This is a genomic window from Streptococcus sp. 339, from assembly GCF_013277285.1.
Classification (GTDB): Bacteria; Bacillota; Bacilli; order Lactobacillales; family Streptococcaceae; genus Streptococcus; species Streptococcus pseudopneumoniae.
Genome location: NZ_VMMR01000061.1, coordinates 1 through 52,297, shown reverse-complemented (window position 1 = coordinate 52,297; position 52,297 = coordinate 1). Strand labels below are relative to the sequence as shown.

Sequence of the window (52,297 nt, the reverse complement as noted above, 5' to 3'; positions counted from 1 at the left end):
GATTTTCATTGAGTATAATCAGTCTAGACTTGCTTGCTATGAACTAGGGATTTGATAGGAATATCAAGATAAGAAAAAACAGCCGAGGTTAGTCCTTTCGGCTGTTTTTGATAGGGAAAACTAAAGTGTAATGCTACTGCTTTTAGAGATTTTCATAAACAAGAGCAAGGAACCTACTGTTAGAACAGTGAGGATAGTTGACAAGGCTGCGGCTACACCGTAATTTCCTCTGAGAACCTCTGTATAAATGGCTACAGTCATTGTTCTTGTTTTGACATTGTAGAGGAGGATAGAAGTAGAGAGTTCTGAAATCATTGTGACCCAAGATAGGATGGCTCCAGAAATAATACCAGATAGCATCATTGGAGTTGTAATCTTGGCAAAGGTATTGAGACGACTACTTCCTAAGCTTTCCGCGGCTTCTTCAATACTTGGGGCTATTTGTTGCAAACTAGCAACAGATGAGCGAATAGTATACGGTAATCTTCTGACAGATAGGGACATAATTAAGATGAAAGCTGTCCCTGTAATCATAAGAAATCCACTTCCAAATAGGCCAGTATTGAAGGAAGAAATGAAGGCAATCCCTAGAACGGTTCCTGGTACAATATAAGGAACCATACTGAGGCTGTCAATTAAGTTTGTAAACAAATTCCGTTTTCTAACGGCTAGGTAGGAGATAAATGTTGCGAATAGGACAACTAGAACTAAGGCAATCAAAGGGATACGAATGGTATTGAAAATAGCAGAGCCCATACGATTGAAAGCCACCTTGTAACTGTTTAGCGAATAGCCTTTAACAAATACCATACCTGATGTTTTTAGGAAAGAGGTATAAATCAAGTAGATTTGAGGTAAAACAGAGATAAAGATAATTCCGTAGACTGTTGCATAAATGGCAGCCATTTTTCCTTTTGTAGTTTTTTTAGGCTCAATTGGATGGAGCGAATTCATGCTGAAACTGTAGCGATTTGCAATGTGTTTTTGGATAAGGAAAATTGCCAAGGCAATGATAATCGCCATAATTGCTAAAGCAGATGCGAAAGTAGAATTTCCTCCAACCTCGCTAATGAATTGGGTATAAATCAAGACCGGGAAAGTCCGATATCCTTCACCAATTAACATAGGCGTTCCAAAGTCTGAGAATGCTCTCATAAATACAAGCAAGGCAGCAGCTAGTAAGGTTGGAACGAGGAGAGGTAAAACAACCGTTACGATACGCTTAAATCCGAAGGATCCCATGCTTTCAGCGGCTTCAAGTAGAGAATTATCAATACTCTTCATTGTCCCAGCAACGTATAGAAATACCAGTGGGAATAGTTGCAGTGTAAAGACAAGTACAATTCCTTTGAATCCATAAATATCGATAGCTGGAAGATGAAGGGCATTTGTCAGGAATTTAGTAATGACCCCATTTCGTCCCAGCAAGAGAATCCAGGAGTAGGCTCCCACGAAAGGAGCTGACATGGAAGCAATGATAATCAATATTTGTAGAAATTTCTTCCCCTTGAAGTCATACATAGAGAAGAGATAAGCTAATAGGGTTCCTACAACTAAGGAAGTGACAGTAGCGGTAATGGAAACCTTGAAACTGTTGACAAGTGTCTCAGAGTAGTAGGCTTTACCAAAGAAAGTGACAAAATTAGCTAGTGAGAATTGTCCTTCATGTATGAGTGCTTGCTTGAGCACGGTAACGATAGGATAAACGAGAAAGACAAGATAGGTAAGAAAGATGAAGAAAGAGGAGGCTGTCCAAATATTTAGTTTTTTACGTTCCATGGTTGACTCCTTTTATCAGGTTTTGTGAACCATCTGCAGAAAAGACGTTTAATTTTTGAGTATTGATTCGTAGACGAATACGATCGCCTTTTTGTAGATCTTCTTCAAAAGTTGATTCTTCGCTAACTTGAATTTTTGAGGCAAAGCCTGTCTCGATGAAGTACTCCGTATTTAGTCCAAGATAGACGCTATCGCTAATAGTTCCTTCAATATCTCCAGATTCATCTTTGATAAACTCTTCAGGACGAATGCTTACATGAATAGCTTGTGCTTCAGCCTGATCAAGGGCTGGCATTCGAAGAGCATAGCCATCTGAAAAGACGATATAAGCGCCGTCGCTCCGTTTTTCAAGAGTGGCAGGGATAATATTTGTGCGTCCGATAAAGGTTGCTACAAACTCATTAGCTGGTTTATGATAGAGTTCTTTTGGTCGACCGATTTGTTGGATAACTCCGTCTTTCATAACAGCAATTTGGTCTGAAATAGCCATAGCTTCTTCTTGGTCGTGGGTCACATAAACAGTTGTAATTCCCACTTCGTGTTGGATTTCTCGAATAGCTTGACGCATATCCAAGCGAAGTTTGGCATCTAGGTTACTAAGTGGCTCGTCCATGAGGAGAACACTTGGATTAACAGCTAAGGCACGTGCCAAGGCGACACGTTGTTGTTGTCCACCACTGAGTTTATCGGGCTTTCGATCCGCATATTGAGCAATTTGCATGAGTTCAAGATACTTGTTGGTCTGTTGAATCAATTCTTCTTTTGGAACCTTCTTTTGCTTGAGACCAAAAGCGACATTATCTCGGACAGTCAAATGTGGGAAAATAGCGTAGTTTTGGAAAACCATGCCGATATTGCGTTTGCTGGGTTCCATATTATTGATTTTTGTATCATCGAAGTAAAATTCTCCACCTTCGATACTGTTGAAACCTGCAATCATACGAAGAAGGGTCGTTTTCCCACATCCTGAAGGTCCAAGAAGGGTAAAGAGACTTCCTTTTGGAATTGTAATGTTCAAATTCTCAATAACAGTGACATCGTGGTAGATTTTTTTGGCGTTAATAATTTTGATCTCACTCATAGTGAACCTCTTTTACTGTTTAGATTGGATATCTGTAAAGACTTCGTTGTATTTCTTAACAATATCTGATTTATTCTTGATGACATAATCATAATCTTCAGTGAGTGTTTTGATTTTGTCAATTGGTTTCATGTTTTCGCTTGTTTTAGCATTTTTACGAACAGGACGGTTAGTAGTGGTTGTACCAAGTGTATCTTGTACTTCTTGAGAGATAATGAAATCGATAAATTTCTTGGCATTTTCCATGTTTTTCGCTTTTTTAACGATAGCAGCACTAGCAGGTAGGAAGACGGTTCCTTCTTTTGGATAGACTACCTTAATGTTAGCTCCGTCATTTAAGAGTTTAACTGCTGGATCTTCATAAGAGAGACCAACAGCCATTTCTCCGTCAGCGACTGCTTTATAGACACCAGATGAGCTTGAACCGATTTTACCATCAATAAGCGTGAAGAGATCTTTTACATAAGACCAGGCTTTATCGTCTTTGTAACCACCTTGAGCTTGTAGCATATTTGTTAATTGAGCAAAGGCGCTAGAAGAGTTTGCTGGGTCAGCAGTTGCAATTTTTCCTTTGAGTTCAGGTTTGAGAAGGTCGCTATATCCTTCGATATTCATGCCTTTCGTTAAATCAGGATTGACGATTAAAACACTACCATCTAGTGTATAAGGAGTAGAGTAGCCAGTTGTGTTTTGATATTCTTTGATAACATTATCATTTTCTTTTGAAGTATAGTTTTCAAAGAGTTCTCCGTGGGTAGCATATTGTGTATAAGAACCACCAAAGATGACATCGGCTACAGGAGCTTCTTTTTCTGACTCTAGTTTTTTGAAAAGTTCTCCAGTACCAGCTTGAATCAGTTCTACTTTGATACCATATTTTTCTTCAAAGGCAGGAATAGTTGCTCCGATTAAGCCCTCTGAGTTTGGTGAATAAACGACTAGCGAACCGCCGTCTCCTTTATCAGATGAACCGCCATCGGCAGATTCATTAGAAGAACAAGCAGCAAGACCAAAAAGAGCTAGTCCGCAAGCAGCATAATACATCCATTTCTTTTTCATGATGGATACCTCCGTTGTGTTATTTAAGTTTATTTTAAAACAGTGTAAGCGTTTTTAAAACCGACAATTCTATTCTATTAGAGTAAAATTCTCTACAAAAAGAAGAATAGCTTATTTTACTATTCTTCCGAGTGATTTCAATTCCTTTGGGGAAATATGGAGATACTTTTTAAATACTTTAGCAAAATATTTATAGTCTGAAAATCCAACTTGATCAGAGATGTCGCTTAGAGGGGAGTTGGGAGATTCAGCCATCTTATCTATAGCTTGTTTCAGACGATATTGTAAGATATATTCATTTAGAGTCATGGGGAAGTCTTCTTTGATCACTTTATATAGATAGCTTTCGCTATAGTTTAAAGCTTCAGCAATAGTCGCAATCGTAAAATGCTCTGCATAATGCTTGTGGACAAAGGAAATAATTTGTTGAATGATTTGGTTTTGTGTATCAACCTGTTGGATAGAGGTGAGTAAAGTTTGATATTCTTCTAAAAAAGGAGTTTCTTGATAGGTGCTACCTTGTAATCGCAAAACAATGTTTTGAAGACATTCTGTCAATTCCTTGGTATCAATTGGCTTGGATAAGAAATCAACTGCTCCATATTGCATGGCTTTTTTGGCGTTTTGAAAATCGTTATAACCTGATAAGATAACTTTTTCATAGGAGAGGGTACGAGTGGCTTCAAACATCATAAAAGCATCCATAATTGGCATTGTGATGTCTGTTAAGACAATATGAGGTTCTTTTTCTTGGATGAGTTTCATTCCCTCTTGACCGTGACTGGCAGTTCCTACGACTTGGATACCCAAGGCAGAGTAGTCTACGGCAATCTCTAGCCATTTTCGAATGAGGTGTTCGTCTTCTACGATAATGAGCTTAAACATGAGTTAGTCCTTTCGTTATAAATTTGACCCAAGTTTCTCCTTGGCGATTGACTCCTAAATCTAGCTGGACATCAGAAAAGAAATTACTCAATCGTTTGTAGCTGTTCACGATGCCATGCTGGGTATGAGGGCTTTCTAAAGAGTCTAAAATAGCGAGTCGCTCTTGTTTGGTGAGTCCTCCAGCATTATCCTTGACTAAAAAAGTTAGAGAATCTGCTTCCAAGGTAATTTGGATATCAATATGAAGATCAATACGGTATTGCATCCCATATTTTATAGCATTTTCTACTAGAGGAAGCAAGAAAAGCTTAGGAATAGGCTGATTATCAACAGTTTCTGGGCAGACAATATCATAGGAAAAGTGCTCGAAACGAATCTTATGAATCATCAGGTAATCCTCTATAATCTTTAAATCTTGGCAAATGGTTGTTTCTTTTTCTAAATCGGTGATACTGTAGCGAAGAATGCGCGTGAGATTTTGAATTAGGTCTTGTGTGAGAGCAGCATCCATTAAAGAAGTGATTTTAATCGTCTCAAGTGTGTTGTAGAGAAAATGAGGATTGAACTGAGCTTCCAGCATTTTTCTTTCAAAAATCCACTTTTCTTTTTCTATGGTTAGCATTTTTTGATGAAGTTGATCTAATTCGTACAACATATTGTTGATTTTTTCTGCCATAAATTCAAACTCATCACCTGTTTGTAGAGAAAGCCTTTTTTCTGCTTGTTTGGGAATTTCTTGAAGTTGATAAACCAAACTTTCAATAGGAACAGCATTGTGTGTGGCAATCTTATGAGCAATTCGTCTCGCTTGCCAGAAGTAGAGGAAGAATATACATAAGGTGAGGACGGAGGCTAGACCGAGTAAGCTAGGAATGGGAAAGAAGGATTGAAAAGTATAGATTGAAAAAATAGCACCGACTTTTTCTTTTTGAACAATAAGCGGTTCATTCGCATACCAGTGGGTGCGAGAGTGTAGGAGTTTTTCATCCAATTTTTCAAGAGTGGAACGAGTAAACTGATTTGTATTGTTGGAAAACATATTTCCAAAGCTATCGGTAATGATGTATTTGGAATTGATCATTGGGAAGCTTGAGATGAAATCATTCTCATTTACGAAAGCAATAGTATAGGCCTTAACTCGTTGGTTTTGAAGTAGTGGTTTGATAAAGAGTGTGTAATGTTGCTTGTCTGAAGAGAGTGCAATTTTTTCTGTCACTTTTTCTTGAGAAGGATTTTGAATGAGCAGTTTTAGATAGTAGGGTGATAAAATACTTTCTTGATGATTTCGATTGGTACTAAATAGTAATTCACCTGTATCGTTTAGGATAATGAGGTCAGAACTAAGCTTCAATCTAGCTTTTGTCTCGTAAAATAAGCTAAAGACTTCTCGCTCTGTGTGTTTGCCCTCCAAAAATTCAGGAATCATTTTATGGTTCATAGTAGTCAGGAGCTCATTATTGGCTTCTTTCATTTCTTGAACCTGTTTTACAATCTGTCTCGTATCTTTAGAGAGTTGTTGCTTTTGTAAAAAATAGGAAAAACCAAAAAGTAAAATGAGTAGTAAAAGAGAGGTCACAAAGGCTGCGATAGAGCTTCTATGGAGAATTTCTTTTTGGAGAGATTTTTTAAAGGAATGAGACATCCGCTACCTCCTTGGAAGGGTTTTCTGTTATAAGTATAGCAGTTTAAAAATTCTAGAGCAAGGTAAAATAGAAAAGTATAGAATAGAACGAGACCAAATTCTCTCAAAAATGGTATAATAGTAACATCACAAAATTGGAGAGAGACCATGAGTTTTTACAATCATAAAGAAATTGAGCCTAAGTGGCAGGGCTACTGGGCAGAACATCATACATTTAAGACTGGAACAGATGCATCAAAACCTAAGTTTTATGCTCTTGATATGTTCCCTTATCCATCTGGAGCGGGTCTGCACGTAGGACACCCAGAAGGTTATACTGCAACCGATATTCTCAGCCGCTACAAACGTGCGCAAGGCTACAATGTCCTTCACCCAATGGGTTGGGATGCTTTTGGTTTGCCTGCAGAGCAATATGCTATGGATACTGGTAATGACCCAGCAGAATTTACAGCTGAGAACATTGCTAATTTCAAACGCCAAATCAATGCGCTTGGATTTTCTTATGACTGGGATCGTGAAGTCAATACAACCGATCCAAACTACTACAAGTGGACTCAATGGATTTTCACCAAGCTTTACGAAAAAGGCTTGGCCTATGAAGCGGAAGTGCCTGTAAACTGGGTTGAGGAACTAGGAACAGCCATTGCCAACGAAGAAGTCCTTCCTGATGGAACTTCTGAGCGTGGAGGCTATCCAGTTGTCCGTAAGCCGATGCGTCAATGGATGCTTAAAATCACTGCCTATGCAGAACGTTTGCTTAATGACTTGGATGAACTTGATTGGCCAGAGTCTATCAAGGACATGCAACGCAACTGGATCGGTAAATCAACTGGTGCCAATGTAACCTTCAAGGTTAGGGGAACTGATAAGGAATTTACTGTCTTTACCACTCGTCCTGATACCCTTTTCGGTGCGACTTTCACTGTTTTGGCTCCTGAGCATGAATTAGTAGATGCTATCACAAGTACAGAGCAAGCAGAAGCAGTAGCAGACTATAAACACCAAGCCAGCCTCAAGTCTGACTTGGCTCGTACAGACCTTGCCAAAGAAAAAACTGGTGTTTGGACTGGTGCTTATGCCATCAACCCTGTCAATGGTAAGGAAATTCCAATCTGGATTGCGGATTACGTTCTTGCTAGTTACGGAACAGGTGCCGTTATGGCTGTTCCTGCCCACGACCAACGTGACTGGGAATTTGCCAAACAATTTGACCTTCCAATCGTCGAAGTACTTGAAGGTGGAAACGTTAAAGAAGCTGCCTACACAGAGGATGGTCTTCATGTCAATTCAGACTTCCTAGATGGACTCAACAAAGAAGACGCTATTGCCAAGATTGTGGCTTGGTTGGAAGAAAAAGACTGTGGACAAGAGAAGGTTACCTACCGTCTCCGCGACTGGCTCTTTAGCCGTCAACGTTACTGGGGTGAGCCAATTCCAATCATTCATTGGGAAGATGGAACTTCAACAGCTGTTCCTGAAACTGAATTGCCGCTTGTCTTGCCTGTAACCAAGGATATCCGTCCTTCAGGTACTGGTGAAAGTCCACTAGCTAACTTGACAGATTGGCTTGAAGTGACTCGTGAAGATGGTGTCAAAGGTCGTCGTGAAACTAACACCATGCCACAATGGGCTGGTTCAAGCTGGTACTACCTCCGCTATATTGACCCGCACAATACTGAGAAATTGGCTGATGAGGACCTCCTCAAACAATGGTTGCCAGTAGATATCTACGTGGGTGGTGCGGAACATGCTGTACTTCACTTGCTTTATGCTCGTTTCTGGCATAAATTCCTCTATGACCTCGGTGTTGTTCCGACTAAGGAACCATTCCAAAAACTCTTTAACCAAGGAATGATTTTGGGAACAAGCTACCGTGACCACCGTGGGGCTCTTGTGGCAACCGATAAGGTTGAAAAACGTGACGGTTCTTTCTTCCATGTAGAAACGGGGGAAGAGTTGGAGCAAGCACCAGCCAAGATGTCTAAATCGCTCAAGAACGTTGTTAACCCAGACGATGTGGTGGAACAATACGGTGCCGATACCCTTCGTGTTTATGAAATGTTTATGGGACCACTCGATGCTTCGATTGCTTGGTCAGAAGAAGGTTTGGAAGGAAGCCGTAAGTTCCTTGACCGAGTTTACCGTTTGATTACAAGTAAAGAAATCCTTGCGGAAAACAATGGTGCTCTTGACAAGGTTTACAACGAAACAGTCAAAGCTGTTACTGAGCAAATTGAGTCTCTCAAATTCAACACAGCTATTGCCCAACTTATGGTCTTTGTCAACGCGGCTAACAAGGAAGAAAAACTTTATGTAGACTACGCCAAAGGCTTCGTTCAGTTGATTGCACCATTTGCACCTCACTTGGCAGAAGAACTCTGGCAAACTGTTGCAGCAACAGGTGAATCTATCTCTTACGTGGCTTGGCCAACATGGGACGAAAGCAAATTGGTTGAAGACGAAATCGAAATCGTTGTTCAAATCAAAGGAAAAGTCCGTGCTAAAGTCATGGTTGCTAAAGACCTATCACGCGAAGAATTGCAAGAAATTGCTCTAGCGGATGAAAAAGTCAAAGCAGAAATTGACGGTAAGGACATCGTGAAAGTAATTGCGGTACCGAATAAACTCGTTAATATCGTCGTTAAATAACGAGTTTATTAGCTCTATCTGCCACCTTCAATAGTCCACTGGACTATTGAAGCCAACTAAATTAGTTAACATTGTTGTGAAATAAAAAGAAGTAACTCTAGAGTATGAACTTTAGAGTTACTTTTAGAATAGGTCAGAATGAATAGATTAGTGAACGATAGCAGGAAGTGTGAAATTTTATTATTTAAGATTTCTATTATTGTAGTGTCAGTTATAGTATTAGTAATGTCAATAGTGGGTGCATATTATTTTAAAAATTGTCTTTGGGACAAGGAAAGTTTAAATTTGACACTCACTTTAGACACTCTCTTTGCAGTTTTTATTACTTTCTTTAGTTTTTCAAATGATAAATCAAGCAATATTTTTGGAATATCTCCAAATGAAATTATAAGGACACAGTCTGAAGTGTATCAATTTTTATTTACAAAATCTTTTGCAACTCTATTAATAGTGACAAATTTGTTATCCATTATTCATTATTTTGGAGCCAAAAATTTAATAGTTTCTTTTAATGAAACTTATCCTCGTATTCAATCCAGTGTTGGTATCATGTGGCTACCACTGTTTGGTATTCTGATAATCTATTTTATTTGGCTCTTAATAGAGGGATTAAAATATATCAGAAAAATAAATTATATTATTCAAAATAGGGAAATAATCTATTTTTATTCGCAGGTAAAAGTTGTAGATAAACTTACTGATTCTGAATCGAAAAAATACGGTGAATATATTGATTTGTACGAATCGTGTCGTCAGAATAATTTAAGTGTTCTACTTAACTTTCTTCAAAATTCGGATGATAAACGAGGAGTTATTGCTAGTAACTCAGTGAGAATTATGTTTGAATCTTTGGATAAAGCAGACCAAATTGCGGCCCTGAATATTTGTAGAAACTATGTAGCACGAGAAAATGTTTTAAATAAAGAAGATGCAGAAAAATTGTTAAATGAAATTGATAAAAAACTTGAAATTAGCAGATAGGACAATTCAAATAGAGTTGAGTAAAAAGTTTGAAAAGTGAAACAAGGAGAAAGCTATGCCAGTAAATGAATATGGTCAGATGATTGGTGAGTCAATGGAAGGTTATACACCCGGTGCACTGCCTTCTATTGATTTCTTAGAAGGGCGTTATGCTAGGATAGAGGCTCTCTCGGTAGAAAAACATGCGGAGGATTTGCTAGCTGTTTATGGCCCGGATACTCCTCGGGAGATGTGGACCTATCTTTTTCAGGAGCCAGTAGCAGATATGGGGGAGCTGGTTAGCCTTTTAAATCAGATGTTGGCTCGTAAGGACCGTTTTTACTATGCAATCATAGACAAGGCGACTGGTAAGGCTTTGGGAACTTTTTCTCTCATGCGCATTGACCAGAATAACCGAGTAATAGAAGTCGGAGCAGTCACTTTTTCTCCAGAGCTAAGGGGTACACGGATAGGAACTGAGGCTCAGTATCTCCTAGCTCGCTATATTTTTGAGGAGCTAAACTATCGTCGCTATGAGTGGAAATGCGATGCTCTTAACCTGCCATCCAGACGAGTTGCGGAGCGTTTGGGATTTGTCTATGAAGGAACCTTCCGCCAGGCGGTGGTTTATAAGGGACGGACGAGGGATACGGATTGGTTGTCTATGATTGATAAGGACTGGCCTCAAGTCAAAGATCGTTTGGAAACATGGCTGCGTCCTGAAAATTTTGATAAAAATGGACAGCAGTACAAGAGCTTGAGAGAACTTTAAGAGGTGTTGAGATGATTACTATTAAAAAGCAAGAAATTGTCAAGCTAGAGGATGTTTTGCATCTCTATCAGGCTGTCGGTTGGACAAATTATACCCATCAACCAGAGATGCTGGAGCAGGCCTTATCGCATTCATTAGTAATTTATCTGGCACTTGATGGTGATGCTGTGGTGGGCTTGATTCGTTTGGTAGGAGATGGATTCTCATCAGTTTTTGTACAGGATTTGATTGTTTTACCAATCTATCAGCGTCAAGGGATTGGTAGTGCCCTAATGAAAGAGGCCTTAAAAGATTACAAAGATGCTTATCAAGTCCAGCTGGTGACAGAAGAGACAGAAAAAAACGTGGGATTTTATCGTTCTATGGGCTTTGAAATCTTATCCACCTATAATTGTATAGGGATGACTTGGGCGAATCGAGAAAAATAACAAAACTTGTTTTTTCTTAAGCAAAGTTTAAGGATGGTCTAGTATTATATAGTCATTAAATAAAGACCTCCTAACTTTATTTAATGAAATCCTAAAACTTTTTTTTATCATAATCTCCTAATGAAGTCACCTAATCAGGTGGCTTTTTGTGAGGTGATAGTGATAGTGATTTTCTGCAAAATGGTAGAATCTGAGAAAAAGTTAAGCTAGTTTTAAGCTTCGTCTTGTATCATATAGTTATTAAATAAAGACCTCCTAACTTTATTTAATAAAATCCTAAACTTTTCTTTTTCATAATAATCTCCCTTAACTCCACCCAATCAGGTGGAGTTTTTTGGCTCTATTTCAGGCTTTTCGGAAGTTTTCTAAATATCATTTTTCAATAGCTTTCTCTAAATCTTATAAACTTTATTGGACAGATTCTAAAGTTGGAGAAGCTGAATGGATGAGGATATAAACCTTTGACAAATTTTGTGAACTATGGGATAATAAAGAGGAATTGAGTACTAGTTCTATATCATAGGCTAGAAAAGACCCCAAGCTCACGTCCAAATAAGCTAGGGGGTCTTTTTTGACACTATTTGTCCTTGTTTAGCCATTTATCGACTAATCGAAGAACGACACCGACCACAATTGGTCCGATGATAGTTTTGAGTACTAATTCCATCATGGGCTAATTCACCTCCTTTCGTAGGCGGTGTAGCAGTGCCGAACAATATTATACCACATAAGTGCTAAACTCGGGAGTCACCCAATCGGGTGGCTTTTTTGTTTGTGGCTTGGTTTTTTGATATAATAGAGCCATGAGTAGAATTTTAGACAATGAGATAATGGGGGATGAGGAGTTAGTAGAACGCACACTCCGTCCTCAGTATTTACGTGAATATATCGGGCAGGATAAGGTCAAGGATCAGCTCCAAATCTTTATCGAAGCTGCCAAAATGCGGGATGAAGCGCTGGATCATGTCCTTTTATTTGGACCTCCAGGCTTGGGGAAAACGACCATGGCCTTTGTTATTGCCAACGAACTGGGTGTCAATCTCAAGCAGACGTCTGGGCCTGTCATTGAAAAAGCCGGTGATCTAGTAGCGATTTTGAATGACTTAGAGCCTGGGGATGTCCTTTTTATTGATGAGATTCATCGCTTGCCCATGTCTGTGGAAGAGGTGCTTTATAGTGCCATGGAGGACTTCTACATTGATATCATGATTGGTGCTGGTGAAGGCAGTCGCAGTGTTCATTTGGAGTTGCCACCTTTTACCTTGATTGGTGCGACGACTCGGGCTGGTATGCTCTCAAATCCGCTACGGGCACGTTTTGGGATTACAGGTCATATGGAGTATTATGCTCATGCTGACTTGACGGAAATTGTTGAGCGGACGGCAGATATTTTTGAGATGGAAATTACTCATGAGGCAGCGTCTGAGTTAGCCCTACGTAGCCGTGGGACCCCTCGTATTGCCAATCGTCTCCTCAAGCGCGTGCGCGATTTTGCCCAGATAATGGGGAATGGGGTGATCGATGATCTTATTACCGATAAGGCTTTGACCATGCTGGATGTTGACCATGAAGGTTTGGACTATGTGGACCAAAAAATCCTTCGGACCATGATTGAGATGTACGGTGGTGGCCCTGTTGGTCTAGGAACTCTTTCTGTTAACATAGCAGAAGAGCGTGAGACGGTTGAGGATATGTACGAACCTTACCTAATCCAGAAAGGTTTTATCATGCGGACACGGTCTGGACGAGTGGCGACTGCTAAGGCATATGAGCATTTGGGGTATGAGTACAATGAAAAATAAGCAAGAAATTCTGGAAGCTTTCAGAGAAAATCTGGATATGATGGCTATTCTGACTATCATCCGAAACCTTGGTCTGAAAGATTCCTGGTTGGCAGCAGGTTCTGTCAGAAATTTTATCTGGAATCTCTTGTCAGACAAATCCCCTTTTGACTGTGAAACAGATGTAGATGTGATTTTCTTTGATCCAGATATTTCTTATGAGGAAACCTTGTCCCTAGAGAAAAAGCTGAGAGAGGACTTTCCTCAGTACCAGTGGGAATTGAAAAATCAAGTCTATATGCACCAGCACAGCCCTCATACTGCTCCCTATACCAGTTCCCGTGATGCTATGAGTAAGTATCCAGAACGATGTACGGCTGTTGGATTACGCTTGAATGAAGAATCCGTTTTGGAACTCTTTACTCCATACGCTTTGGAGGATATTTTGAATTTTCAAGTTCGTCCAACTCCTCATTTTTTAGAGAATGAAGACCGAATGGAATTTTATCGAACACGTCTATCCAAGAAAAATTGGCAGGAGAAATGGAAAAATTTGATTTTTAAAAATACTTAAGGAAACTTTAAGCTAGGAAGTGTATACTAAGTTCATAAGTTAAGAAGACCTTAACTTAAACTCCTAAAACTTTTTCATAATAATCTCCCTATAAAAAATAAAGTCGCCAAATCAGGCGGCTTATTTTTTTGAAAAAAGGGCTTGGTGCCTGATAATAATACTCAATGAAAATCAAAGTGTAAACTAGGAAGCTAACCGCAGGTTGCTCAAAACACTGTTTTGAGGTTGCAGATAGAGCTGACGTGGTTTGAAGAGATTTTCGAAGAGTATAAATAGCTTAGTGATAGAAGAAAATAGGGAAATATGGTATAATGAAACGATAGATTTTTGAATAGGAATAAGATCATGTTTGGATTGTTTAAGAAAGATAAGGCTGTGGAAGTAGAGGTTCCGACACAGGTTCCTGCTCATATCGGCATCATCATGGATGGCAATGGCCGTTGGGCTAAAAAACGTATGCAACCGCGAGTTTTTGGACATAAGGCGGGCATGGAAGCATTGCAAACTGTGACCAAGGCAGCTAACAAACTAGGCGTTAAGGTTATTACGGTCTATGCTTTTTCTACAGAAAACTGGACCCGTCCAGATCAGGAAGTCAAGTTTATCATGAACTTGCCAGTAGAGTTTTATGATAATTATGTCCCGGAACTGCATGCGAATAATGTTAAGATTCAAATGATCGGAGAAACGGACCGCCTGCCTAAGCAAACCTTTGAAGCTCTGACCAAGGCTGAGGAATTGACTAAGAACAACACAGGTTTGATTCTTAATTTTGCTCTTAACTATGGTGGACGTGCTGAGATTACACAGGCTCTTAAGTTGATTTCTCAGGATGTTTTAGATGCCAAAATCAACCCAGGTGACATCACAGAGGAGTTGATTGGTAATTATCTTTTTACCCAGCATTTACCTAAGGACTTACGAGACCCAGACTTGATTATCCGTACCAGTGGAGAATTGCGTTTGAGTAATTTCCTACCATGGCAGGGGGCCTATAGTGAACTCTATTTTACAGATACCTTGTGGCCTGATTTTGACGAGGCGGCCTTGCAGGAAGCCATTCTTGCCTACAATCGTCGTCATCGCCGATTTGGAGGAGTTTAGGAGGAAATATGACACAGGATTTACAGAAAAGAACCTTGTTTGCAGGGATTGCACTGGCTATTTTCCTACCGATTTTGATGATTGGGGGACTCTTGCTTCAGATAGCAATCGGAATCATAGCCATGCTAGCCATGCATGAACTTTTGAGGATGAGAGGTCTAGAGACCATGACTATGGAGGGCCTCTTGACCCTCTTTGCAACCTTTGCCTTGACCATTCCCTTGGAGAATTACCTGACTTTTTTGCCAGTTGATGGGAATGTGGTTGCCTATAGTGTTTTGATTTCAATCATGTTAGGAACGACTGTGTTTAGCAAGTCTTATACGATTGAGGATGCGGTTTTCCCTCTTGCTATGAGCTTCTACGTGGGCTTTGGATTTAATGCTTTACTAGATGCTCGTGTTGCAGGTTTAGATAAGGCGCTTTTGGCCTTGTGTATCGTCTGGGCGACAGACAGTGGTGCCTATCTTGTTGGGATGAACTATGGGAAACGAAAGTTAGCACCAAGGGTATCGCCTAATAAAACCCTTGAGGGTGCCTTGGGTGGTATTTTAGGAGCGATTTTAGTAACCATTATCTTTATGATAGTTGACAGTACAGTTGCTCTTCCATATGGAATTTACAAGATGTCAGTCTTTGCTATTTTCTTTAGTATTGCTGGACAATTTGGTGATTTACTAGAAAGTTCGATCAAACGTCATTTTGGTGTTAAGGATTCTGGGAAATTTATCCCTGGACATGGTGGTGTTTTGGATCGTTTCGATAGTATGTTGCTTGTATTTCCAATCATGCACTTATTTGGACTCTTTTAATCAAAAGACGGAGGAAACGCTATGCTCGGAATTTTAACCTTTATTCTGGTTTTCGGGATTATTGTAGTGGTGCACGAGTTCGGGCACTTCTACTTTGCCAAGAAATCAGGGATTTTAGTACGTGAATTTGCCATCGGTATGGGACCTAAAATTTTTGCTCACATTGGCAAGGATGGAACGGCCTATACCATTCGAATCTTGCCTCTGGGTGGCTATGTCCGCATGGCCGGTTGGGGTGATGATACAACTGAAATCAAGACAGGAACGCCTGTTAGTTTGACACTTGCTGATGATGGTAAGGTTAAACGCATCAATCTCTCAGGTAAAAAATTGGATCAAACAGCCCTCCCTATGCAGGTGACCCAGTTTGATTTTGAAGACAAGCTCTTTATCAAAGGATTGGTTCTGGAAGAAGAAAAAACATTTGCAGTGGATCACGATGCAACGGTTGTGGAAGCAGATGGAACTGAGGTTCGGATTGCACCCTTGGATGTTCAATATCAAAATGCAACTATCTGGGGTAAACTCATTACTAATTTTGCAGGTCCTATGAACAACTTTATCTTAGGTGTCGTTGTTTTCTGGATTTTAATCTTCATGCAGGGTGGTGTCAGAGATGTTGATACCAATCAGTTCCATGTTATGCCCCAGGGGGCTTTGGCTAAGGTAGGAGTGCCAGAAACGGCTCAGATTACCAAGATTGGCTCACATGAGATTAGCAACTGGGAAAGTTTGATTCAGGCTGTGGAATCAGAAACCAAAGATAAGACGGCCCCGACCTTGGATGTGACTATTTCTGAAAATGGGAGTGACAAACAAGTCACTGTTACTCCGGAAGAAAGTCAAGGCCGTTACCTTCTAGGTGTTCAACCGGGAATTAAGTCGGACTTTCTATCCATGTTTGTAGGTGGTTTTACAACTGCTGCTGACTCGGCCCTACGAATTTTATCAGCACTGAAAAATCTGATTTTCCAACCGGATTTGAACAAGTTGGGTGGACCTGTTGCCATCTTTAAGGCAAGTAGTGATGCTGCTAAAAATGGAATTGAGAATGTCTTGTACTTCTTAGCAATGATTTCCATCAATATCGGGATTTTTAATCTTATTCCGATTCCAGCTCTGGATGGTGGTAAGATTGTGCTCAATATCCTAGAAGCTATCCGCCGCAAACCATTGAAACAAGAAATTGAAACCTATGTCACCTTGGCCGGAGTGGTCATCATGGTTGTCTTGATGATTGCTGTGACTTGGAATGACATTATGCGACTCTTTTTTAGATAATCGAGGAATATTATGAAACAAAGTAAAATGCCTATCCCAACGCTTCGCGAAATGCCAAGCGATGCTCAAGTTATCAGCCATGCTCTTATGTTGCGGGCTGGTTATGTTCGCCAAGTTTCAGCAGGTGTTTATTCTTACCTACCACTTGCCAATCGTGTGATTGAAAAAGCTAAAAACATCATGCGCCAAGAATTCGACAAGATTGGTGCCGTTGAGATGTTGGCTCCTGCCCTCCTCAGTGCAGAATTGTGGCGCGAATCAGGTCGTTACGAAACTTATGGTGAGGACCTTTACAAACTAAAAAACCGTGAAAAATCAGACTTTATCCTAGGTCCAACTCACGAAGAAACCTTTACAGCTATTGTCCGTGATTCTGTTAAGTCTTACAAGCAATTGCCACTCAACCTTTACCAAATCCAGCCTAAGTATCGTGATGAAAAACGCCCACGTAATGGACTTCTCCGTACACGTGAGTTTATCATGAAGGATGCTTACAGTTTCCACGCTAACTATGATAGCTTGGACAGTGTTTACGATGAGTATAAGGCTGCTTATGAGCGTATTTTTACTCGTAGTGGTTTAGACTTCAAGGCTATTATTGGTGACGGTGGAGCCATGGGTGGTAAGGACAGCCAAGAATTTATGGCGATTACACCTGCTCGTACAGATCTTGACCGCTGGGTTGTCTTGGACAAGTCGGTTGCCTCATTTGACGAAATTCCTGCAGAAGTACAAGAAGAAATCAAGGCAGAATTGCTCAAATGGATGGTCTCTGGTGAAGATACCATTGCTTACTCAAGTGAGTCTAGCTATGCTGCTAACTTGGAAATGGCAACAAACGAGTACAAACCAAGCAACCGTGTTGTCGCTGAAGAAGAAGTGACTCGTGTTGCAACACCAGATGTTAAATCAATTGATGAAGTTGCAGCCTTCCTTAACGTTCCAGAAGAACAAACAATCAAAACCCTCTTCTACATGGCAGATGGTGAGCTTGTTGCAGCCCTTCTAGTTGGAAATGACCAACTCAACGAAGTCAAGTTGAAAAACCACTTGGGAGCAGATTTCTTTGACGTTGCTAGTGAAGAAGAAGTGGCAAATGTTGTTCAAGCAGGATTTGGTTCACTTGGACCAGTTGGTTTGCCAGAGAATGTTAAAATCATTGCAGACCGTAAGGTGCAAGATGTTCGCAATGCAGTTGTCGGTGCTAACGAAGATGGCTACCACTTGACTGGTGTGAACCCAGGTCGTGACTTCACAGCAGAATATGTGGATATTCGTGAAGTGCGTGAGGGTGAGATTTCACCAGACGGACAAGGTGTCCTTAACTTTGCGCGTGGTATCGAAATTGGTCACATCTTCAAACTCGGCACTCGCTATTCAGCAAGCATGGGAGCAGATGTTTTGGATGAAAATGGTCGTGCTGTGCCAATTATCATGGGATGTTACGGTATCGGTGTCAGCCGTCTCCTTTCAGCGGTGATGGAGCAACACGCTCGCCTCTTTGTTAACAAAACACCAAAAGGTGAATACCGTTACGCTTGGGGAATCAATTTCCCTAAAGAATTGGCACCATTTGATGTACACTTGATTACTGTTAATGTCAAGGACGAAGAAGCGCAAGCCTTGACAGAAAAGCTTGAAGCAAGCTTGATGGGAGCTGGTTATGAAGTCTTGACAGATGACCGTAACGAACGTGTTGGTGTTAAATTCAGCGATAGCGACTTGATTGGATTGCCAATCCGTATTACTGTTGGGAAGAAAGCGGCCGATGGCATCGTAGAAGTTAAGATTAAAGCGACTGGTGATACCATCGAAGTTCATGCAGATAACGTGCTTGAAACGCTTGAAATCCTCAGCAAGAAATAAAAACTATAATCAGAAGAAAAACAAGGAAAAAATGTAACTAGTTTTTGCCTTGTTTTTTCTGTATAATGGGAAAAATGAGTAGATAAAGAGGTAAATGTATGCTAAGATTTCCAAAGGATTTTGTCTGGGGATCCTCTACTTCTGGACCACAAACGGAAGGATGTATAGCTGGTGACGGTAAGGGAGATAATCTCTGGGATTACTGGTTCCAAGTGGAGCCAAATCGTTACTATAATGGGATTGGTCCAGATAAGACATCGACCTTTTATGAAAATTGGGAAAAGGATATTGAGCTACTGTTAGAAACTGGTCACACGGCCTTTCGGACTTCTATTCAGTGGTCACGGATTTTTCCACAAGGGTGTGGAAAAGTCAACCCTCAAGGTGTAGATTTTTACCGTAAGGTCTTTGAGGCTATTAAGGCTAAAGGGATTCGTCTTTTAGTCAATCTTTATCATTTTGATTTGCCTTTTGCCCTTCAAGAAGCTGGTGATGGTTGGGAAAATAAGGCGACTGTCTCAGCCTATGAAGACTATGTTCGTTTTTGTTTTGAGACTTATGGAGATTTAGTGGATCAATGGATTACCTTTAACGAGCCCATCGTTCCTGTAGAGTTTGGCTATTTTTACGATGCCCATTATCCACATAAGGTGGATGCAGAGGCAGCCGTTAAAGTAGCTTATCATACACAATTGGCTAGCAGTCGGGCGGTTAAGGCTTGTCATGAACTTTTACCAGATTCCAAGATTGGGATTGTCCTCAACTTGACACCGGCTTATCCACGTAGCCATCATCCTGCTGATGTCAAGGCTGCTCGTATTGCGGATCTCTTTCAGGCCCAATCTTTCTTAGATCCGTCTGTTTTGGGGACTTATCCACAGGAGTTGGTAGAAATCTTGCATGAACACGGTCTCTTGCCTGATACTACGGAGGAAGAGTTGGAGCTCATTCGTGAAAATACAGTGGACTTCCTTGGTGTCAACTACTATCAACCTTTGCGTGTTATGGCACCTCGATTTGCTAAGCATCCAGAGAGTCCACTCTTACCAGAACATTTTTACGAGCCTTATGTGATGCCTGGACGTAAAATCAATCCTCATCGTGGCTGGGAGATTTATGAGCAAGGGATTTATGACATCGCCCAAAATATCAAGGAAAATTATGGTAATATCGAGTGGATGTTGACTGAGAATGGTATGGGTGTTGAAGGGGAAGAAAAATTTCGTGAGAATGGAATGATTCAAGATGATTACCGTATTGACTTTGTAAAAGGTCATCTTCGTGAACTTCACCGTGCCATTGAAGACGGAGCCAATTGTAAGGGCTACTTGATTTGGACCTTTATTGATTGCTGGTCATGGCTCAATAGCTATAAAAATCGCTATGGCTTGGTCGAATTAGACTTGGAAACGCAAGAACGTCGTCTGAAAAAATCAGGGCACTGGTTCAAAGAATTAAGCGATAATAATGGATTTTAAAAAGGACTCTGACTGATCATCCTAATTGGTCAGAGTTTTTTGTTCACAAGAAGTTAATTTGAACTATATCAATTTTTGCTCTTGACAAGTGAAAGAAACAAGTATATACTGTTTTTGCTGATTCTATAAAAGAGGAATTAGACTATACCAATTTTAAGGAGAAAGCACAGCTTGCCTGTGTCGTATATACTATGTGTGGAATTGTTGGTGTTGTTGGAAACACAAATGCAACTGATATTTTGATTCAAGGGCTTGAAAAGCTCGAATACCGTGGCTATGATTCTGCGGGAATTTTTGTCCTAAGTGGTGCTGAAAATCACCTAGTAAAAGCTGTAGGCCGTATTGCAGAATTGTCCGCTAAGACAGCTGGTGTTGAGGGAACAACTGGTATTGGACATACTCGTTGGGCAACTCATGGGAAACCAACTGAGGACAATGCTCACCCACATCGCTCTGAGACTGAACGTTTTGTTTTGGTTCACAACGGGGTGATTGAGAACTACCTTGAAATCAAGGAAGAATACCTTGCAGGTCACCACTTTAAGGGGCAAACAGATACGGAAATCGCTGTTCACTTGATTGGAAAATTTGCGGAAGAAGAAGGTCTTTCTGTTCTTGAAGCCTTCAAAAAAGCTCTTCATATTATCCGTGGTTCATATGCCTTTGCCTTGGTTGACTCACAAGATCCTGAAGTCATCTACGTGGCTAAAAATAAATCACCACTTTTGATTGGTCTTGGAGAGGGATATAACATGGTCTGCTCAGATGCTATGGCTATGATTCGTGAGACCAACCAATACATGGAAATTCATGACCAAGAATTGGTAATCGTTAAGGCTGATAGTGTGGAAGTTCAAGACTATGATGGAAATAGTCGTGAGCGTGCTAGTTACACTGCTGAGCTTGACTTGTCAGATATCGGTAAGGGAACTTACCCTTACTACATGCTTAAGGAAATTGATGAGCAACCAACTGTTATGCGTAAACTCATTCAAGCCTACACAGATGAAGCTGGTCAAGTAGTGGTAGATCCAGCTATCATTAAGGCTGTTCAAGATGCAGACCGCATTTACATCCTTGCAGCTGGGACATCTTACCACGCAGGATTTGCTTCTAAGAAGATGCTGGAAGAATTGACAGATACACCAGTTGAACTTGGAATTTCATCTGAGTGGGGTTACGGTATGCCACTTCTCAGCAAGAAACCACTCTTCATCTTTATCAGCCAGTCTGGTGAAACAGCAGATAGCCGTCAGGTTTTGGTCAAGGCTAATGAAATGGGAATCCCAAGCTTGACAGTGACAAACGTCCCAGGTTCAACTCTTTCTCGTGAAGCCAACCATACCATGCTCCTTCATGCAGGTCCTGAAATTGCCGTGGCATCAACCAAGGCCTATACAGCGCAAATTGCAGCCCTTGCCTTCCTTGCAAAAGCAGTCGGAGAAGCAAATGGCAATGCCAAAGCGCAAGCCTTTGATTTAGTTCATGAGTTGTCAATCGTAGCTCAGTCTATCGAATCAACTCTTTCAGAGAAAGAAACCATTGAAGTCAAGGTTCGTGAGCTACTTGAAACAACTCGTAACGCCTTTTACATCGGACGTGGTCAAGATTACTACGTAGCCATGGAAGCAAGTCTCAAACTTAAAGAGATTTCTTACATCCAGTGTGAAGGCTTTGCGGCAGGAGAACTTAAGCACGGAACTATTGCCTTGATTGAAGAAGGAACACCTGTTTTGACTCTCTTGTCAGATCCAGTCCTTGCCAACCACACTCGTGGAAATATCCAAGAGGTGGCAGCCCGTGGTGCAAAAGTCCTCACTATCGCAGAAGAAAATGTTGCTAAAGAGACAGACGATATCGTCCTTACGACTGTACACCCTTACCTCTCACCAATTTCAATGGTCGTACCAACACAATTGGTCGCTTACTTTGCAACCCTCCACCGTGGTCTTGATGTGGACAAACCACGTAACCTTGCTAAATCAGTAACGGTAGAATAGAATCTATGAATATACGGGCGTAAAGCCATAGGTTTATCCTATAAGGTTTTACAGCCTATTTTTTATGTTACAAATGATGATAGGGGTTTACTTTTCAATAATTATAGCAGATTGAATTTAGAACAGTACACAGGAATACTAAAATATTTCTAGAAATTAATTTGAATTTTCCAATTGATTTGTTCGTATCTTATTTCAAACTACTATAAAAAGAGGAAGCTGGGCAAAAACTCAATTTGAAGAGAAAATTCAGTAAATCTTTCCATGATAAAACGCATCATATTAAGGTTTTGTACACCTGATATGATGCGTTTTATCATTTTTAAGCCTTTTTGCCCAGCCTCGTCAAAAGTAAAGTTTTGGCACAAAATCTGTGACAAAACTTTAGTTTTAAAGGTTTTTAACTTTGTATATACTAGTTTTAAGAAAAGGAGGATGATCCTAATGGAAGAAAAAGTATCATTGAAAGTCAGAGTTCAAAAACTAGGGACATCGCTTTCAAATATGGTTATGCCCAATATTGGAGCATTTATTGCTTGGGGAGTGTTGACTGCCCTCTTTATCGCTGATGGCTATCTGCCAAATGAACAGTTAGCTACTGTTGTTGGTCCTATGTTAACGTATTTATTGCCAATCCTGATTGGTTACACAGGTGGATATATGATCCATGGTCAACGTGGTGCCGTTGTAGGAGCTATTGCTACTGTTGGTGCAATCACAGGTTCTAGTGTTCCTATGTTTATCGGAGCTATGGTAATGGGCTCACTGGGAGGATGGACTATCAAGAAATTTGATGAAAAGTTCCAGGAAAAAATTCGTCCCGGATTTGAAATGTTAGTTAATAATTTCTCAGCTGGTCTCGTTGGTTTTGCATTATTGCTTTTGGCTTTCTACGCAATCGGTCCAGTCGTATCGACTCTTACTGGAGCTGTTGGGAATGGTGTTGAGGCTATTGTTAATGCTCGCCTCCTTCCTATAGCTAATATTATCATCGAACCGGCTAAAGTCCTTTTCCTCAATAATGCCCTCAATCATGGCATTTTTACTCCTCTGGGAGTAGAACAGGTAGCTCAAGCTGGTAAGTCAATTCTCTTCCTATTGGAAGCTAATCCTGGACCAGGCCTGGGAATTCTATTAGCTTATGCTGTATTCGGTAAAGGTTCTGCTAAATCTTCTTCTTGGGGGGCAATGCTTATTCATTTCTTCGGAGGGATTCATGAAATTTACTTTCCTTATGTTATGATGAAGCCTACTCTATTTTTAGCTGCTATGGCAGGAGGTATCTCTGGAACTTTTACTTTTCAACTCTTAGACGCTGGTCTTAAATCTCCAGCTTCACCAGGTTCTATTATTGCGATTATGGCTACGGCGCCAAAAGGCGTTTGGCCCCATCTAAATGTTCTTCTAGGTGTTTTAGTGGCAGCAGTTGTTTCTTTCCTTGTAGCAGCCCTTATTCTTCATGCAGACAAGTCAACTGAGGATTCGCTCGAAGCTGCTCAGGCGGCTACCCAAGCAGCTAAGGCTCAGTCTAAAGGTCAGTTAGTATCAACTTCTGTTGATGCAGTTGTTTCGACAGACTCAGTGGAAAAAATCATTTTCGCCTGCGATGCTGGTATGGGAAGCTCTGCTATGGGAGCTAGTATTCTTCGAGATAAGGTTAAAAAAGCAGGTCTAGAGATTCCAGTATCTAATCAAGCAATCTCAAATTTGCTTGATACACCAAAAACATTAATTGTTACTCAGGAAGAACTGACACCAAGAGCTAAAGACAAGAGTCCAAGTGCTATTCATGTTTCTGTTGATAATTTCTTAGCGTCCCCTCGTTATGATGAAATTGTAGCTTCATTAACAGGAGCTTCTCCAATAGCAGAAATTGAAGGAGATATATCAACTTCAGCATCAGTAGATAGTCAGGAAATTGACCTTAACCATATTGATGCTGTAGTAGTTGCTTATGGTAAAGCACAGGGATCTGCAACTATGGGCTGTGAAACGATTCGGGCTATCTTTAGAAACAAAAATATTCGTATTCCAGTTTCTACTGCCAAAATTTCAGAATTAGGTGAATTTAATTCTAAAAACATAATGATTGTAACAACTATTTCTTTACAGGCAGAAGTGCAGCAAACAGCACCGAATTCTCAATTTCTTATTGTGGATAGTTTAGTAACAACACCAGAATATGACAAAATGGCTGTTAGAATGTACAAATAGAACTAGAGGTTTCTAAATTACGAATGCTATTAACCAAACGAGAAGAACAATTATTGAAGGCTTTCCTACATGTAGGGAAGCTTTCAATGCAAGACATGACTGAAATCTTACAGGTTTCATCTAGAACAATTTATCGAACTTTATCAGATTTGACAGATAGCATGGAGCAATATGGAATCGAAATAACGAAGCATGGGAAATACTATATTTTGACTGGAGAGTTGGATGATTTGCCGACAGAACTTGAAGTGTTAGTTGAGTATAGTCCCCAAGAAAGACAAGAGTTGATTACCTATCGCCTTCTGACTGAGAGTGGTTTTGTCACCAATGAAGCATTGCAAGAGTGCATGAAAGTCAGTAATGTAACTATTATTCAGGATATTTCAGATATTGATAAGCGTCTTTTAGACTTTGATCTGAAAATTGAACGACAAAAAGGTTATCGTATTTCTGGTGATTCAGTTGGTAAGAGAAGATTTTTGGCTATTTTACTGACAAACTGTATCTCAGTAGCAGATTTTTCAACCGGTCATTTTGGGAGCTTTGATATTTTAGAAGCAGATAGAACTAGGCTGGCCAGTCAGATTGTTAATAAGCAACTGTCAGGTTTTCCAGATATGGATGCTAGGATGAAGATGTTTTTTGCGATCTTGTTATCTCTTATAGGTCAGGAGCAAAACATTGAAAATTCACCTAATACTAGTAAGCAGGCTTTGGAAATTTCTCAAAAAATTTTTCAAGCTTACTCTAAGCAGACTGCACAATTTTATAGTATTCAGGAAATTATCTATTTTGCGAGCATCTTAGATGAATTAATCATTAAACGTCAGGACAATCCGCTCTTTACGGAGAAATTTGATGGTGAATTTTTCTACAATATTTCAAATCTGATTGATACGGTTTCCATGTATACCAAGATTGACTTTTTTAAGGACAAGGTTTTATTCAATTTTCTTTTCCATCATATTCGGCTCAGTTTAGGCGTCCCTATCCTTTTTCAGGGTGAAAATTTGCCAGAATCTGTCCAGATTTTAGTTGAAAGGAATAAATTTCTTTATACAGTCATCAGTCTTTTAGTGAATGATATTTTTCCGAAATATCTTCATACAGAGTATGAGTATGGCATGATTGCCCTACATTTTATCTCTAGCTTAGGCCGTAGTCCAGAGATTTATCCAGTCCGTGTTTTGCTTTTAACGGATGAACGTCGGGTCACTAGAGATTTATTAGTCAGTAAAATTAAGAGTGTTGCTCCTTTTGTAGAGTTGATAGATATTCAGTCTCTAGTAGATTACCACAGTATTGATCTCAGTCAGTATGATTATATTTTATCTACCAAGCCGCTGACTAATCAGGAAATCGATGTAATTTCTAGTTTTCCAACCGTCAAAGAACTGCTTGAATTACAGGAACGACTTCAGTATGTACAGGCACATCGTACAATTGTCGCGCGTGATGCTATCGCTCCAGAGAAAAGTTATGACTTGCAAGATTATTTAATATCTAGTAGTCAGCTTTTGAGTCAATTCGAGTTGGTTCAATTGGAGAATAATCAATCATTTGAGCACACGGTAGAACAAATCATCCAATATCAGAAGAATGTGAGTGACAGAGATTACCTAACAAGAAAATTGTTATCTCACTTCCAGAATAGTCCTATGGCTATTCCTAATACTGGTCTGGTGCTTTTACATAGTCAGTCTAGCAAAGTAACAACAAATAGTTTTACTATGTTTGAACTCAAACTACCTATCTCCGCATTGTCAATGAAACGAGAGGAAGAAGAGGTCAAAAGGTGTCTGCTAATGCTAATGTCTAAAGAAGCTAGCGAGGAAGCTAGAGATTTAATGACAGCTATTAGTCAGTCGATTATTGAAAATCATCTTTATACAGAGATTTACAAGACGGGAAATCAATCCATTATTTATCAGATGCTAAATACTATTTTTAAAGAAAAAATTAAGAAATTGGAGAACTAATATGAAACTTGAAAAACATTTGATTAAGCTTAATAAACAATTTTCTAACAAGGAGGAAGCTATTTGTTATTGTGGGCAAGTTCTTTATGAGGGTGGATATGTTAATGAAGACTATATTGAAGCCATGATTGAGCGAGATAAAGAGCTATCTGTTTACATGGGTAACTTTATCGCCATACCGCATGGAACAGATGCAGCAAAAAATGATGTCCTCAAGTCTGGTATTACAGTCGTTCAAGTCCCTAGAGGGGTTGATTTTGGGAATGTATCTAACCCTCAAGTGGCAACGGTTCTTTTTGGTATTGCTGGTATTGGTAATGAACACTTAGAAATTATTCAGAAAATTTCTATCTTCTGTGCAGATGTAGATAATGTTCTTAAACTAGCAGATGCTCAGTCAAAAGAGGAAGTGTTGCGCTTATTTGATGCTGTTGAATAATTGAATTTCGTCATTTGTCATCTAGTATATATGTCCCTCAAATAGGAAAAGGAGAAATTGAATGAAACATTCTGTTCATTTTGGTGCCGGTAATATCGGTCGTGGTTTTATAGGTGAAATTCTATTTAAAAATGGTTTCCATATTGATTTTGTGGATGTCAATAATCAGATAATTCATGCTCTAAATGAAAAGGGCAAGTATGAAATTGAAATTGCACAGAAAGGACAGTCTCGTATAGAAGTAACTAATGTGGCTGGCATTAATAGCAAAGAAGATCCTGAGCAAGTCATTGAAGCGATTCAAAAGACGGATATTATTACTACTGCAATCGGACCTAATATACTCCCTTTTATCGCTGAACTTCTAGCCAAAGGAATCGAAGCTCGCCGAGTTGCAGGAAATACACAGGCATTGGATGTTATGGCCTGTGAAAATATGATTGGCGGGTCTCAATTTCTTTATCAAGAAGTCAAGAAATATTTAAGTCCGGAAGGTTTGACATTTGCTGATAACTACATAGGTTTTCCAAATGCTGCAGTAGACAGGATTGTTCCAGCACAAAGTCACGAAGATTCCCTTTTTGTTGTGGTCGAACCCTTTAATGAATGGGTCGTGGAAACCAAGCGTCTTAAAAATCCAGATTTACGTCTAAAAGATGTGCATTATGAAGAAGATTTAGAACCCTTTATTGAGCGAAAACTTTTTTCAGTCAATTCTGGACATGCAACTTCAGCTTACATTGGTGCGCATTATGGTGCCAAGACAATTTTGGAAGCTCTTCAAAATCCTAATATCAAATCTCGGATTGAATCTGTATTAGCTGAAATTCGGAGTCTCTTGATTGCCAAATGGAACTTTGATAAAAAAGAATTGGAGAATTATCACAAAGTCATTATAGAACGGTTTGAAAATCCTTTCATAGTGGACGAAGTTAGTCGCGTAGCTCGTACTCCAATCCGAAAATTAGGCTATAATGAACGATTCATCCGGCCGATACGTGAATTGAAAGAACTCAGTTTGTCATATAAAAACCTACTTAAAACAGTTGGCTATGCCTTTGACTATCGCGATGTAAATGATGAAGAAAGTATTCGATTAGGTGAATTGTTGGCTAAACAATCAGTCAAAGATGTTGTTATACAAGTTACAGGTTTAGACGACCCAGAATTGATTGAGCAAATTGTAGAGTATATTTAATCTTTTTCGAAAATCTCTTCAAATCAGGTTAGCATCCATCTGCAACCTCAAAACAGTATTTTGAGCTGACTTCATCAGTTCTATCTACCACCTCAAAGCAGTGCTTTGNNTTTTCATTGAGTATTAGAATAATTTTTCAAATTGAAGGACAGAGTAGATAGGGAGAGTCACAATGGTAGAATTGGGAATTTCAACATTTGGGGAAACAACGGAGCTTGAAGGGATTGGGAAAACTTACAGTCATGACGAACGCATTCGCCAGTTGCTAGCAGAGGTTGAACTGGCTGACAAGGTTGGTTTGGATGTGTATGGGATTGGTGAGCACCATCGAGAGGATTTTGCAGTATCAGCCCCAGAGATTGTCCTGGCAGCTGGGGCAGTCAATACCAAGAAAATCCGTTTGACCAGTGCAGTCAGCATTCTCTCGAGCATGGATCCGATTCGCTTATTCCAACAATATGCCACTATCGATGCTTTGTCAAATGGACGTGCGGAGATTATGGCTGGAAGGGGTTCTTTCACGGAATCATTTCCTCTGTTTGGCTATGATTTGAAAGACTACGAAGCCCTTTTTGATGAGAAATTAGACTTGCTCCAGTTAGTCAATGAAAAGACAAAGCTAGACTGGAAAGGTCGATTGACCCAAACGATTGCTGGTAAAGAAGTTTATCCTCGTCCAGTTCAGGACAAATTACCCTTGTGGATAGCGACAGGTGGTCATGTCGAATCAACAGTAAAGATTGCTCAGGCAGGCCTACCGATTGTCTATGCCATTATTGGTGGTAACCCTCGTTATTTTAAAAAGTTGATTCAGGCTTATCGTGAGATTGGGAGCGAAGCAGACCATGCCAGTCATGAACTAAAGGTTGGGGTCCATTCTTGGGGGTGGATTGCTGAAGATGGCGAGCAGGCTGTGAAAGATTATTTCCATCCGACCAAGCAAGTAGTGGATGCTATTTCCAAAGACCGTCCACACTGGCAAGAATTGCGTTATAAGCAATATTTGGAGCAGGTAGGATCAAATGGCGCCATGTTTGTGGGCAATCCAGATCAGGTGGCCGAAAAATTGATTCGCATGATAGAGGATTTAGATTTGGACCGCTTCATGTTGCACCTACCTCTTGGTTCTATGCCTCATGATCAGGTTCTGAGAGCTATTGAACTATTCGGAACACAAGTAGCACCCAAAGTCCGGGCTTACTTTGCCATGAAAGAGGCTTAATAAAAAATCCTAATCAGGCTGATAAAAAATCTATATAACAACTATTTTAAAAAGCAATAAACAGAAAAAATCTCTGAAAAGCTAGTAAAATCAAGCTTTTCAGAGATTTTTTTCTCTATTGATATAAACAATCCCAATCAAGTCGATAGTCAATATATATTGGGAAAAGGTCAAAAGGAGTGGTAAGATGGTTTCAATCCAAATGGAAGGAGAGAAGTATGACAAGTAAAAGAGAGCTAGTTTTTAGAGCTATTCGAGGAGAAGAGGTGGAACGGGTTCCTGTTGGCTTTTGGTTTCATTTTGTAATACTGGAGGAAAAAGGACAAGGTTTAAATAATCCACGTATCTTTCAAAAAAGTGTAGAGGGACATCGGAAGTACGTTGAAAGAATCCATCCTGATTTTGTCAAAATGATGAGTGACGGATTTTTCATTTATCCAAGTAATGTCTACAGTCCTAAGGTTACAAGTCTTCAGGAGTTAGCTTCTATTGAGTCGATTGGTGAAAACCATCCTTGGATTCAGCAACAAGTAGAAGTGGTAGAGGCTATTCGAGCAACCTTCACTGAGGACATTGCATCATTTTACAATATTTTTTCTCCGATCTCCTATTTGAAAAGGTGGTTTCGTACAGAGACTTCTAGAGGTGATAAGGAGGTTTCAGATCTTTTTCTTGAAAATCCAGAGCTATTCAGGGATGTTTTAGACGTGATAGCTGAGGATATCGCTATCCTAACTAAAAAAATCATTCAGGATGGTGGAGCAGATGGAATCTATCTCAGTACACAAGAAATTCAGGATGAGCGCATCACAGCAGAATTGTATCAGACCTATATTGAGCCAAGTAACATAAAGGTTTTAGAAGCTGCCAATCAGGTAGGTGGGGTAAATATCCTGCATATCTGCGGTTTCCAAGGTGCCAGTAACAATGTGACTATTTTCAAAGATTATCCAGCCCAGGTTTTCAATTGGGCAACCCACCATGAAGCAGTCAGTTTACCTCAAGGTCAGGAGCTATTTCATGGCAAAGCGGTCTTGGGTGGTTTTGAAAATGGGAAGCAGAGCCTGCTTTATGGAGGTAGAAAGGCTGCACTACAAGAGGAAACCAAACGATTGTTGGCTGAAGCTGGGACTAGAGGAGTCCTTCTTGGAGCGGATTGCACGGTTCCAGATGACTTTGAATTAGAAAGATTGGACTGGATTCGTCAGGCTGCTATGTTAGAATAGGAGAGCCTTATGAAAAGAAAAAAGTGGCTATTGGTAGGGACGGCCCTCGGCTTTGTCATCTTACTTGCGATCAGTCTTACAAAGGGACTTGCTTGTAAGGAAGGGCCAAGATGTCATGGGATTCAGGATTTTCAGAAGAGAAGTCTTCCCTTTATTCAAACCAATGATATTGCCAGTGTTTTATTAGTTGAAAAAGAAAGAAATGGAAAATAGAGATGTCAGAAAAAAGAGACTGGGTTTTAAAAGCATTTAGAGGAGAAGTGGTTGGCCGTGTACCTGTAGGTTTTTGGCACCACTTTACATCAGAAGAGGAATGGTTAAAGGGATTTTCCAATCCTGTGATTATTGAAAAGAACATACAAGGTCACAAACGTTTTATCCGTGACCTACATCCAGACTTTATCAAGTTGATGAGTGATGGCTATTTTGCTTATCCAAATCCAGTTATTGCCAAAGGAAAGTCACTCCAAGAGCTGTCGGAGATTCAACCTCTGGGTGAAGATTATCTGTGGATTAGAGAGCAGGTAGAATTAGTGAAGAAGATTAAGCAGGAGTTTACGGAAGATATTGTTGCTATTTACAATATTTTTGCGCCTGTGACCTACCTCAAATGGTTACTTGGAGAAGTGTCTGGTGGAGATGATCTCATTGCAGACTTCTTAGTTCAAGATTCTCAGAAATTGAAAAAAGTACTTGATGTGATTGCGCAAGATATCGCTAGCTTGAGTCAAGCTATTATTAAAGATGCAGGAGTAGATGGTATTTATCTCAGTGTGCAAAGTATTCAGGATGCGCGTGTTTCTGCTGAAGCCTATCAGGAGATTATTGAGCCGAGTGAACTGACTGTTTTAAATGCGGCTAAGTCGGTTGGTGGGGTAAATATCCTTCATATCTGTGGCTATGAAGGAGCCCGAAACGATATTCATATCTTTGCCGACTATCCAGCTCATGTTTTTAACTGGGCAGTTGGTCCAGAAGGGATTAGCCTAAAAGAAGGTCGTGAGATTTTCAAGGGTCGTGCTGTTCTGGGAGGATTTGAAAACGGTAAAGACGGCCTTCTCTATCGAGGCAGTAAGGAAGAAATTCAGGCTGAAACCAAACGATTGGTAGAAGAAACAGGGAAAGATGGCCTCATACTTGGAGCAGATTGTACCATTCCAAACGATATTGCAGTGGAGCGTATCCAGTGGGTGAGAGAAGCAGTAGCTAAATAAAGGAGAAGAATATGAGTAAGAAAACATGGATTGTTGGTGGAGTTGCGGTTGTGGCAGTGCTTGGAGCAACGATTATTGGTAGGACTTTGTCGGGAGCATCTGCTAAAGGTGCAGATGCAGCTTCGTCTGGACAAGTAACAACTTTAAAAGTTGCCCATACTCAAAACTATGTCCCTTATGATTTTATTGACGAAAAAGGGGAATCAGATGGTTATGAAGTCGCTGTTTTAAAGGCGGTGGATGAGAAATTAGCAGATTATAAATTTGAGTATACTGGAACTAGTGATGATGATCTCTTGATTGGACTTGAGTCTGGCAAGTACGATATTGGAACTAAAGGTGCTTGGTATACAGATGAACGGGCTAAGAAATTCATTATTCCATCTGAGCCAGTAGGAGCCAGCATTATTGGTTTTACTGTCAGAAAAGGAGATGAAGCTAAATATAAGAATATTGATGATTTCGCCAAAAATAAAGGAAAATTAGTACCCATCTCTCCTCAAAATGCCCAGTGGAATGTGATTAATAGCTATAATGACAAGCACAAGGATACACCAATTGAGTTGACAGCTGCTGAATCTTTCAAGGTGGCAGATGCTTATGCTTGGGTTTTAGAAGGACGTTATGATGCTTTCTTTGACATCAAGTTGTCTTTTGAAAAAGCGGTGACAACAGATGATGGTTCTTACCACCAATATGCGGACAAACTTAGCTGGTTCCCTTATAAAGGAATTCCAACCTATCCCTTGATTCACCGTGATGAAAAGGGTGAGAAGTTTGCTAAAGAGTATGAAAAAGCGATTAAAGAATTAAAAGAAGACAGTACTCTAGCTAAACTTTCTCAAAAATACTTTAAAGAAGATGTCTTTAGCTACGTTGATAAAGATTAGATGAGCAATCAGGCATGTTATGCTCTTCGAAAATCTCTTCAAACCACGTCAACGTCGCCTTGCCGTAGGTATGGTTACTGACTTTGTCAGTTCTATCCACAACNNGCAACCTGCGGCTAGTTTGCTTTTTGATTTTCATTGAGTATTAGAAAGAGGTTTATATGGTTTCATATGATTTTTCAAGAGTGTTCCAATTTTTACCAACCTTATGGCAGGCTCTTCCTATGACCTTGTCCATTCTCTTTTTTACTACAGTCCTCGGTTCCCTTTTCGGTGGCTTACTGGCTTGGGCTCAAGTGGGAGAAGACAAGACTTTTGCAGGTCTTTCTAAGGGCTATATTTTCACTCTTCGCTGTACTCCCCCTATTGTTTTACTATTCCTTGTCTTTTATGGTTTACCTGAATTTTTAAAATGGTGGCTGAATTTAGATATCAACAACTGGTCTAAGACGGTCTTCGTCTTATTCACCATGGTCTTGCTATTTGCGGCTATCATTGCAGAAGTATTTAAGGCGTCCTATCAGGCAATTCCCAAAGGTCAGATGGAAGCTGGAGCCAGTATTGGTCTGACCCCTAGTCAGACATTTTGGAGAATCATTTTTCCTCAGGCTTTTCAAGTGGCTCTTCCAAATATGACGACCGCTATTCTAAATTTGATGCGGGACGCTGCCCTAGCCTATACGATTGGTTTTGTGGATGTCATGGGAGCTGGGAATCTCTTAATCAGTCGCAATTTGGGGAATTACTCTCTTGAAACCTATACAGCGGTTGCCATTCTTTATTGGGGTGTAGCCTTGGCTGTTTCCTTCTTGAGTCGCTTGTTAGAAAAATCTTTGGAAACGAAAGGGAGATAGGATATGGATTTAGACTATATTGCGAAAACTTTTTTAGAGACCTTAAAAGGGGTGCCAACCACCTTAATCATTATGATTGTAGCCATGGTCTTAAGTTTTGGACCAGCCTTGTTTTTAGCTCTGGGACAAATATATAAAGTCAAAGGTGTTCGAACTTTCTCTCTCGTGTATCTAGCTTTTATAAGAGCAACACCTCCGATTTTGCTGATTCTTTTCTTTTATAGTTTGTTTCCGAGTTTGCTCAATCAATTTCTCAAAAGCATAGGGAGTGATGTTGATATCTTTAAACTCAATCCGATCTATTATGCTTTTATTATCTATAGTTTGATGACAACAGGTAGTTTATCAGAAATCTTACGTTCGGCTATTTTGACTGTGGATAAGGGACAATTAGAAGCTGCACAAGCGATTGGTTTAACCACTAGTCAGGCTTATGTGAGTATTGTTTTTCCACAGGCCTTGCAATCAGCCTTGCCCAATCTGGCTAATCTAGTCATAAATATTGTAAAAGGAACCTCTTTGGTCTTTGTGATGACCATTAAGGATATTACAGCCATTGCCCGTGTTGAAGCGTCTTATGGTTATCAGTATTTTGAATCCTATTTTGTGATCTTTTTACAGTACATTCTTATTTGCGGATTGATTCAATGGGGCTTTTCAATCTTAGAGAAACGCTATATTCAAAGAAGAAAGGGACAAGTAGTGCCCAGTACAGGTTTAGCATAGGAGGAGACAATGTTACAAGTAGAACATGTTGCAAAAAAATTTGGAGACAGACAAGTCCTGGAAGATGTTAATCTCAAGGTCAACCAAGGGGATGTGGTTGTAATATTGGGGCCATCTGGATCAGGTAAAACGACTTTTCTCAGATGTCTCAATCATTTAGAAAAAGCCGATAGTGGCTCTTTGAAGCTTGCTGATAAAGAATACGATCTTGGCAAATTGACCAAAAAAGATATTTTAGAAATTCGCCAGAAGACCGCCTTTGTTTTTCAACATTATAATTTATTTGCTAATAAAACGGCCTTGGAAAATATTTTGGAGGGCTTGATTATTGCTCGGAAAATTCCTAAGGAAGAAGCCATCAAACGTGCGGAAGCTGCCTTAGAAAAAGTTGGTTTACTAGCTTATAAAGCTTACTATCCCTCTCAGCTTTCTGGAGGCCAGCAACAACGAATCGGCATTGCGCGTGCCATCGCTGTGAAACCAGAGGTCATTTTATTAGATGAGCCAACATCGGCCTTGGATCCAGAGTTGGTAGGGGATGTTTTAGATGTTTTAAAACAGTTAGCTAAGGAAGGAGTTACTATGGTAGTAGTGACTCATGAGATGGGTTTTGCTAGAGATGTAGCCAATCATGTTATTTTTATGGACGGTGGGAAAATTGTTGAAGAAAATAATGCCCATGATTTCTTTAGTCGTCCAAAAGAAGAACGAACCAAGCAATTTTTGGCACGAATACTCTCGGATGCGACCTATAGTGTAGAATATATGATTTGATAGATAGGCTTATCAGGGCAAAAATTAATCCCCTGAGCTATAATGCTTGGGGGATTTTTCTATAGGAGGGCTAGTTTAGTTCTCTTTTTTTGTTTTTCAGCAAGAACCCGATACCTAGGAGTGCAAGGAGGCTGATTCCTGCAAACAGGAGTTTGTTATCGTTTTTGATTCCTGTATTTGGAAGTTCAGCTTGTTTATCTGGGGTTGCAGGTATATTTTCCTTGCTAGAGCTTTCTACCGATTCGTTTCGAACCGCTTCTTTTACAGATGATGCTTGTGCTTCTTGTGCTGGTTGTTCAGCTTGTGAATCAGCTGTAGCTTGGCTAGGTTTATTTTCCGCATCAGCTACTGTTGCAGATGGTTTAGTAGAATCAGGTCTAGCTTCTGGAGCTGGGTCTTGATGTGCAGGGTGAGAAGCTTCATTTTGATGTTCAGGCTTGGAAGGGGTTGAGTCTGGTTTCTCTTCTGCAGTTGACTCATGGCTAGTTCCATTTTGAGAGACTCGAAGAACAGTAGCTGTAAGGGCATTCAATTTCAAGCCTTTTTCAGTCCATTCAAGTCCTTTCGGGTTGGCAATTCCGACTGGTCCTGCTTGGTTCTCATCTGCCAAAACTTCAGCATTTCTGAGGTGGGCAAAGGCAGTTCCCAAATTAAATTCGCGAGCTTTTTCGTCCGCATTGACAAAGACTGCGTAGATATCACCGTTTGGAGCAGTAATTTGGTAGCCAATCACTACGTCCTCTTTTTCCACACCATTTTGGCCTGGGACAGTGATGAGGTGGACACGATCTTTGATATCTTGAAGACTCTTAAGTCGGAAGGCATCTGTAGATTGACGAAGGGCAATCAAACCTTTCATATAGTCACGGCTCTTGACATTTTCAGGATATGCTTTTCCATCTGTAGCCTTAGTCCAGTCAAACTTGTTGACTGCATCGCTAGAATCGTAAGAGTCATGGATGAAGTAAGGATAGTCAAACGGATTGCCATCCTTATCACGCAACAAGTGAGATTTGTTTGGTTGTTTGTCCTCTGCTACTGGAGTCTTGTAGGCTGGGTCACGGAATTGTTTAGTACGTCCATATTCCTGACCGGAGTGGATAAATGGAGTTCCTTGAGCTGTCAAGACCATGAGATTTCCAAGTCGTAAACGACGGTGGATTTCAGCATAGTTCTCAGCCTTGCTTGGGTCTTTTTTGATAGACTGGGCAATGATGTCAAAGAGGGTCAAGTTATCATGGGCTGCGATGTATTGGATGACATCTCCAGGACTGTCTGCTTCAAAGTTGGTTGGTTGAGCAATGAGATTTTTGAAGACAGTGTTGACATCACGCTTGCCACCTGTGATAAAGGCAGGTTGACCTTCGTTTGGATAACCAGATTTGAGGTTGTTACGGATGTCATCTGAAAAGACAGCGACAGTATCGGTATGTTTCATCCAATCTTGGTCAGCAGCTTTAGTAGGCATATTTTCATCACCAGCATAGGTTCTCCAACCTTCACCAAGCATGATGAGGTTTGGATTGAGGGCGCGTGCAGCCTTGTAAGCTTCTTCGATAGAAGCGGCGTCATGGTCTCCCATCATATCGAAACGGAAGCCATCCACTTTGTAGGTATCAACTAGATATTTGATAGAGTCAACTAGGATCCGTTTACTCATATGGTGGGTTGTCCCCAAGCGTCCACCACCAAAGCTAGTTCGAGGTGTCCCATCAGCATCCATAAAGTGGTAGTAGTTTGGTTCTAAATCTTCAAAGAGATCGACTTTGGCTGTATGGTTATAAACTACGTCTAGGATAGCTCCCATGCCACGTTTGTGGATTTCGTTGATGAGGTTTTTAAATTCTGCGATTCGTTTTTCTGGATTCTTAGGATCGCTTGAGTACATACCAGTCAATGAGAAGTAGTTTTGAGGGTCATATCCCCAGTTGTAGTTGCTGTTGCTTGAAGCATAGTCAGACAAGCGTTCATGGTTTTTCAATTCATTGACAAAGTAGTAAGACAAGACTGGAAGGAGCTGGATGTGGGTTACCCCCAAGTCTTTGAGATAGTCTAGTTTTTCAATGAAGGCTTCAAAAGTCCCAAATGGTTTGGTTAAGTCTTTTGCAATGGCAGGATCTGAAGTGAAGTCGCGCACATGAGCTTCGTAGATAACGGCATCTTCACGAGTTTTGAAGTTGTGAATCTTACCATAAGTCAAGTCTTGAGGTCCTAGTTTAGCTGGATTTACAAAGGCGGCTTTAGCCACTTTATGGGAAGCGTCTGTTTTTGCAAGATCACTATTCCAAGCAGCGAGGGATTTAGCGTAAGGATCGAGTGCAAGAACAGTTTTACCCTGACGCTCGATTTGGTATTGATAATAGTAGCCAGTGAAATCTGTGATTCCTAATTTGTTTGTGCTATCTAGAGTTTGTTTCCAAGTTCCTCTTTCCCCTTTTTCAAGAGCGACAGTTCCAACTACTTTGTCAGGGTCATTCTTGTCGTAGACAACAACAGAAACCTTATCAGCACTTGGTGACCAGAGAGTTAAATCAACCTGTTTTCCTTCTTCTTTGAGTTCAGCTCCCAGTTTGCCATCATAGCTGTAAGTCTCATCTTTCAGGCGCCAGCTTGTTTTGGTAGTGAATTTGTCAGAGTTGTAGCTAACGGTATAAGGATGTTTTGTGTCAGAGAAATCTCCGCTGTAGGTCACTTTCTTACCAGCCTCATCGATTGTAACATCGGTAATAGCTACTTTTTCTCCTAGGTGATTAGTGATGTTGGAGTGCTTGAGGATATCCTCTTTTTTAGCACCGACAAGTGTTGAAAAACTACTTTCAATGCTAGAAGTTCCTACGTGTTGGGCACCTGTCATACGGATATCATGGATATAGTATGGATTTGTGTAAATCGATTCGTCATCGTCTTTTAGGAAAATTTGGCTATGATTTTTCAAATCTGTGAACTTATAATCTTCTTTACGGATTTTCACGTCGTCTCCTTGTTTGCTCTCATCTAGTAGCAAAAATCCAAATTCTCTCGCGGCTTCATTAAGAGGAATGTCGATATAGCGACCGTATTTACCTGTAGCCGTAAAGTCTGTTCCGTCAGGCCATTGAGCGCTACTTGGATTTTTCACATCTCCCCAGTACCAGAGAGATTTCTTGTCATAGTTGCCATCTGTGCGGTAGTAGTTGACGCGAACAGTTCCTGCGGGTTGTGGCTCGTAAGAGAAAACCTTGTAATCTTGGTCTAACCAAGCCTCATTCATCTTTGGTGCCAGTTTTTCTACAGATTTATCGCCGGTTAGATTTTTTCCAGCTGTATTGTTGATGAGGAAGCTAATTTTCTTGGCTTCTTCTCCCTTTAATTTGACATCTAGGTAGTAGCCGTAGTCATCTTTTTTGGCATCCTTGAAGGACAGGGCTCCGTTTGGCCAATTTTCAGAAGGTTTTTCAACATCGTCCCAAGTCCAGAGTCCTTGAGCATCCTTGTTTTCTTCAGGAAGTTTTTTGACGTGGATACGGAAGTAGTTGTCTTCGATGGGCTCTTCTGCCTTAGTTTCAGTCGTTACTGGACTAGTAGAAGTAGTTGTCTCACTTGAACGATCTTCTCCAGTTTGTGGTGCTGAATCGGCTGGGCTTGCAACAGGAGTGGTTGCCTCTGTTGCAGGTTTTTCTTCTTTCTCTAGGGAAGCGTTTGCATTATTAGGTGAAGAAAAATCGCTTTCTTTCTTACCAGTGCTAGTTGCTGTATCAGTAAGAGGCTGGGCAAGGGCAGTAGTAGTTTCACTATTATTTGCGTTAGTGGTTGGTGTACTTTCGTCGGCTGAGATAGTTGGTGTAGCCATGGCAAGCAAGACAAGGCTTGCGCCGATAAGGACAGAACCAGTTCCATTTTTGAGGGAACGGATGCTGTAGACCATTTTTTTCTCAGTTTGAGCTGGTGTTTTTCTCATGATGATTCTCCAATCAATAAATTTCTATACCAGTATAGCATGTAGTAAAACAATATGCAAGCGTTTTCCTTTGTTTGTAAAAGAAATTCTTACTTTTGAGAAGTTTTCCGTATTATTTTATATATCAGTATAAATAATGGAAATAATACTCAATGAAAATCAAAGAGCAAACTAGGAAACTAGCCGCAGGCTGTACTTGAGTACGGCAAGGCGACGTTGACGTGGTTTGAAAGTATAAAAATGTCACATAAGCCAAGCCGTATTATTAGGAAGATGATGTGTTCCCAGCTATTTTTATTCAGAAATTGATCTCTAATATTTCTTTTAAAAAGCTCATCTAGTGAAACTATAAATAGGAAAAGAAAAAAGTTAGTGTTTTTCAAGTGTTATCTAGTTTCCAAACTATAGTATTTACTGGAAATCTAAAGAAAATATCAGAAAAATTCAGCAAACGTTTTCTTCTTATTTTCTTGACTTTTTTGCTGATTTTTGCTTGACTTTTACTTGAAATTTGATAAACTATAGACAAATAGGAAAACGTATTCATTTAAAAACGGAGGAATAAGGAATGAATCAAGAAAAACGTTTGCATCGCTTTGTCAAAAAGTGTGGACTCGGTGTGTGTAGTGCTGTTGTTGCGGCCTTTTTATTGAACGCTCAGGGAGTAGCTTTGGCTACAGAGCAAGGGAATCGTCCAGTTGAGACAGAAAACATCGCTCGTGGAAAACAAGCTAGTCAAAGCTCTACTGCTTATGGAGGAGCTGCTACACGAGCAGTGGATGGTAATGTTGATAGTGACTATGGGCACCATTCTGTAACGCATACAAACTTTGAAGACAATGCTTGGTGGCAAGTCGATCTTGGAAAAACAGAGAATGTTGGAAAAGTTAAACTTTACAATCGTGGAGATGGGAATGTAGCTAATCGTCTTTCCAATTTTGATGTTGTTTTGTTAAATGAAGGAAAACAAGAAGTTGCTCGTCAACACTTTGATAGTTTGAATGGGAAGGCAGAACTTGAAGTTTTCTTCACCGCCAAAGGCGCTCGTTATGTAAAAGTGGAGTTGAGAACTAAAAATACCCCATTGAGCTTGGCAGAAGTGGAAGTATTCCGTTCAGCAACAACTCAAGTTGGACAGGATAGAACTGCACCAGTAGTAGATCAAACATCAGCATTGAAAGACTACCTTTTTGGCTTAACTTATAATCCTTTAGATATTTTAACTCGCAAGGGAGAAACCTTAGAAAATCGCTACAACACAAGTGCTAAGGAACAAAATGGAGAGTTTGTCGTTGTAGAAAAAATCAAGAAAACCCTCTCTACAGGCACAGCAGATGTTTCCATCAATGGAAATCAAAATGTCTTCCTAGGTGGCTTGTATAAGGCAAACCAAAATCTGCTAGAAAATCAGCCAGAATTGATTAGTCTTGCCCGTGCAAAGGGGACAGTCAGCGTCGATTTACCTGGTATGATTCAGTCTGACAGCCGAATTGAAGCAGATCCTACAACTAGTGGTATGCAGTCTGCGATGAATACCTTGGTTGAAAGATGGACAAAGAATTACTCATCTAGCCATTCCGTTCCTGCCCGTGTTCAGTATGAATCAACTACAGCCTATAGCATGAACCAATTGAAAGCAAAATTTGGTGCAGACTTTGAAAAAGCAGGCGCACCGCTCAAGATTGACTTTGAGGCTGTGCAAAAGGGTGAAAAGCAAATTGAAGTTGTAAACTTTAAACAAATTTACTATACAGCGACATTTGATGCACCGACCAATCCAGCAGCTGTATTTGACAAGAGTGTGACACCTGAAGATTTAAAACAAAGAGGCGTTGATTCACAAACTCCACCTGTATATGTATCAAATGTTTCTTACGGACGTCAAATCTATGTTAAGTTTGAGTCAACAAGTAAGTCTACTGAATTAAAAGCAGCTATTAATGCGGTTATCAAAGGTGCAACAATTGCTCCAAATTCTGAATGGAGCCGTCTATTGAAGAATACTTCTGTAACAGCAGTAATTGTAGGAGGTAATGCTAGCGGTGCTGCCAAAGTTGTCACAGGAACAGTCGAAAACTTGAAGGAACTCATCAGAGAAGGAGCTAACTTTAGCGCTCAAAGTCCAGCTGTGCCAATCTCATATAAGACTGCCTTCCTAAAAGATAATGCCCAAGCAACTTTACAAAATAGTACAGACTATATCGAAACGAAGGTTACTTCTTACAAAAATGGTTTCTTGAAACTTCATCATAAGGGTGCTTATGTTGCGCGTTACTACATTTATTGGGATGAAATTACATATGATGAACAAGGAAATCCAGAAATCCGTTCACGTCAATGGGAAGATAACGGAAAAAACAGAACTTCGGGCTTCCAAACAGAGATTCAATTTAGAGGAAATGTCCGTAATCTTCGTATCAAGGTTCAAGAAAAGACAGGTCTTGTATGGGAACCATGGCGTACAGTTTACAACCGCACAGACTTACCACTAGTACAACAGCGTACAATTACACATTGGGGAACAACTCTAAACCCTAAAGTTGATGAAAAAATTGTGAATGAGTAACAATTTGATTTACTTGATTCGATAGTAAACAGTGAAGAGGAGGAACTTCGATTTCTCCTCTTTTATGATTGACTTTTGAGAGAATGAAAGGGTAACTTCTATAGCAGATTGAAACTAGAATAGTACGTTGTTGCTATTAAAACATTTCTAGAAATTAAGTTGACTTTCTCAATAGATTTGTTCATGTCTTATTTCAATTCAATATAAAACTAACTTCCAGTTTTCCACAACCTAGTTTTTAGTATGAGAAAAACGCGTTGTTACAGACATAAGGAGCTTTTTGAGAAGTGGGCAATCCGTGTAATCAGATTTGACGGATGTTGGATGCATGATGCGATTGCGCTTGATTTCCTTCGAAATCGTTGACGGGCCTTTTCCCATATTCTCAACGATGGAACGGAAAGTCTCAGACTTAATTCTAGCATAATTCATCGTCTGAGACTAACTTCCAGTTTTGGGAGAGAGGTGGAAGTTACTTTGAGAAGTTAGCAAGAGCTAAAATTAACAAAAAAAGAAAAATATCTTGACAAGCAAGGGAAAATTTTGTTACAATAATAGACGGTACTTTTTACTTTTGGTCTCTCAAAAGTGTACAGGGACGTGCTGACAAATGTTGCAAAAGTACACACAGATGATAGCTGTCACCAAGTGTATCATCACCAAAAATAAAAAAACACAGGAGAATGTAGATGCCTACAATTAACCAATTGGTTCGCAAACCGCGTAAATCAAAAGTAGAAAAATCTAAATCACCAGCTTTGAACGTTGGTTACAACAGTCATAAAAAAGTTCAAACAAACGTTTCTTCACCACAAAAACGTGGTGTTGCAACTCGTGTTGGAACAATGACACCTAAAAAACCTAACTCAGCCCTTCGTAAATTCGCTCGTGTACGTTTGAGCAACCTTATCGAAGTTACTGCCTACATCCCAGGTATCGGACACAACTTGCAAGAGCACAGCGTGGTTCTTCTTCGTGGTGGACGTGTAAAAGACCTTCCAGGGGTACGTTACCATATCGTCCGTGGTGCACTTGATACTGCAGGTGTTAACGATCGTAAACAAGGCCGTTCTAAATACGGTACTAAACGTCCAAAAGCATAAGGAAAGGGGATAAAGAGAAATGAGTCGTAAAAATAGAGCTCCAAAACGTGACGTATTGCCAGATCCGCTTTACAATTCACAACTAGTTACTCGTCTTATCAACCGCGTTATGCTTGACGGTAAACGTGGTACAGCTGCTTCAATCGTTTACGGTGCTTTTGAGCAAATCAAAGAAGCTACTGGCAACGATGCACTTGAAGTATTTGAGACAGCTATGGAAAACATCATGCCTGTACTTGAAGTACGTGCACGCCGTGTTGGTGGTTCTAACTACCAAGTCCCAGTTGAAGTTCGTCCAGAACGTCGTACAACACTTGGACTTCGTTGGTTGGTAACAATCGCTCGTCTTCGTGGTGAACACACAATGCAAGACCGTCTTGCAAAAGAAATCTTGGATGCTGCTAACAACACTGGTGCAGCTGTTAAGAAACGTGAAGACACTCACCGTATGGCTGAAGCTAACCGTGCATTCGCACACTTCCGTTGGTAAGATTAAGATACTAAGGGCGTTAAAAAAGCGACTGAAAATTAGGAAGCTTGACGAAGAATCGAAGATTCTAGGAGAGCTTATCTATTTTCCGAGCTTTTAGCCCGGGTTCAAATTAGCTAAATCGATTAGTATTAGCTATAACTCAACTTACCAGCTCGTAAGTTGAAACCAACAATAGCATGAAAACATTGAGAACGGGTAGGTCCTGCCTATCCGTTTTTATTAAAATCGTGTTATAATAGAATAGAAATCAAAAATAAATAGGAGAAACAAACCTCATGGCACGCGAATTTTCACTTGAAAAAACTCGTAATATCGGTATCATGGCTCACGTCGATGCCGGTAAAACAACAACTACTGAGCGTATTCTTTACTACACTGGTAAAATCCACAAAATCGGTGAAACTCACGAAGGTGCGTCACAAATGGACTGGATGGAGCAAGAGCAAGAACGTGGTATCACTATCACATCTGCTGCAACAACAGCTCAATGGAACAACCACCGCGTAAACATCATCGACACACCAGGACACGTGGACTTCACAATCGAAGTACAACGTTCTCTTCGTGTATTGGATGGTGCAGTTACCGTTCTTGACTCACAATCAGGTGTTGAGCCTCAAACTGAAACAGTTTGGCGTCAAGCAACTGAGTATGGAGTTCCACGTATCGTATTTGCCAACAAAATGGACAAAATCGGTGCTGACTTCCTTTACTCTGTAAGCACACTTCACGATCGTCTTCAAGCAAATGCCCACCCAATCCAATTGCCAATCGGTTCTGAAGATGACTTCCGTGGTATCATTGACTTGATCAAGATGAAAGCTGAAATCTATACGAACGACCTTGGTACGGATATCCTTGAAGAAGACATCCCAGCTGAATACCTTGACCAAGCTCAAGAATACCGTGAAAAATTGATTGAAGCAGTTGCTGAAACTGACGAAGAATTGATGATGAAATACCTCGAAGGTGAAGAAATCACTAACGAAGAATTGAAAGCTGGTATCCGTAAAGCGACTATCAACGTTGAATTCTTCCCAGTATTGTGTGGTTCAGCCTTCAAAAACAAAGGTGTTCAATTGATGCTTGATGCGGTTATCGACTACCTTCCAAGCCCACTTGACATCCCAGCAATCAAAGGTATTAACCCAGATACAGACGCTGAAGAAACTCGTCCAGCATCTGACGAAGAGCCATTTGCAGCTCTTGCCTTCAAGATCATGACTGACCCATTCGTAGGTCGTTTGACATTCTTCCGTGTTTACTCAGGTGTTCTTCAATCAGGTTCATACGTATTGAATACTTCTAAAGGTAAACGTGAACGTATCGGACGTATCCTTCAAATGCACGCTAACAGCCGTCAAGAAATCGACACTGTTTACTCAGGTGATATCGCTGCTGCCGTTGGTTTGAAAGATACTACAACTGGTGACTCATTGACAGATGAAAAAGCTAAAATCATCCTTGAGTCAATCAACGTTCCAGAACCAGTTATCCAATTGATGGTTGAGCCAAAATCTAAAGCTGACCAAGACAAGATGGGTATCGCCCTTCAAAAATTGGCTGAAGAAGATCCAACATTCCGCGTTGAAACAAACGTTGAAACTGGAGAAACAGTTATCTCAGGTATGGGTGAGCTTCACCTTGACGTCCTTGTTGACCGTATGCGTCGTGAGTTCAAAGTTGAAGCGAACGTAGGTGCTCCTCAAGTATCTTACCGTGAAACATTCCGAGCTTCTACTCAAGCACGTGGATTCTTCAAACGTCAGTCTGGTGGTAAAGGTCAATTCGGTGATGTATGGATTGAATTTACTCCAAACGAAGAAGGTAAAGGATTCGAATTCGAAAACGCAATCGTCGGTGGTGTGGTTCCTCGTGAATTTATCCCAGCGGTTGAAAAAGGTTTGGTAGAATCTATGGCTAACGGTGTACTTGCAGGTTACCCAATGGTTGACGTTAAAGCTAAGCTTTACGATGGTTCATACCACGATGTCGACTCATCTGAAACTGCCTTCAAGATCGCGGCTTCACTTGCCCTTAAAGAAGCTGCTAAATCAGCACAACCAGCTATCCTTGAACCAATGATGCTTGTAACAATCACTGTTCCAGAAGAAAACCTCGGTGATGTTATGGGTCACGTAACTGCTCGTCGTGGACGTGTAGATGGTATGGAAGCACATGGTAACAGCCAAATCGTTCGTGCTTACGTTCCACTTGCTGAAATGTTCGGTTACGCAACAGTTCTTCGTTCTGCATCTCAAGGACGTGGTACATTCATGATGGTATTTGACCACTACGAAGATGTACCTAAGTCAGTACAAGAAGAAATCATTAAGAAAAACAAAGGTGAAGACTAATCTGTCCTCACTCTAGAAGGAAGTCACTTAGTGGCTTCCTTTTGTCTTTAGAAAATACCTCTAAATATGGTAAAATAGTAGGAGAATAATGTGAGGAAAATGAATGTCAAACAGTTTTGAAATTTTGATGAATCAATTGGGGATGCCTGCTGAAATGAGACAGGCTCCTGCTTTAGCACAGGCCAATATTGAGCGAGTTGTGGTTCATAAAATTAGTAAGGTATGGGAGTTTCATTTCGTATTTTCTAATATTTTACCGATTGAAATCTTTTTAGAATTAAAGAAAGGTTTGAGCGAAGAATTTTCTAAGACAGGCAATAAAGCTGTTTTTGAAATTAAGGCTCGGTCTCAAGAATTTTCAAATCAGCTCTTGCAGTCCTACTATAGGGAGGCTTTCTCTGAAGGTCCATGTGCTAGTCAAGGTTTTAAGTCCCTTTATCAAAATTTGCAAGTTCGTGCTGAGGGTAATCAGCTATTTATTGAAGGATCTGAAGCGATTGATAAGGAACATTTTAAGAAGAATCATCTTCCTAATTTAGCCAAACAACTTGAAAAGTTTGGTTTTCCAACTTTTAACTGTCAAGTCGAGAAGAATGATGTCTTGACCCAAGAGCAGGAAGAGGCCTTTCATGCTGAAAATGAGCAGATTGTTCAAGCTGCCAATGAGGAAGCGCTCCGTGCTATGGAACAACTGGAGCAGATGGCGCCTCCTCCAGCGGAAGAGAAACCAGCCTTTGATTTTCAAGCGAAAAAAGCTGCAGCTAAACCCAAGCTGGATAAGGCGGAGATTACTCCTATGATCGAAGTGACGACAGAGGAAAATCGTCTGGTATTTGAAGGGGTTGTTTTTGATGTGGAGCAAAAAGTGACTAGAACAGGTCGTGTTTTAATCAACTTTAAAATGACGGACTATACTTCAAGTTTTTCTATGCAAAAGTGGGTTAAAAACGAGGAAGAGGCCCAGAAGTTTGACCTCATCAAGAAGAATTCTTGGCTCCGAGTTCGAGGGAATGTGGAGATGAATAACTTCACACGCGATTTGACTATGAACGTACAGGATGTGCAGGAAGTTGTTCACTATGAGCGGAAGGATTTGATGCCAGAAGGTGAGCGTCGGGTTGAGTTTCATGCTCATACTAACATGTCGACTATGGATGCTTTGCCAGAGGTCGAAGAGATTGTTGCAACAGCTGCTAAGTGGGGACACAAGGCGGTTGCTATCACAGACCATGGGAATGTCCAGTCCTTTCCACATGGCTATAAGGCGGCTAAGAAAGCGGGAATCCAGCTGATCTATGGGATGGAAGCCAATATCGTGGAGGACCGTGTCCCTATCGTCTATAACGAAGTGGAGATGGACTTATCAGAAGCAACCTACGTGGTCTTTGACGTGGAAACGACGGGACTTTCAGCTATCTATAATGACTTGATTCAGGTTGCGGCCTCTAAGATGTACAAGGGGAATGTTATTGCTGAATTTGATGAATTTATCAATCCTGGGCATCCCTTGTCAGCTTTTACTACAGAGTTAACTGGAATTACAGATGATCATGTCAAAAATGCCAAACCACTAGAACAAGTTTTGCAAGAATTCCAAGAATTTTGCAAGGATACGGTCCTAGTTGCCCACAATGCTACCTTTGACGTTGGCTTTATGAATGCTAATTATGAGCGTCATGATCTTCCAAAGATTAGTCAGCCAGTTATTGATACGCTGGAGTTTGCTAGAAACCTCTATCCTGAGTATAAACGCCATGGTTTGGGGCCTTTGACCAAGCGTTTTGGTGTGGCCTTGGAACATCACCACATGGCCAACTACGATGCGGAAGCGACTGGTCGTCTGCTTTTCATCTTTATCAAAGAGGTAGCAGAAAAACATGGTGTGACCGATTTAGCTAGACTCAACATTGATCTAATCAGTCCAGATTCTTACAAAAAAGCTCGGATCAAGCATGCGACCATCTATGTCAAGAATCAGGTAGGTCTAAAAAATATCTTTAAGCTGGTTTCCTTGTCTAATACCAAGTATTTTGAAGGAGTGCCACGGATTCCGAGAACGGTTCTAGATGCCCATCGAGAGGGCTTGATTTTAGGTTCAGCCTGTTCAGAGGGTGAAGTTTTTGACGTGGTCGTTTCTCAAGGTGTGGATGCGGCGGTTGAGGTGGCCAAGTATTATGACTTTATAGAGGTCATGCCACCGGCTATCTATGCGCCCTTGATTGCCAAAGAACAGGTCAAGGATATGGAGGAACTCCAGACCATTATCAAGAGTTTGATAGAGGTTGGAGATCGCCTTGGCAAGCCTGTTCTGGCTACGGGAAATGTTCACTATATCGAACCAGAAGAAGAGATTTACCGTGAAATTATCGTCCGTAGTTTGGGACAGGGTGCGATGATTAACCGAACTATCGGTCATGGTGAACATGCCCAACCAGCTCCTCTGCCAAAAGCCCATTTTAGAACGACCAATGAGATGTTGGATGAATTTGCATTCTTGGGAGAGGAACTGGCTCGTAAACTGGTAATTGAAAATCCCAATGCCTTGGCAGAAATCTTTGAACCTGTTGAGGTCGTTAAGGGTGACTTGTACACGCCTTTCATTGACAAGGCTGAAGAAACGGTCGCTGAATTGACCTACAAGAAAGCTTTTGAGATTTATGGAAATCCACTGCCAGATATTGTCGATTTGCGGATTGAAAAAGAACTAACTTCCATTCTGGGAAATGGATTTGCCGTGATTTATCTAGCCTCGCAGATGCTGGTGCAACGTTCCAATGAACGGGGTTACTTGGTTGGTTCTCGTGGATCTGTCGGTTCCAGTTTCGTTGCGACTATGATTGGGATTACGGAGGTCAATCCTCTCTCTCCTCACTATGTCTGTGGTCAGTGTCAGTATAGCGAGTTTATCACAGACGGTTCTTATGGTTCAGGATTTGATATGCCCCATAAGGACTGTCCAAACTGTGGTCACAAACTCAGTAAAAATGGGCAAGATATTCCTTTCGAGACCTTCCTTGGTTTTGATGGAGACAAGGTTCCCGATATTGACTTGAACTTCTCGGGAGAAGACCAGCCTAGCGCCCACTTGGATGTGCGTGATATCTTTGGTGAAGAATATGCCTTCCGTGCAGGAACGGTTGGTACGGTAGCTGCTAAAACTGCTTATGGCTTTGTAAAGGGCTATGAGCGAGATTACGGGAAGTTTTATCGTGATGCAGAGGTGGAGCGTCTCGCCCAAGGGGCGGCTGGTGTCAAGCGAACGACAGGACAACACCCAGGGGGAATCGTTGTTATTCCTAACTACATGGATGTCTACGACTTTACGCCTGTCCAGTATCCAGCGGATGACGTGACGGCTGAATGGCAGACCACTCACTTTAACTTCCACGATATTGATGAGAACGTCCTTAAACTTGATGTACTGGGACATGATGATCCTACCATGATTCGAAAACTCCAGGACTTGTCTGGGATTGATCCTAATGAAATACCTATGGATGATGAAGGCGTGATGGCCCTCTTTTCAGGGACAGATGTGCTAGGGGTAACACCTGAACAAATCGGAACACCAACTGGGATGTTGGGAATTCCAGAATTTGGAACCAACTTTGTTCGAGGGATGGTCGATGAAACCCATCCGACGACTTTTGCAGAATTGCTTCAATTGTCTGGACTGTCCCACGGTACCGACGTTTGGCTGGGCAATGCCCAAGATCTGATTAAGCAAGGAATAGCAGACCTATCGACTGTTATCGGTTGTCGGGACGACATCATGGTTTACCTCATGCATGCTGGCCTCGAGCCTAAGATGGCCTTTACTATCATGGAACGGGTACGTAAGGGCTTGTGGCTGAAGATTTCCGAAGAGGAGCGAAATGGCTATATCGAAGCTATGAAGGCTAATAAGGTGCCAGAGTGGTATATCGAGTCCTGTGGGAAAATCAAGTACATGTTCCCTAAGGCCCATGCGGCAGCCTACGTTATGATGGCCTTGCGTGTAGCCTACTTCAAGGTTCACCACCCGATTTATTACTACTGTGCTTATTTCTCCATCCGTGCCAAGGCTTTTGATATCAAGACCATGGGAGCGGGTTTGGATGCCATCAAACGCAGAATGGAAGAAATCTCTGAAAAACGGAAGAACAATGAAGCTTCTAATGTGGAAATTGACCTCTATACCACTCTTGAGATTGTCAATGAGATGTGGGAGCGTGGTTTCAAGTTTGGAAAACTCGATCTCTACCGTAGTCAGGCGACAGAGTTCCTTATCGATGGAGATACCCTCATCCCGCCATTTGTCGCTATGGATGGTCTGGGAGAGAACGTTGCTAAGCAGTTGGTGCGAGCGCGTGAAGAGGGAGAATTCCTCTCTAAAACAGAATTGCGCAAACGCGGTGGCCTCTCATCAACCTTGGTTGAAAAGATGGATGAAATGGGTATTCTTGGAAATATGCCAGAGGATAACCAGTTGAGTTTGTTTGATGAGTTGTTTTAAAAGTTTGAAATGTCTTGTGTAGGTTTGAGGTTGTATCATGATGGAAAAGAAAAAAAGAGCAACACCCTGGAAACCAGGGAAAGTTATTTCCATACGTTTGCGAAATGGCGTTTATGTATTAGCACAAATGGTGCGTGATCCCTATCTGGTATTTTTCAACCATTTTAATGAGGAAAATAACTGGAAGGGAGTGACCTTGAAAGATGAAGATATCCTCTTTTGTAAGGCTGTTACTCGCCAGTTTCTACGCTATAGTCCTGTAGCGATTGTCAAAGAAGTTACCCCCCTGTTAGATTATGAACTGCCTAAAGAATGGATTTATAGCCATATTGGAGGGCATCCTATTACTGTTTCGGTAAAGGGAAGGGAGCGCCAACTTGCTGGTTTTGGTAGACGTTGTTCTTTGGTTCTGGCGGATAAAGACAGTGGACTACCAGAAGATAATCCACTTATGGGACTCTTCCAATCTTATATCATACCAGATATCAAAGAACAGGATTGGGATCGGGTAGGTCAGGCTGAACTTATGTCTATTGAAGTATTTCCAACACTCAACGAACGTCTCTATCTTTGCTTTCTTTATGGGAAAAATATAATTCCAGAACAAGATATCTCTTTAGGAAAGCCTCTACCTGATGACTATGAAACCTATATAGATATCCTCACAAATAGTCCAGAGGCACGACGCCTCTACCTAGGAGAGCATGAAGAATAAGAAAGGACATTTCATGAAACTAAGAATTTTTGCGGAAGACAAGCCGGCTAAGAAGGTGTTTGAGTATCAATTGGAACTTGCTGATCAAACAATTCTTCTATCAACAGCACTCTTGTCAGGTGCTATTGCTTTAGCAGGATTATTCTCTGCTTTGAAAGAAAAATAAAAATAGAAAAGAGAAAATTACATGGTTTTACCAAATTTTAAAGAAAATCTAGAAAAATATGCGAAATTATTGGTTGCGAACGGAATCAACGTGCAACCTGGTCACACTTTGGCTCTCTCTATCGATGTGGAGCAACGTGAGTTGGCTCACTTAATTGTCAAAGAAGCTTACGCTTTGGGTGCGCATGAGGTTATCGTTCAGTGGACAGATGATGTCATTAACCGTGAGAAATTCCTCCATGCGCCGATGGAGCGTCTGGACAATGTGCCAGAATACAAGATTGCTGAGATGAACTATCTTTTGGAGAACAAGGCTAGCCGTCTTGGAGTTCGTTCTTCTGACCCAGGTGCCTTGAATGGAGTGGACGCTGACAAGCTCTCAGCTTCTGCCAAAGCTATGGGACTTGCTATGAAGCCAATGCGTATCGCAACGCAATCTAACAAGGTTAGCTGGACTGTAGCAGCCGCTGCTGGACTTGAGTGGGCTAAGAAAGTCTTTCCAAATGCTGCGAGCGACGAAGAAGCAGTCGATCTCCTTTGGGACCAAATCTTCAAAACTTGCCGAGTCTACGAAGCAGACCCTGTTAAGGCTTGGGAAGAGCATGCAGCTATCCTCAAGAGCAAGGCAGATATGCTTAATAAAGAACAATTTTCAGCCCTTCACTACACAGCGCCAGGGACTGATTTGACCCTTGGTTTGCCGAAGAACCACGTTTGGGAATCAGCTGGTGCTATCAATGCACAGGGCGAAGGATTCTTGCCAAATATGCCGACAGAGGAAGTCTTCACAGCGCCTGACTTCCGTCGTGCAGATGGTTATGTCACTTCTACAAAACCGCTTAGCTATAGCGGAAATATCATTGAAGGTATTAAGGTGACCTTTAAGGATGGACAAATCGTTGATATTACTGCTGAGAAGGGTGATCAGGTCATGAAAGATCTTGTCTTTGAAAATGCGGGTGCGCGTGCCTTAGGTGAATGTGCCTTGGTGCCAGATCCAAGCCCAATTTCTCAGTCAGGTATTACCTTCTTTAACACCCTTTTCGATGAAAATGCGTCAAATCACTTGGCTATTGGTGCAGCCTACGCAACTAGCGTTGTTGGTGGAGCGGAGATGAGCGAAGAGGAGCTTGAAGCTGCGGGGCTTAACCGTTCAGATGTTCACGTGGACTTTATGATTGGGTCTAGTCAAATGGATATCGATGGTATCCGTGAGGATGGGACACGTGTACCACTCTTCCGTAACGGAGATTGGGCAAATTAAGGAGATAATATGTTAGGAAGTATGTTCGTTGGTCTCCTAGTGGGATTTTTAGCAGGTACTCTGACCAATCGTGGAGAACGCATGGGATGTTTTGGAAAAATGTTTCTCGGTTGGATTGGTGCCTTTATAGGGCATTTGCTTTTTGGGACTTGGGGACCGATAATAGCAGGAACTGCCATCATTCCGGCAGTACTAGGTTCCATGATTGTCTTAGCGATTTTCTGGAGACGAGGAAGTTAATTTCTTAAATCTGATACTCAATGAAAATCAAAGAGCAAATTAGGAAACTAGCCGCGGGCTGCTCAAAGCACTGCT

Annotated in this window: 40 protein-coding genes and 1 pseudogene; 33 read left to right on the top strand and 8 right to left on the bottom strand. The window is 40.8% G+C overall.

What is annotated here, in order from left to right:
- Window positions 1-120 precede the first annotated feature (120 nt).
- From HT736_RS08100 to HT736_RS08080, 5 genes are all read right to left on the bottom strand, one after another.
- Window positions 121-1,779, bottom strand: coding sequence for an iron ABC transporter permease (locus HT736_RS08100; RefSeq protein ID WP_119946699.1), 1,659 nt, complete (start codon window positions 1,777-1,779; stop codon window positions 121-123).
- Window positions 1,769-2,860 carry an ABC transporter ATP-binding protein gene (locus HT736_RS08095; protein ID WP_119941696.1) on the bottom strand — a complete coding sequence of 364 codons (1,092 nt, stop codon included), beginning with the start codon at window positions 2,858-2,860 and terminating at the stop codon, window positions 1,769-1,771. The genes HT736_RS08100 and HT736_RS08095 overlap by 11 nt, the downstream gene beginning before the upstream one ends.
- Window positions 2,861-2,872: 12 nt before the next feature.
- Window positions 2,873-3,919 (bottom strand): ABC transporter substrate-binding protein, encoded by a 1,047-nt coding sequence (locus HT736_RS08090; protein ID WP_000731166.1) that lies wholly within the window; start codon window positions 3,917-3,919, stop codon window positions 2,873-2,875.
- 111 nt (window positions 3,920-4,030) lie between these two features.
- A complete protein-coding gene (locus tag HT736_RS08085) occupies window positions 4,031-4,804 on the bottom strand; it encodes a response regulator (RefSeq protein ID WP_000475410.1) in 774 nt (257 codons plus the stop codon).
- The gene (locus HT736_RS08080; RefSeq protein ID WP_172930924.1) at window positions 4,797-6,446 is read right to left on the bottom strand and encodes a histidine kinase; all 1,650 of its coding nucleotides are present in this window, start codon (window positions 6,444-6,446) and stop codon (window positions 4,797-4,799) included. Before HT736_RS08080 ends, HT736_RS08085 begins: the two co-directional genes overlap by 8 nt.
- A gap of 147 nt (window positions 6,447-6,593) precedes the next feature.
- On the opposite strand from HT736_RS08080, the gene leuS reads away from it, so the two are divergent.
- The 4 genes from leuS (at window position 6,594) to HT736_RS08060 (ending at window position 11,255) form a co-directional block, all read left to right on the top strand.
- Window positions 6,594-9,095, top strand: a complete 2,502-nt coding sequence (gene leuS / locus HT736_RS08075; RefSeq protein WP_172930923.1) for a leucine--tRNA ligase — start codon at window positions 6,594-6,596, stop codon at window positions 9,093-9,095.
- A 138-nt stretch (window positions 9,096-9,233) separates the two neighbouring features.
- Complete coding sequence (locus HT736_RS08070; RefSeq protein WP_001081167.1) at window positions 9,234-10,076, top strand: hypothetical protein; 843 nt, start codon at window positions 9,234-9,236, stop codon at window positions 10,074-10,076.
- Between the two features lie 55 nt (window positions 10,077-10,131).
- On the top strand, window positions 10,132-10,827 hold the full coding sequence (locus HT736_RS08065; RefSeq protein WP_001144903.1) for a GNAT family protein: 696 nt from the start codon (window positions 10,132-10,134) through the stop codon (window positions 10,825-10,827).
- Between the two features lie 11 nt (window positions 10,828-10,838).
- Window positions 10,839-11,255 (top strand): GNAT family N-acetyltransferase, encoded by a 417-nt coding sequence (locus HT736_RS08060; protein ID WP_000628388.1) that lies wholly within the window; start codon window positions 10,839-10,841, stop codon window positions 11,253-11,255.
- Window positions 11,256-11,832: 577 nt separating this feature from the next.
- On the opposite strand, the gene HT736_RS08055 is transcribed toward HT736_RS08060, so the two are convergent.
- On the bottom strand, window positions 11,833-11,925 hold the full coding sequence (locus HT736_RS08055) for a type I toxin-antitoxin system Fst family toxin (RefSeq protein WP_000970382.1): 93 nt from the start codon (window positions 11,923-11,925) through the stop codon (window positions 11,833-11,835).
- Between the two features lie 133 nt (window positions 11,926-12,058).
- Between HT736_RS08055 and ruvB the strand changes: the two genes are divergently transcribed.
- The 20 genes from ruvB (at window position 12,059) to HT736_RS07955 (ending at window position 34,887) form a co-directional block, all read left to right on the top strand.
- Window positions 12,059-13,057, top strand: coding sequence for a Holliday junction branch migration DNA helicase RuvB (ruvB, locus tag HT736_RS08050; protein WP_004242086.1), 999 nt, complete (start codon window positions 12,059-12,061; stop codon window positions 13,055-13,057).
- Complete coding sequence (locus HT736_RS08045) at window positions 13,038-13,610, top strand: nucleotidyltransferase family protein (RefSeq protein WP_014017192.1); 573 nt, start codon at window positions 13,038-13,040, stop codon at window positions 13,608-13,610. Before ruvB ends, HT736_RS08045 begins: the two co-directional genes overlap by 20 nt.
- 345 nt (window positions 13,611-13,955) lie before the next feature.
- On the top strand, window positions 13,956-14,714 hold the full coding sequence (locus HT736_RS08040; RefSeq protein ID WP_000467312.1) for an isoprenyl transferase: 759 nt from the start codon (window positions 13,956-13,958) through the stop codon (window positions 14,712-14,714).
- 8 nt (window positions 14,715-14,722) lie between these two features.
- Window positions 14,723-15,526: a phosphatidate cytidylyltransferase gene (locus tag HT736_RS08035; protein ID WP_000189868.1), complete on the top strand. Its 804-nt coding sequence runs from the start codon at window positions 14,723-14,725 to the stop codon at window positions 15,524-15,526.
- 21 nt (window positions 15,527-15,547) lie between these two features.
- On the top strand, window positions 15,548-16,807 hold the full coding sequence (gene rseP / locus HT736_RS08030) for an RIP metalloprotease RseP (RefSeq protein WP_119946695.1): 1,260 nt from the start codon (window positions 15,548-15,550) through the stop codon (window positions 16,805-16,807).
- 12 nt (window positions 16,808-16,819) lie between these two features.
- Window positions 16,820-18,673 carry a proline--tRNA ligase gene (locus HT736_RS08025; RefSeq protein WP_061088468.1) on the top strand — a complete coding sequence of 618 codons (1,854 nt, stop codon included), beginning with the start codon at window positions 16,820-16,822 and terminating at the stop codon, window positions 18,671-18,673.
- Between the two features lie 98 nt (window positions 18,674-18,771).
- Window positions 18,772-20,151, top strand: a complete 1,380-nt coding sequence (gene bglA, locus HT736_RS08020; RefSeq protein ID WP_119946694.1) for a 6-phospho-beta-glucosidase — start codon at window positions 18,772-18,774, stop codon at window positions 20,149-20,151.
- Between the two features lie 191 nt (window positions 20,152-20,342).
- Window positions 20,343-22,151 carry a glutamine--fructose-6-phosphate transaminase (isomerizing) gene (glmS, locus tag HT736_RS08015; RefSeq protein WP_119946693.1) on the top strand — a complete coding sequence of 603 codons (1,809 nt, stop codon included), beginning with the start codon at window positions 20,343-20,345 and terminating at the stop codon, window positions 22,149-22,151.
- Between the two features lie 444 nt (window positions 22,152-22,595).
- Window positions 22,596-24,365, top strand: coding sequence for a PTS mannitol-specific transporter subunit IIBC (locus tag HT736_RS08010; protein WP_000391684.1), 1,770 nt, complete (start codon window positions 22,596-22,598; stop codon window positions 24,363-24,365).
- Between the two features lie 23 nt (window positions 24,366-24,388).
- A complete protein-coding gene (locus HT736_RS08005; RefSeq protein ID WP_138700354.1) occupies window positions 24,389-26,344 on the top strand; it encodes a transcription antiterminator in 1,956 nt (651 codons plus the stop codon).
- A gap of 1 nt (window position 26,345) precedes the next feature.
- Entirely contained in the window at window positions 26,346-26,783 is a 438-nt protein-coding gene (locus HT736_RS08000) for a PTS sugar transporter subunit IIA (RefSeq protein ID WP_000764149.1), read from the top strand.
- Window positions 26,784-26,844: 61 nt separating this feature from the next.
- On the top strand, window positions 26,845-27,981 hold the full coding sequence (locus tag HT736_RS07995; RefSeq protein WP_000682963.1) for a mannitol-1-phosphate 5-dehydrogenase: 1,137 nt from the start codon (window positions 26,845-26,847) through the stop codon (window positions 27,979-27,981).
- A 172-nt stretch (window positions 27,982-28,153) separates the two neighbouring features.
- Window positions 28,154-29,203 (top strand): LLM class flavin-dependent oxidoreductase, encoded by a 1,050-nt coding sequence (locus HT736_RS07990; protein WP_172930922.1) that lies wholly within the window; start codon window positions 28,154-28,156, stop codon window positions 29,201-29,203.
- Window positions 29,204-29,421: 218 nt separating this feature from the next.
- Window positions 29,422-30,429, top strand: a complete 1,008-nt coding sequence (locus HT736_RS07985) for a uroporphyrinogen decarboxylase family protein (protein WP_000202170.1) — start codon at window positions 29,422-29,424, stop codon at window positions 30,427-30,429.
- A 9-nt stretch (window positions 30,430-30,438) separates the two neighbouring features.
- On the top strand, window positions 30,439-30,642 hold the full coding sequence (locus HT736_RS07980) for a hypothetical protein (protein ID WP_000823549.1): 204 nt from the start codon (window positions 30,439-30,441) through the stop codon (window positions 30,640-30,642).
- A 2-nt stretch (window positions 30,643-30,644) separates the two neighbouring features.
- Window positions 30,645-31,643, top strand: coding sequence for a uroporphyrinogen decarboxylase family protein (locus HT736_RS07975; RefSeq protein ID WP_172930921.1), 999 nt, complete (start codon window positions 30,645-30,647; stop codon window positions 31,641-31,643).
- A gap of 11 nt (window positions 31,644-31,654) precedes the next feature.
- Entirely contained in the window at window positions 31,655-32,533 is an 879-nt protein-coding gene (locus tag HT736_RS07970; protein WP_000039543.1) for a transporter substrate-binding domain-containing protein, read from the top strand.
- A gap of 161 nt (window positions 32,534-32,694) precedes the next feature.
- On the top strand, window positions 32,695-33,387 hold the full coding sequence (locus HT736_RS07965) for an amino acid ABC transporter permease (RefSeq protein ID WP_000255467.1): 693 nt from the start codon (window positions 32,695-32,697) through the stop codon (window positions 33,385-33,387).
- 3 nt (window positions 33,388-33,390) lie between these two features.
- On the top strand, window positions 33,391-34,113 hold the full coding sequence (locus HT736_RS07960) for an amino acid ABC transporter permease (RefSeq protein ID WP_000362518.1): 723 nt from the start codon (window positions 33,391-33,393) through the stop codon (window positions 34,111-34,113).
- A 9-nt stretch (window positions 34,114-34,122) separates the two neighbouring features.
- Window positions 34,123-34,887: an amino acid ABC transporter ATP-binding protein gene (locus HT736_RS07955; RefSeq protein WP_050207582.1), complete on the top strand. Its 765-nt coding sequence runs from the start codon at window positions 34,123-34,125 to the stop codon at window positions 34,885-34,887.
- A 70-nt stretch (window positions 34,888-34,957) separates the two neighbouring features.
- Here HT736_RS07955 and spuA read toward each other — a convergent pair whose 3' ends face one another.
- A complete protein-coding gene (gene spuA, locus HT736_RS07950) occupies window positions 34,958-38,824 on the bottom strand; it encodes an LPXTG-anchored pullulanase SpuA (RefSeq protein WP_172930920.1) in 3,867 nt (1,288 codons plus the stop codon).
- Between the two features lie 568 nt (window positions 38,825-39,392).
- Here spuA and HT736_RS07945 point away from each other — a divergent pair.
- Window positions 39,393-41,390, top strand: coding sequence for a thiol-activated cytolysin family protein (locus HT736_RS07945; RefSeq protein ID WP_138706631.1), 1,998 nt, complete (start codon window positions 39,393-39,395; stop codon window positions 41,388-41,390).
- 256 nt (window positions 41,391-41,646) lie between these two features.
- Here the strand turns inward: HT736_RS07945 and HT736_RS07940 are convergent.
- A pseudogene (locus HT736_RS07940) lies at window positions 41,647-41,798 on the bottom strand (helix-turn-helix domain-containing protein); the annotation flags it as partial.
- 281 nt (window positions 41,799-42,079) lie between these two features.
- Here HT736_RS07940 and rpsL point away from each other — a divergent pair.
- The 8 genes from rpsL to HT736_RS07900 all read left to right on the top strand — a co-directional run bounded on the left by rpsL (window position 42,080) and on the right by HT736_RS07900 (window position 52,222).
- Window positions 42,080-42,493: a 30S ribosomal protein S12 gene (rpsL, locus tag HT736_RS07935; RefSeq protein WP_001142332.1), complete on the top strand. Its 414-nt coding sequence runs from the start codon at window positions 42,080-42,082 to the stop codon at window positions 42,491-42,493.
- A gap of 19 nt (window positions 42,494-42,512) precedes the next feature.
- Window positions 42,513-42,983, top strand: coding sequence for a 30S ribosomal protein S7 (gene rpsG / locus HT736_RS07930; RefSeq protein WP_000087873.1), 471 nt, complete (start codon window positions 42,513-42,515; stop codon window positions 42,981-42,983).
- Between the two features lie 278 nt (window positions 42,984-43,261).
- Window positions 43,262-45,343, top strand: a complete 2,082-nt coding sequence (gene fusA, locus HT736_RS07925) for an elongation factor G (RefSeq protein WP_000090345.1) — start codon at window positions 43,262-43,264, stop codon at window positions 45,341-45,343.
- Between the two features lie 103 nt (window positions 45,344-45,446).
- Window positions 45,447-49,838, top strand: coding sequence for a PolC-type DNA polymerase III (locus tag HT736_RS07920; protein WP_172930919.1), 4,392 nt, complete (start codon window positions 45,447-45,449; stop codon window positions 49,836-49,838).
- A 37-nt stretch (window positions 49,839-49,875) separates the two neighbouring features.
- The gene (locus tag HT736_RS07915; RefSeq protein WP_138706629.1) at window positions 49,876-50,553 is read left to right on the top strand and encodes a hypothetical protein; all 678 of its coding nucleotides are present in this window, start codon (window positions 49,876-49,878) and stop codon (window positions 50,551-50,553) included.
- The gene (locus tag HT736_RS07910; protein ID WP_166731839.1) at window positions 50,543-50,719 is read left to right on the top strand and encodes a hypothetical protein; all 177 of its coding nucleotides are present in this window, start codon (window positions 50,543-50,545) and stop codon (window positions 50,717-50,719) included. Before HT736_RS07915 ends, HT736_RS07910 begins: the two co-directional genes overlap by 11 nt.
- Window positions 50,720-50,740: 21 nt before the next feature.
- Entirely contained in the window at window positions 50,741-51,982 is a 1,242-nt protein-coding gene (locus HT736_RS07905; RefSeq protein ID WP_138704427.1) for an aminopeptidase, read from the top strand.
- Between the two features lie 9 nt (window positions 51,983-51,991).
- Window positions 51,992-52,222 carry a GlsB/YeaQ/YmgE family stress response membrane protein gene (locus HT736_RS07900; protein WP_000901572.1) on the top strand — a complete coding sequence of 77 codons (231 nt, stop codon included), beginning with the start codon at window positions 51,992-51,994 and terminating at the stop codon, window positions 52,220-52,222.
- The last annotated feature ends 75 nt before the right edge of the window (window positions 52,223-52,297 follow it).

Bases quoted from the DNA above. Each gene is read 5' to 3' on its own strand.
- HT736_RS08090 (WP_000731166.1), bottom strand. From the start codon at position 3,919: ATGAAAAAGAAATGGATGTATTATGCTGCTTGCGGACTAGCTCTTTTT.
- HT736_RS08100 (WP_119946699.1), bottom strand. From the start codon at position 1,779: ATGGAACGTAAAAAACTAAATATTTGGACAGCCTCCTCTTTCTTCATC.
- HT736_RS07960 (WP_000362518.1), top strand. From the start codon at position 33,391: ATGGATTTAGACTATATTGCGAAAACTTTTTTAGAGACCTTAAAAGGG.
- HT736_RS07905 (WP_138704427.1), top strand. From the start codon at position 50,741: ATGGTTTTACCAAATTTTAAAGAAAATCTAGAAAAATATGCGAAATTA.
- ruvB (WP_004242086.1), top strand. From the start codon at position 12,059: ATGAGTAGAATTTTAGACAATGAGATAATGGGGGATGAGGAGTTAGTA.
- HT736_RS07945 (WP_138706631.1), top strand. From the start codon at position 39,393: ATGAATCAAGAAAAACGTTTGCATCGCTTTGTCAAAAAGTGTGGACTC.
- HT736_RS08070 (WP_001081167.1), top strand. From the start codon at position 9,234: ATGAATAGATTAGTGAACGATAGCAGGAAGTGTGAAATTTTATTATTT.
- HT736_RS08025 (WP_061088468.1), top strand. From the start codon at position 16,820: ATGAAACAAAGTAAAATGCCTATCCCAACGCTTCGCGAAATGCCAAGC.
- HT736_RS07915 (WP_138706629.1), top strand. From the start codon at position 49,876: ATGATGGAAAAGAAAAAAAGAGCAACACCCTGGAAACCAGGGAAAGTT.
- HT736_RS07910 (WP_166731839.1), top strand. From the start codon at position 50,543: ATGAAGAATAAGAAAGGACATTTCATGAAACTAAGAATTTTTGCGGAA.
- glmS (WP_119946693.1), top strand. From the start codon at position 20,343: ATGTGTGGAATTGTTGGTGTTGTTGGAAACACAAATGCAACTGATATT.
- rpsL (WP_001142332.1), top strand. From the start codon at position 42,080: ATGCCTACAATTAACCAATTGGTTCGCAAACCGCGTAAATCAAAAGTA.
- HT736_RS08060 (WP_000628388.1), top strand. From the start codon at position 10,839: ATGATTACTATTAAAAAGCAAGAAATTGTCAAGCTAGAGGATGTTTTG.
- HT736_RS07900 (WP_000901572.1), top strand. From the start codon at position 51,992: ATGTTAGGAAGTATGTTCGTTGGTCTCCTAGTGGGATTTTTAGCAGGT.
- HT736_RS08065 (WP_001144903.1), top strand. From the start codon at position 10,132: ATGCCAGTAAATGAATATGGTCAGATGATTGGTGAGTCAATGGAAGGT.
- bglA (WP_119946694.1), top strand. From the start codon at position 18,772: ATGCTAAGATTTCCAAAGGATTTTGTCTGGGGATCCTCTACTTCTGGA.
- rpsG (WP_000087873.1), top strand. From the start codon at position 42,513: ATGAGTCGTAAAAATAGAGCTCCAAAACGTGACGTATTGCCAGATCCG.
- HT736_RS07920 (WP_172930919.1), top strand. From the start codon at position 45,447: ATGTCAAACAGTTTTGAAATTTTGATGAATCAATTGGGGATGCCTGCT.
- spuA (WP_172930920.1), bottom strand. From the start codon at position 38,824: ATGAGAAAAACACCAGCTCAAACTGAGAAAAAAATGGTCTACAGCATC.
- HT736_RS08095 (WP_119941696.1), bottom strand. From the start codon at position 2,860: ATGAGTGAGATCAAAATTATTAACGCCAAAAAAATCTACCACGATGTC.
- HT736_RS08035 (WP_000189868.1), top strand. From the start codon at position 14,723: ATGACACAGGATTTACAGAAAAGAACCTTGTTTGCAGGGATTGCACTG.
- leuS (WP_172930923.1), top strand. From the start codon at position 6,594: ATGAGTTTTTACAATCATAAAGAAATTGAGCCTAAGTGGCAGGGCTAC.
- HT736_RS08055 (WP_000970382.1), bottom strand. From the start codon at position 11,925: ATGATGGAATTAGTACTCAAAACTATCATCGGACCAATTGTGGTCGGT.
- HT736_RS07995 (WP_000682963.1), top strand. From the start codon at position 26,845: ATGAAACATTCTGTTCATTTTGGTGCCGGTAATATCGGTCGTGGTTTT.
- HT736_RS08005 (WP_138700354.1), top strand. From the start codon at position 24,389: ATGCTATTAACCAAACGAGAAGAACAATTATTGAAGGCTTTCCTACAT.
- HT736_RS08080 (WP_172930924.1), bottom strand. From the start codon at position 6,446: ATGTCTCATTCCTTTAAAAAATCTCTCCAAAAAGAAATTCTCCATAGA.
- HT736_RS07955 (WP_050207582.1), top strand. From the start codon at position 34,123: ATGTTACAAGTAGAACATGTTGCAAAAAAATTTGGAGACAGACAAGTC.
- HT736_RS08085 (WP_000475410.1), bottom strand. From the start codon at position 4,804: ATGTTTAAGCTCATTATCGTAGAAGACGAACACCTCATTCGAAAATGG.
- HT736_RS07980 (WP_000823549.1), top strand. From the start codon at position 30,439: ATGAAAAGAAAAAAGTGGCTATTGGTAGGGACGGCCCTCGGCTTTGTC.
- HT736_RS08010 (WP_000391684.1), top strand. From the start codon at position 22,596: ATGGAAGAAAAAGTATCATTGAAAGTCAGAGTTCAAAAACTAGGGACA.
- HT736_RS07985 (WP_000202170.1), top strand. From the start codon at position 29,422: ATGACAAGTAAAAGAGAGCTAGTTTTTAGAGCTATTCGAGGAGAAGAG.
- rseP (WP_119946695.1), top strand. From the start codon at position 15,548: ATGCTCGGAATTTTAACCTTTATTCTGGTTTTCGGGATTATTGTAGTG.
- HT736_RS07975 (WP_172930921.1), top strand. From the start codon at position 30,645: ATGTCAGAAAAAAGAGACTGGGTTTTAAAAGCATTTAGAGGAGAAGTG.
- HT736_RS07965 (WP_000255467.1), top strand. From the start codon at position 32,695: ATGGTTTCATATGATTTTTCAAGAGTGTTCCAATTTTTACCAACCTTA.
- HT736_RS08045 (WP_014017192.1), top strand. From the start codon at position 13,038: ATGAGTACAATGAAAAATAAGCAAGAAATTCTGGAAGCTTTCAGAGAA.
- HT736_RS08040 (WP_000467312.1), top strand. From the start codon at position 13,956: ATGTTTGGATTGTTTAAGAAAGATAAGGCTGTGGAAGTAGAGGTTCCG.
- fusA (WP_000090345.1), top strand. From the start codon at position 43,262: ATGGCACGCGAATTTTCACTTGAAAAAACTCGTAATATCGGTATCATG.
- HT736_RS07990 (WP_172930922.1), top strand. From the start codon at position 28,154: ATGGTAGAATTGGGAATTTCAACATTTGGGGAAACAACGGAGCTTGAA.
- HT736_RS07970 (WP_000039543.1), top strand. From the start codon at position 31,655: ATGAGTAAGAAAACATGGATTGTTGGTGGAGTTGCGGTTGTGGCAGTG.
- HT736_RS08000 (WP_000764149.1), top strand. From the start codon at position 26,346: ATGAAACTTGAAAAACATTTGATTAAGCTTAATAAACAATTTTCTAAC.